Genomic DNA, 57,671 nt, shown 5'->3' on the forward strand with positions numbered 1-57,671 from the left:
CGGCAGGCGTCCTTGTACGGGCTCGGCCGCTCCGGCGCACTGGTCATCGGCACCCTGGACCCGGGCGACCACTCCCTCGCGATCACGATCACCGCCTCGACCGTCCGCCCGGTCCGGCTGTGGTTCCCGCTGCCGCCGACGGCGGACGGACTGCGTGCGGCGATCGACGCGGCCGTCACCGACGACGAGTGGTTCGACGACATCCATGGGCTTCCCGCATGGCGGCGGCACATGACGTTCCGGTACGCGGAGGACATCCGCCGCGAGCTGTCCCACGGTGAGGAGCCGCAGTGAGTTTCGGGATCGAGGTGAACGGCCGGCCGTTCACACAGGAGCCACGCCCCGGCCAGTGCCTGCGGACCTATCTGCGTGAGCGCGGCTGGTTCGGCGTGAAGAAGGGCTGCGACGCGGGCGACTGCGGCGCGTGCACGGTCCACGTGGACGGCAAGCCCGTACACAGCTGCCTCTTCCCCGCCTTCCGGGCCGACGGCCACGAGGTCACCACGGTCGAGGGCCTGGCCTCCGAGGACGGCGAACTCCACCCCGTACAGCGGAAGTTCCTGGACGCGCAGGGATTCCAGTGCGGCTTCTGCACAGCCGGGTTCCTGATGACGACCGCGGCCCTCGACGACGATCAACTGGCTGATCTTCCGCGGGCGTTCAAGGGCAATCTGTGCCGCTGCACCGGCTACCGGGCCATCGAGGACGCCGTACGAGGGGTCTGTCACGCCGAGGCTCCCTCGGCCGGGGAGGCTGTGGGCCGCAACCTTCCGGCCCCCGCCGGACCGCAGGTCGTCACGGGCACCGCCCGCTACACCTTCGACGTCGACATCCCCGGCATGCTCCACATGAAGCTGCTGCGCTCCCCGCACGCCCACGCCCGCATCCTCGCCATCGACACGTCCGCCGCCCTGCGCGTGCCGGGCGTGCACGCGGTCCTCACCCACGACGACGCGCCGGAACGGCACTTCTCCACCGCCCGTCACGAGCACCCGGAGGAGGATCCGGACGACACCCGCGTCCTCGACGACACCGTCCGCTACATCGGCCAGCGCGTCGCGGCCGTCGTCGCGGACAGCGAGGCGGCGGCGGAGGAGGGCTGCCGCCTCGTCGAGGTGACGTACGACGTGCTGCCCGCGGTCCTCGACCCGGAGGAGGCGATGCGGCCGGGCGCTCCGGTCGTGCACGACAAGGACGCGGCGACGGCCCGGATCGCCCGCCCCCGGGACAACGTCGTCGGTGAGGCACACGGCGAGATCGGTGACGTCGAGGCGGGATTCGCCGAGGCCGACACCGTCTACGAGGACACCTACCGCACCCAGCGTGTCCAGCACGCGAGCCTGGAGACACACGGAGCCGTCGCCTGGTTCGACGAGGACGGCCGGCTGAACGTACGCACCAGTTCGCAGACCCCGTTCCTGACGCGGCGCGCCCTGTGCGCGTTGTACGACCTCCCTGCGGAGCAGGTGCGGGTGGTCGCGGGCCGGGTCGGCGGCGGTTTCGGCGGCAAGCAGGAGATGCTCGTCGAGGACATCGTGGCCCTCGCGGTGCTGCGGCTGCGCCGCCCGGTGAAGCTGGAGTACACGCGGGCCGAGCAGTTCTACGGGGCTACCACCCGGCACCCGTTCACGATCCGCGTGAAGGCGGGAGCCCGCCGCGACGGCACCCTGACCGCGCTGCAACTGCGGGTCGTCTCCAACACGGGCGCGTACGGCAATCACGGTCCCGCGGTGATGTTCCACAGCGTCGGCGAGTCGATGGCGGTCTATCGCGCCCCGCACAAGAAGGTCGACGCCTACTCGGTCTACACCCACACCGTGCCGGCCGGCGCCTTCCGCGGCTACGGACTCGGGCAGGTCATGTTCGCGGTCGAGTCGGCCCTCGACGAACTCGCCCGCCGAGTGGGCCTGGACCCGCTGGAGTTCAAGGCGAAGAACATCATCGGGCCCGGAGAGCCGATGATCACCGCCGGCGGCGAGGAGGAGGACCTGCACATCGCCAGCTACGGTCTCGACCAGTGCGTCGGCATCGTCCGCCGTGCCCAGGAAGAGCCTGTGTCCGAGCCCGTCCCGGACGGCTGGCTGGTCGGCGAGGGCGCCGCGCTCGCGATGATCGCGACGGGTCCGCCGGGTGGCCACATCGCCGATGCCAGGGCCGCGCTGTTGCCCGACGGCACCTTCGAACTGGCCGTCGGCACGGCCGAGTTCGGCAACGGCACCACCACGGTGCACCGCCAGATCGCGGCCGGTGAACTCACCACCACCGTCGAGCGCATCACCGTCCGCCAGTCCGACACGGACGTCGTCAAGCATGACACCGGCGCCTTCGCCTCCACCGGCGTGGTGGTCGCGGGCAAGGCCACCCTGCGCGCCTCCCGTGCCCTCGCGGACATGCTGCTGGACTTCGCCGCCGCCACCCTGCGCGTCCCGCGCGCGGACTGCCGGCTCGTGGAGGAGGCGGTGGCGCATCCGGGCGGCCGCCTGGCCCTGAAGGAGCTGTACGAGGCGGCCAGGGCGGTCGGTGTCACCTGTGCCGCCGACGGGCACTTCGGTGGCACCCCGCGCTCGGTCGCCTTCAACGCGCAGTGGTTCCGGCTCGCGGTCGATCCCGGCACCGGCGAGATCCGCATCCTGCGCAGTGTGCACGCCGCCGACGCGGGCAAGGTGATGAATCCCATGCAGTGCCGCGGCCAGGTGGAGGGCGGTGTGGCCCAGGCGCTGGGCGCGACGCTCTTCGAGAACGTGCGCGTCGACGCCCGCGGCGAGGTCGAGACGGCCGCCTTCCGCCGCTACCGCCTCCCTCAGTACGCCGACATCCCGCGCACGGAGGTCCACTTCATGGAGACCGCCGACGCCATCGGTCCCCTCGGCGCCAAGTCGATGAGCGAGAGCCCCTTCAACCCGGTCGCCCCGGCCTTCGCCAACGCCCTGCGCGACGCGACGGGCCTGCGTTTCACCGAACTCCCGCTCACTCGCGACCGGGTGTGGCTGGCCCTCGACGCGGCGGGGGTGACCAGCCCATGAGCCTGCGGAGCGGCAACTCGCCGCGGCGACGGCTTCGCCATCGGCAGGCCCGAGCACGGCGTCGCACGCACCGACTCCGACGCCCTCACCGTCCACGGGAGGTCCCTCCGCCACCACGCTCAAGGAGGTGTTCTCCACTCCGCGCGGGACGGTCATCGCCGAGTGCGACGGGGCGGTGGTGCGGCTGGTGTCTTGGGCCCCCGCCCAGGGCTTCGGCGTCGAACGCGCCGACGCGGGGCCCGGCGAACACGCCGAAGTGAGGTTCGAGGGCACCGCGGGCAAGGTCGAACTCCGCGTGCGCTGCGTGAGCGGCCGACCCAGCGGGTCATGGAAACAGGACGACTGATCTGACGACCAGAACCGACGGCCGTCGAGCTGACGGCGCACCACTTCGATGGTGTCGGTCGGAGTGGTGTCGGTCGGCGTGATGCCGTTGCGCGGCGCCCGCCGTGCCTACCGGCCGGCGGCGCACAGCGCGTGGTCGATCAGGGTGCCGGTGGCCCGGTTGAGCGTAGGCAGGTCCGGCATACCGGAGGTGGTGGTGACGGAGATGGTGACCGCGCGCCGCCCGTCCGAGCTCACTGCGGGGCGGGTGTAGGTGCCGAATCCGTCGCCCTCATGCATGTAGTAGTGGCCGCCGCAGGACAGCGGGATCTCGCGCAGGCCCAGGCCGTAGGTACCCTCGGGCAGCTCCGCGACATCGTCCGGGTCGTCGGTGCGCCGCACGGTCTGCCGCATCTCCCGCCACTGTTCGGCCCGCAGCAGGCGGCCGTCGGCCAGCGAGCGGAAGAAGGTGTTGAGGTCCGCGGTGGTACTCACGGATCCACGCGATCGCCAACCCGCGGAAACTGACACGGCTCGATGAACCGGCCGAACTCGCCAGGTAGGCCCGCCCGCCGCTGCCTCTGGCGACGTGTGTGTTCCGGACGGTCCAGACCGTCCGGAACACACACGAGCCCAGTGGTCGGGCGTCGAGGCACGTCGACGTGCGTCGGCGCAGGTCGAAAGGCGTCCGTCGTGCTTGGTATGAGCCGGGTATGAGCTCGGTGTGACCGCGGGCGAGTCCGGTGCGTGCGCGACCGGGGCCGGTCGAGCGCGACATAGAGTGCCTCGGCAGATCTGGCATGCCGTGGAGGTAGAACGCGATGGGGAATCCACCACAACTCACCGTGGGGCGACTCCTCACCTCATGGCAACTGGACGTGCCCGCGCTGCTGGTGGTCGTCATCCTGGGCGCGCTGTACGGCTGGGGCGTGCTGCGTCTGAAACGCCGCGGCGAGCACTGGCCCCTGCCGCGCGTCGGCGCCTTCGCGCTGCTCGGCCTGGGCACCCTCGTCGTCGCCACGATGTCCGCGCTGGCCGTGTACGACCACGCGCTGTTCTGGCCGGCCGCTGTCCAGAACGTCCTCCTCGACCTGATCGCACCGCTCGGGCTGGCCCTGGGCGATCCGCTGCGGCTGGCCCTGCGTTCCCTGCCCGAGCGTGCCGCCGGGCGTGTGCAGCGGGCGCTGACCGGACGGCTGGTACGCCTGCTCACCTTCCCGCTGGTCAGCACGGCCCTGGTGCTCGCGACGGAACTGACGGTGTACTTCACGCCGTACTTCGCGACCGCCCTGCGCGACGACTGGCTGCACGAGGTGATGTATCTGCACCTGCTGCTCGCCGGCAGCCTGTTCGTCATGCCGATGCTCACCCGCGAGGCGGCGCTGCCGAGGTGGTGCACCCATCCGGTCCGGGCGGCGCTGGTGTTCCTCGACGGGATCATCGACGCCGTACCAGGCATCGTCGTGATGACCCACGGCACGCTCATCGCCGGGGCCTGGTACCTGCGTCACGCGCCGTCCTGGGCGCCGGATGTGCTCCATGACCAGCAGCTGGGCGGTGGCGCGATGATCAGCATCGCCGAGTTGGTGGCACTGCCCTTCCTCCTCGCGATCCTGGTGCAGTGGGCCCGTACCGAACGCGCCGAGACCGTCGTACTGGACCGCCGCCTGGAGGCGGAGTTGGTCCCGGCGACGCCCGCGCCGGGAGCGGCCCAGACATCGGAACTCGTACGTCCCTGGTGGGAGACCGAGAACAGCGAGGTCGCCCAGCGCATCCGCCACCAACGGCCGGGACGTTGACACACGCGAAGCCGGTCGGCTCCCCGGAGCGCCGTGCGGCAGGATGGGGCCATGAGCGTAGTCAAGATCAACGTACTGACCGTCCCGGCCGAGCAGCGGGAGACGCTGGAGAAGCGCTTCGCCTCGCGTGCCCACGCCGTGGAGAACTCCGACGGATTCGAATGGTTCGAACTCCTCCGCCCCGTCGAAGGCACCGACAGCTACCTCGTGTACACGCGGTGGCGTGACGAGGAGTCCTTCCAGGCCTGGATGGAGGGCCCCATGAAGGCGGCCCACCAGGGCGGAGACGCGGCGAGCGGGGAGCGCCCCAAGCCGGCGGCCAGCGGGTCCACGCTGTGGTCCTTCGAGGTCGTGCAGCAGGCGGCACCGACCAGCGCATAAGCCGACCGGCGCACAACTGGGCGCCGGACAGGGAGTCCGGGGTCACGGGGCGAGGAGTTCACGGCGTGGGCACGCGGCGGCATCCGGCCGGTGCGTGTCCGCTGGGGCTCGTCGTCACTCCTGTCGGCTCTTGTACGTCCGTCTCGTCTTGTACGTCCGTCTCGGCCCTGCCCGCCCCGCCCGACGACCGCTCCGCGTGTCAGACGCCGCCGGCTCCTTCGGTGTGGGTCCGTTCGTAGTGACGGGCGACCCGTGCGCGATTGCCGCAGATGTTGCTGGTACACCACTTGCGCCGCTTGTTCTCGGCGAGGAAGAGCATCGAGCAGGCCGGGTTGGCGCAGCGGCGCAGGAGCCCGAGCCGCTCGCTGTCGGCGAGGAGCCCGATGGTCTCCGCGGCGATGACGGCCAGCGCAGCGTTCCCGCCGTGTTCGGTGTGCCAGCGTTCCTCGCCCCTGATGCCGTCGGCCGTCACGACCAGACGAGGGCTCACGGGAGCCGCCGCCGCGGCGGCGTTGATGTCGTCCACCGACGTGGGCCGCGCGGCGCGGCCCTCCAGGTGACTGTCCAGGACGTCGCGAACTGCCGCACGCAGCCGGCGCACGGCCGCGGCGTCGGGCACAGGCCCGGGCGGCAGGCTTCCGGACTGCAATGCCCACCAGGCCGCCGAAGCCTCCTGGGTCCCGATGAGGTCCGTGGCCGGTTCGGTCACCGTCATCAGCGTGTCGGCCAGGTCCAGTGCGACGAGCGGTTCACCACCCATGGGGAACCCCGCCGCCCGAAGCCCATCTATACCCACTCGAATGCCCACAGCTCCATGTTATCCATTAGCCATGTCAATGGATACCACGACTCAATCGGCAAAGGTCGAGGTTTGACACTGGCGAGCACGCCCGCTTGCAGGAGCTGCCTAACGGTTTTACGCTTCTCATACTCATTAGTCGCAGAAGGGAACCGGTCATGGGACTGTCTTGGCAGCAAGGACCGCTCTCCTCCACAGCGCTCGGCAGGTTCCTCACCCCTGAGCCGTTGCCGGAGCGGCTGCTCTTCGCGGAGCGGCTCCGCCGCCGGATGAGGGTGAGGTTCGGCGGGGAATGGATCGCGGACAGCGAGGACGTCGTACTGCTGCACGAGCCGGGGCGCTACCCCGTCGCCTACTTCCCGCTCTCCTCGCTTCGTTCCGGCGTTCTCGAGGCGAGCGGGCGCACCACCCAGCACCGCGAGCTCGGCGAGACGTCCTGGTTCACCGTGGGCGTCGGCGACCATCGCACCGAGCGTGCGGCGTGGCAGTTCACAGGGCTCCCCTCGTACGCCGACGAGCTGGAGGGGCGTGTCGCCTTCGCCTGGAGGGCCATGGACGCCTTCTACGAGGAGGACGAACGGATCCTCGGGCACGCGGCGGACGCCTATCACCGCATCGACATCCGCGACACCTCCCGCACCCTTGAGGTGCACGCGGGGGACACGATGATCGCGCGGACCACCCGTCCGGTGGTGCTCTACGAGTCCGGGTTCGCACCGCGGTGGTACGTACCGCGCGAGGACATCCAGGAGAAGGAACTGACGCCGGTCGAGGGCCGGACGTTCTGCCCCTACAAGGGATTGGCCGACTACTACGACATCGGCGAGGCCAGGAAGGCGGCGTGGTCGTACCGTGAGGCCTACCCCGAGGTCGGGCGCGTCGGCGACCTGGTCTCGTTCGAGCCCGACAAGGTCGAGGTCCGCCTCGACGGTGAACGACTGCACCTCGAACCGGGCCAGCAGGTGGTGCCTCACGGGGTCGACCGCAGCCTGGGGACCGACGAAGTCTTCTCCCACTGACAGGCCGCGCCCTACGGGCCCCGAGCGTCGCCCCACGGCGAAGGTCGCCCCCTCACCGTGAGGCGTGCTGTGCCGACGGGACGGACAGGCTCATTCCTCGCGTTCGTACTCCGCCCGGGCACGTTCGGCGTCGAGATCTTCCTGTGCGGCACGGTAGATGTCACCGGCCAGCTTGCGGGCGGCCTGAGGATCGGAAGTCGAGGAGACCGTCCGGATCCGGTCAGCCCATTTCTCCATGTCTTGCGGGGTTTCAGGATTCTTGCTCACACTACTTTTGTACCTTTTTATAGGCTTCTTCGCCTCTCGCGCCGGAGGGAAACGTACGCATGACCCACGAAGCCGGGTTCCGATCGGCCGGATCACCGAGCAGCATGCTGAGGCGACCGACTTCGCCGTGCGGCGGCGCCGCACCGGGAGGACGAGATGGCGACTCTGCTCTCCGTCAACGTGGGACGGCCGAAGGACGTGCGCTGGCGCGACAGGACGGTACACACGGGAGCGTGGAAGCATCCCGTCGACGGCCCCCGGATGGTGCGCCGCCTCAATATCGACGGTGACGGCCAGGGCGACCTCCAGGGCCACGGCGGGGAGCAGCGGGCCGTCCTCGTCTATCAGACGCAGTCCTACGCGTACTGGCGCAAGGTCCTGGAGCGCGACGATCTGGAGTTCGGCCAGTTCGGGGAGAACTTCACCGTCGACGGTCTGGCGGACGACGAGGTGTGCATCGGTGACCGGTACCGCATCGGCGAGGCCGAGTTCGAGGTCACCCAGCCACGCGTGACCTGTTACCGCGTCGGTATGCGCCTGAACGAACCGCGCATGGCCTCCCTGCTCGTCGCCCACCACCGCCCCGGCTTCTACCTCCGCGTCATCACCGAGGGCCGGGTCCGGGCCGGAGACCCGATCACCCGGACCCGCGCCGGCCGGGGCGCCCTCACCGTCGCCGACACCGACGCCCTGCTCTATCTTCCGGACCCCGACCCGGCCAAACTGCGTGCCGCCTTGACCATCGAGGCGCTCAGCCCCGGATGGCAGCAGTCCTTCCAGGAGATGCGCGACCGACTCGACCAGCCGCCTGCCCCGGCACCCGCCGCGCCGGGCTGGAGGGGCTTCAAGCAGCTGCGCGTGACCCAGGTCGTACCGGAGACCCCCACGGTGTCCTCGTTCGTCCTGCGACCCACCGACTCGCAGGCGCTGCCCCCGGCCGCGCCCGGCCAGTACCTGACCGTGCGGATCCCCGAGGAGGGCCGGCCCGGCCTGGTGCGTTCCTATTCGCTGTCCTCCGCCCCCGGTGCCGCCGAGTACCGGATCAGCGTCAAACGCGAGGACCGCGGCAAGGTCAGCTCCTACCTCCACACCCATCTGCACGCGGGCGACGTCATCGAAGCGGCGGCCCCTCGCGGGACGTTCGTGCTGGCCGATGACCACACGCCCGTGGCACTGTTCTCGGCGGGCATCGGCGTCACGCCCGTTCTGGCGATGCTGCACCAACTGGCTCTCGAACACAGCTCCCGCGCCGTGTGGTGGGTGCACACCGCGCGCGATCCGGGACAGCAGCCCTTCGCGGAAGAGGCCCGGCGACTCCTGGCCCGCCTGCCGCACGCCCGCGCCTTCATCTACTACACCGCACCGGATCTCGAGATCGCCGTGGGGCCGGGCATCACCCACGGGCGCATGACCAGCGAAGGGATCCGGGAGCTCGGCATCCCTGCGGATGCGCACGCCTATCTGTGCGGCCCCGAGGGTTTCATGTCGACGGTGACATCCGCGCTCCAGCGGGCGGGGCTGAGCAGTTCGAACATCCATACCGAAGTCTTCGGTGCGCTCTCGGCCATCAACCCCGGCATCACCCAGACGGGTTCCGGACCTCCTCACCAGCCACCTGGCCCCCGGGGCACGGGGCCCTTGGTGACCTTCGCCCGCAGCGGTCTGTCCACCGGCTGGTCGGAACGGTACGCGACGCTGCTGGAGCTGGCGGAGGCATGCGAGGTCCCCACGCGCTGGTCCTGCCGTACCGGGGTGTGCCATACCTGCGCCACTCCCCTGCTCACCGGTCAGGTCGAGTACACGACGCAGCCTCTGGAGGATCCCGTCTCGGGTGAAGTGCTGCCGTGTTGCAGCATCCCGGCCACTGACGTCCTGCTGGATCTGTGAGCCCCACGACGGGGGCTCCAGGAGTGCGGGGCTGCCGACTCAGCGAGTCTAACCATCAAAGATGACTTGACAGGTTAGGTTCTCCATGCTGGACTGCGGCTAACCGTTCAAAGTAACCTTGGAGGTTGGCATGAGCAGCGTCGTGCATCACCGCACCGCCACCGTCAACGGCATGGATGTCTTCTACCGAGAGGCCGGAGACCCGCGGTCACCGGCGCTCGTGCTGCTGCACGGCTTCCCGACGAGCTCGCACATGTTCCGTAACCTCATCCCGGCACTCGCCGACACGTATCGCGTCATCGCGCCCGACATGATCGGATTCGGACAGTCGGCCATGCCGACGGTCGACGAGTTCGACTACACCTTCGACACTCTGACCGACGTGACCGCGGGCCTGCTGGAACAGCTCGGCGTCGACCGGTTCGCGGTCTACGCGCAGGACTACGGAGCGCCCCTCGCCTGGCGGCTCGCCACGCGGTCCTCGCAGCGCATCACCGCGATCATCACGCAGAACGGCAACGGCTACACCGACGGATTCGTCAAGGCGTTCTGGGACGGGCTGTTCGCCTACGCCGAGAACCCGACGCCCGAGAACGAAGCCCCCCTCCGCGGGGCCCTGACCCTCGAACTGACCCGGTGGCAATACCTGAACGGGGTCGCGGATCCGAGCCTCGTCAGCCCGGACAGCTGGACCATCGACCAGGCACTGCTCGACCGTCCCGGCAACGACGCCATCCAGCTCGCACTGTTCCGGAACTATCCGACCAACGTCGCCCTCTACCCCCGGTTGCAGCAGTACTTCCGCGACAGCCAGGTGCCACTGCTGGCCGTATGGGGGGCCAACGACGAGATCTTCGGCCCGGACGGAGCCCGCGCCTTCCAACGCGACCTGCCCGACGCCGAGATCCATCTCCTCGAGTCCGGGCACTTCGCCCTGGAGAGCCACCTGGAGGAAATCGCCGGGTACATCCGCGACTTCCTCGCGCGCGTCACCTCCTGAGACGCACAACCCGCGTGTCCCCGCCGTCGCCAACAGCCCTTCGCCGTACGGCACATTGCGGAGGTCGGCGTACGGAACGCGGAGCCGGAGACCACCGGGTCGAAATGGCGGCGGGGCGCTGCCCTCGCGGGGCAGCGAATCAGCCGACTTCGCCCCGGTGTGGGTGAGCGGTGTCAGGACGACAACGCGCGGCGCGACGTCGGGGCAGGCAGGGGGGCGATGGCCCCCTCGACGGGTCGCGTGTTGCGGTTGGGCCACTTCGGCAACCCCCTTCACAGGAGCCACACATGCCGTGCGAGGATGCGGCTCCCGGTATCGAGTACCGGCGTAGAGGGGAACATCATTGAGATCAAGGAAACTGAGCCGTAAGCGGCGACGGGCAACCATAGTCACGGCGGCGGCCGCCTCGGTCGTCGCCGGCGCCGCGCTGCTGCCCAACTGGACCGCGGGCGCGTCGACTGTCGCCGACCCTGCCGTGGATCCGTCGACCAAAGCCACCTTCCAACGGCTGGCGGACGCGGTCTTCACCGACCGTACGGACGCCCTGGTGGACAGCGGCAAGACCAGTCGGAACACGTCACTGTCGTCGCGGTTCTCCGGCGACGTGCGGGTGTCCTCCACGCTTTCGAGCGAGGAGAAGTCCGCACTGTCGCAACTGCGGGGCCGCAAGTCGCGTCTGGAGTCGCTCGGCGAGAAGTACAGCTCGGCCAACACGAGCGTCTCGCTGGACCGTACGCGGCTGAAGGGACGTCACGCCACGGTCAACGTCACCGAGACGACGACGCTGACCTACGAGAAGGTCAAGGGCAACGAGCCGAAGACCACCGGCTTCCAGGCGCACCACGAGCTGACGTTCAAGGCCGATCGCAAGGGCGACTGGCAGCTGACCGGCATCCGTGACACGGACGACGGCGTCGCGGTCAACCAGGTCGCCGCCACCACGTTCGTCGCCGCGCCGAAGACGGCCGCCGACGACGCTCCGCCCACGGCCACCCGCTCCGTCACCACGTTGCCCGCGCCGGCCAAGCCGAAGAACTTCTCGGCCTCCGGCTACGACTACAAGGCGATGGCGGCGTACGCGGCCAAGTACTGGAACAACTACAACTCGGCCTACCCGAACTTCAACGGGCAGGGTGCCGGTGGCGACTGCACCAACTTCGTCAGCCAGTCCCTGAAGGCAGGCGGCTGGAAGCACGTCCCCGGCTACACGGACGACTTCCACAAGTGGTTCGGCAACTCCGACATCCAGTCGGACTCGTTCGTCGGCGTCAACGAGTTCTCGTGGTTCGCCCTGTCGTCCAAGCGGGTCACCAGCCTCGCCAACGTCTACCAGTTGGACGTGGGTGACGTCCTGCAGATGGACTTCAACAAGGACGGGTCCAAGGACCACAGCATGATCGTCACCTACCGCAGCCCGCAGGGCGTGCCGTACGTGACGTACCACTCCACCAACACCTACAACAGGTCGGTGGCGAGCATCATCGCGTCGTACCCGAACGCGGCGTACTACGCCTACCGCACCTGAGCGGTCCCCTTCGGGGGCGGGAGCCGGTCCGAGTGTCCGGCTCCCGCCCCTTCCGGGGTCTCCCTTGTGACGGTGACTTTCGGCGGCTCCCGATCACTCACGGGAACAGTGCGATCCCGACGAGGATCAGCAGGATGATGCAGGCGACGAGCGCAACGGTCGCCCACGTCCCCCGCCGCTTCAGCGGCGTCGAGGGCGCTCCTCCACGGGGCCGGTCCTCCGGCAGTGCGGCGTCGGCCGGGCGCCCGCTCCTGTAGAACTCTTCGTCGGTCGGATAGACGTTGCGCGGATCATCGAGAGCGCGCGGATCGATCTCGTGTGGACTGGTCATGAGCACTCCTTGCGCGGCGCTCATCAGGGCCGGGGTTCCCGGCGGACGCCAGGGCCTGCGCCAGAGGCGATGGCTCCCATTTCCCAGGCGCGCGGCCCTTCAGGAAGACGCCGCACAGGCAATCCGCCCTGCTCACCGCGCACCATTTGATCGTATACCCGAGCAGGGGCGTCCATGAGGTCCAGCGGACGCACGCTGAGCCGCCGGGCCGCGCGCCTGGACGTGCAGGGCTTGGCCGGCCGGCTCCGCTACCCCCGGGAGGGTTTCGGTCACAGGTCGAGGACCGCCCGCAGTGCGTTGTCGATGAGCGCCTGCTGCTCGGTCCCGATGTTGCCGAGCAGGGTGGCCGTCTCGAAACGCGCCGCGGAAAGCTGGAGCAGGTTGACGGCGACGACCGAGGCGTCGACCGGGGTGATCAGGCGCACGCTCATCGCCGTGTCGGGGTGCACTGCCGGGGCGTGCAGCACGAGGGCTACCACGGCGCCGTACGCATCAGCCAGCCCGTCAAGACTGACGACGAGGACCGTGCGGTTTCCCTTGCCGGTGTCGACGTCCCAGACATCGCCCTTCTGGATCGTCACAGGGCGTCGCCCTCGCCGCCCAGATCGAGGGGCTCGATCCGGGCGAGCCGACGGGCGGCGTCCAGCGTCATCTGCCGACGCACGGCTCGCAGGATGTAGTCGTTCAGGGAGGGGGCGCCGGCTGCGGCGTCGCGCAGCGCCTTGTCCATGGCGTCGGGAATCCGCAGAGTGATGGCAGTCATGACACCAAATGTAGTGGCATCTCTGCCGTCATGCGACGACGAGTCGGGACTGCGGGCTTTTGCGCTGGAGGTCGCGGCAGTACCGAAGCTCGGTGCGGGCCCACGGAAGCCGATGGTGCGAAGCGGCTCCGGGGTCAGGAAACGCCGGATGCATGAAGTGACGCTGTCCGACGGAGTCATCACTCTGTCCCCGCTGCGCCCGGACGACGTGGAGGCGCACCTCGCGGGTGAGGATGAGCCGCTCGCCCGCCGGCTCGACGGCGGTCGCAGCACACGCGAGGGTGTCGCGGCGTACTTCCGCCACTGCCGGGAACAGTGGGACAACGCGGCGCCGCTCCGCGCCTTCGGCATTCGGGCGGGCGCCGGCGAGGCACGCGCGGGGACGATCGACCTGCGTTTCGAAGGGGAGGATTTGGCTCCCGGCCAGGTGAATGTCGCGTCACGCCAGGCGCAACGGCCGACTTGGTGTGTGGATCAAGTCCCGAGATCACCTCCTCAGACGCCGATCGCCCCGTCGATGCGTTCACGGAGGAGATCGGCGTGTCCGTTGTGACGGGCGTATTCCTCGATCATGTGGATGAGTACCCAGCGCAGCGACACCGTCCCACGCCATGCGTCCACGCCCGCGATGTCGAGGTGGGGCGCTTCCCTGGTGAAGGCGTCGGCGAACGCGACCTCCGCGCGCCATGCCTGCCACGCTTCGGTCACAAGGTCGGGATCGGGAACCGCGCCGTCGAAGTCACCGTCTGGCTCCACCGGCGACGAGAAGCGTAGTGGCGCGTCCTGACCGGCGAGAACCTGGCGGAACCATCGGCGCTCCACGTCGGCGAGATGGCGTACGAGTCCGAGCAGCGAGAGCGTGGAGGGCTCGACGGAGCGTCGGGCCAACTCCCCCTCCAGACCGGCGCACTTCAGCTCCAGTGTCGTCCGCTGGGCCCGGAGAAATCCGATGAGCATGGCTCGCTCTTCGCCGGTCGAGGGAGCATCGAGCCGGGGATCGTCGTCGTCTCCGACGAACATGGCGGCCCGCCTCCGTGGATTGGTCGTACTCATGCTGTCTCTCCTTCGGGGTTCGTCGCTGGGAGGGAGGACGCGTCACTCCGTGCGAGTGGTGCATCCTCCGACAGCGTCGTAGCGTCGATAGAGGAGCCGACCGCCGCTGGTCGAAAGAGATTGCGACTGGGAGCGAACATGCCAAGACGCACAGCGAGGGCAGCGGTGACGTTCTGTGCCGCTGTGTCGCTCGCATCAATCACGGGAGCAGCTTCCTCGGACCCGTCTCCGTCTCCGTCACCGGCGTCCACGCCCACCGTGCAGTCGGCGACGGGACGGCCCGTGATGGTCGACTGCTTCTGGCACCCGCAGGTGCGCCCCACCAACTTCATTCTCGCGTGCGGTGACGGCAACAGCCGCCTCACCTCGCTCCGCTGGTCTCAGTGGCACCAGGACTCCGCGGTGGCCCAGGGCTTCAACGTGGTGAACGACTGCAGGCCGAACTGCGCCGCGGGCAAATTCCACTCGTACCCGGTGATCGTGCGGCTCAACGCCCCACAGCCTTGGAAGAAGCACCCTGATCAGTCGCACTACACCCAGCTGAGCCTCGTCTACACCAACGGGAAGCCGGACGGATTCGGGCAATGGCTCGACCTTCCCCTGTGGAACTGACTTCCGATGTCAAGGCGCGTTCCGGCTCAGTGGGGCGGCGTCAGTCGCGGCCGGATTCCCGCGCCACGCGCTCCAGTCGGCTTCGATGGCTGTCCCACGATGACCGATCGCCCGAGGGCATGGCGTCGTTCCCTTCCCACATCCCGGCCGCCCCGTCGATGGACTCCCGGAGAATGTCGGCGTGGCCCGCATGCCGGTGGGTGTCGGCGATCACGCGCACCAGGACCTGGTGCAGCGTCACCTCTCTTCGATCCTCGGGCCACCACGCCACACGACCGATCGCGTCAAGCGCGAAGGTCTCGATCGTGGTGTCCGAGTGCTTCCATGCCTGTCGGTAGAGTCCGACGATGTGGTCGCGCGACTCATCGGCGTCGGCCCACATGTCCGCGTTGGGCTCGGCGTCGGCCGTGAACCAGAGCGGCGGCTCTTCGAAGAACGGCCGCTCGAAGGTGTCACCGAAGTACCCCAGCTCCACTCCGGTGACGTGCTTGACCAGCCCCAACAGATTCGTTCCGGTCGGCGTCAGCGGACATCGGACGTCGTACTCCGACAGCCCGTCGAGCTTCCACAGCAGGGCGTCGCGGGCGGCTTGCAGGGAGCGGAGAAGATCCGCCTTCGCATTCGACTCGATCATGTCCACAGTCTCGCAGCCAGCACTGACAGTCCCATGGGCCCGGAACCCGGTGACGGGACCGCCGTCATGGCGGCGGTCCCGTCGGTGGCGCATCGGGGTGGCGTCAGCGCACCGGCAGGGTCGCGGTGTGCTCGACGCGTACGGCGTCCAGGGCCCGGGGGTCGAGGCCGAGCAGTCGCAGGATCGTCGGGGCGATCTGCGTGGTCTCCACCGGGCCGCTGACGCGCACGCCGTGCGGGGTGGCGGCGCCCGCGACGACGAGCGGGACGTCGAGGTCGTCGGCGTGGGCGCCGCCGTGCTCGGCGATCTTGCCCTTGCCGCCGGTGTAGACGACGCCGTACTGGGCGATGCCGAACAGGTCCGGCACGCGCGAGTCGCCCGCCTCGACGTGGAAGTACCGGGCGGCCGCGGCACCGGCGTACAGGCTCTTCAGGCCGCTCGTGGTGAACGGCTTGGCCTTGCCGGCGATGTCGTTGCCGGTGCCGGACTGGGCCAGCAGGTACGCCTTGGCGAAGGCGGTGGCGGCCGGCGAGCGGTCGTTGAGCCAGATGAGCATGGCGTCGTCGTCCACGGAGTGGGCGACGAGGTCACCGGCGCCCGGGTGGGCCTTCTTCCATGCGGCGTTGAGGCCGTCGAGCAGGGGGCCGTCGTCGATACGGGTCAGGGCCTTGGGGTCGATCGGTGACTGCCCGTGCTTGGAGGAGAGGATGACGGTCGTGTTGCCGTCCAAGCGCTCCTTGCTCAGTTCGGTGAGGAACGCTCCGACCTCCTGGTCCACGAAGGCCAGGTTCTTGGCCAGCAGCGGACCGGGGACACCCTTCGCCGCGTAGCCGCCCGTCAGCCCCTCGGAGGCGGGCAGCTTCTGGGCGGTCGAGACGGACTGGAAGTTCATGCCGAAGACCGCCGGGGTGCCGGTCCTGTGGGTGCGGCCGTGGTCGTAGCCGTCGATCTCGTTGAGGACGGCCTTCACCTTGTATCCGTCGTACTGCTCCGTCGCCGCGTTGTCCTTCGTCCAGTCCGTGCCCGCCGGGTAACCGATCGCCTGGCTGTTGATCTCGGGGGCGAAAAGGTCTTGGACGCCGTTGCCTGAGGGGCCGTTGAGGATCTCGTACGCGACGTGCTTGTCGGACCAGGCGGTCCGCAGTCCGGCCTTTCTGACCACGTTGAAGACCGTGTTCACCTTCAGATACGAGTGCGGGTACACCGGCTTGCAGGTCTTGGGGTCGACCGGCAGCTTCGACGGGTCGATGAGGTCGCGGGCGGCACCCGTCATCTTGAGGATGCTGCCGGGCAGGCCTGCGAGCCCCTGGCCGGCGTCGATGGAGTCCTTGTCGCGGTCGAGGTCCTCGGTGAAGTCGACCTCGGCGCCGGGCTTGGCGCCCGCGCAGTGGGTCGTCCCGGCCGGGAGGAGTGCGGAGCTGTAGCCGTCGTCGTAGTAGATGCCCGTGGTGCCCGGGTTCCCGCCGGTGAGCTGACCGACCAGGCCGGGGAACGAGTCGGAGGGGTCGGTGGTCCTCGCGTGGGTGTACTCGACCCCACGGGCGGCGAGCCGCGCGAGCGCGGACCTCGGGTGACGTGCGACGTACCAGGCCAGGTCGGACTGGTGCAGGCCGTCGATCGACAACAGCAGGACATGGCGCGCGACGTGCGCGGGCGAGTGCGCGGAGGTGGATGTGGCGGCGGGTGCGGCGGTGGTGGATGGGGCGGCGGTCGCGGTGGCGGTGAGGCCGCCGACGGCTGCGAGCGCGGCGACGGCCGCGGTGACGGGACGGGCAGGACGTCGGAACACGGGTCGTTCTCCTCTGGCTGTGCGGAGCATGTGAAACCTGCGAACCATGCACCGACATAGGAGGCGCGCAACATGTACGGAAGCGGACTCGCGTGTCCCGTAATACCCAAGAGAAGCAACTGCGCACGCAAAGGATCCCGGCACCCGGCTTCCCGTGGGATCCCGCGAGTTCCGCTCAGGCGGCGGCGTCGACTCCCAGGGCGCGCTCCATGCAGACCAACTGCTCCCGCTCGTCCCATGACTCGGTCAGGGTGAAACCGAGCCTTTCGTAGAGGGCGATGGCTCCCGATCGCCACTTCCACACCGACAGCCGCACCGTGCCGACTCCGCTTTCCCTGGCGTGCGCCAGAGCCGCTGCGACCAGATCGGACGCGATGCCGCGGCCCCGGAAGGCAGGGTCCGTCCAGAGTCTCTTGACCTCCGACCGCCCGGCGGCAGGGGCGGTCGCCACCAGGCAGCCCACCGCGGTCTCCCCGCTCAGCGCCACCAGCACGACATCGTCGACGAACGCGGCCCGCGGGCCAAGGATTTCCGCGCGGTAGCGGTCCGGCAGCCCGTTGACATCGGTCACGGCCTCGCCCTTCTCGGCCTGGGTCTGCAGATGGTAGGCCGCCAACAACGCGGCCAACCCCTCGTCGACAGGACTTTCCTGACCTGGCAGACGGACGACGACAGTCTCGCTTTGATCAGTCATGACGCCAGCATCACACGACCACGGTCGGGCATCCCGCGGTCTGTTGGAGCCCTGCACACCCTTTCAGGCGCCCGCGCCGGACGCGATGTCCAGCGCCGCGATGTAGCCGAAGGTCATCGCCGGGCCGATCGTCGAACCCGCGCCCGCGTAGCTGTGGCCCATGACGGCCGCGCTGGCGTTTCCGGCGGCGTACAGGCCCGGGATGACGGATCCGTCCGGTCGCAGTACCCGTGCCCGGGCGTCCGTGCGCAGGCCGCCCTTCGTGCCCAGGTCACCCGGAACGATCTTGAAGGCGTAGAAGGGGGCGAGCCACAGGGGCGCCAGGCAGGAGTTGGGAAGGATCGCGGGGTCGGTGTAGTAGTGGTCGTAGGCGCTGTCGCCGCGGTGGAAGTCGGTGTCGTTGCCGTTCAGGGCAAGGCTGTTGAAGCGGTTGACGCTGGTGCGGAGCGCGGCGGCGGGCATGCCGATCTGTGCCGCGAGGGCGTCGAGGGTCCACGCCTTGTGGGCGGCGCCTGACGTGTACCACGTATCGGGGAACGTGAAGGTGGGCAGCACGTCCTTGAAGAGGTAGCGGTTGCGGTAGTTCTGGTCGACGATCAGCCACGCCGGGATGTCGGGCGCGCCGCTGTCACGGTCGTACATGATGTGCACGACGTCGCTGTAGGGGGCCGCTTCGTTGACGAAGCGCGCGCCGGCCGCGTTGACGAGGAGCCCGCCGGGCAGGGTGCGTTCGGCGAGACAGAAGTACGGCTGGTCGGGCAGCGGGATCGCCGGGCCCCACCACGCGTCGTCCATCAGGTCGAGCGCCGCGCCGGCCCGCTGCCCCGCCTGGATGCCGTCGCCTGTGTTCTCCTTGGCGCCGACCGTCCACTCGGTGCCGATGGGCTGTCGCTGGTACTGGTCGCGCATGGCCGCGTTGTGCTCGAAGCCGCCGGATCCGACGATCACCCCGTACCGGGCTCTGATGAGGCCCGGGGTGCCGTTCCTCGTGACCACGGCTCCCGTGGCGGTTCCGTTCTCCAGGAACAGGTCGGAGAGCGGGGTGTTCAGCCACACCGGAACCTGGGCCGCGAGCAGTCCGGCACGCAGACCGGCCGCCAGCGACTGGCCCATGGTGAGGGGCTTCTGGCCGAGGAGGGCCGCCTGGGTGCCGCGGGCCAGGCAGGTGGCGGCGACGGCGGCGCCCTTCGCGCTGACCGCGGCGAGCGTGAGCCACTTGTAGTCGGAGCTGAAGACGACCATGCCGGTCGGTACGGTCATGTACGACGGGTTCAGATGGGCGAGTTCGGCACCGAGGATGTTGCCGTCGAGCTGGTCGGGTTCGATGGAGCGGCCGCCGGGCAGTCCGCCGGGGAGTTCGGGGTAGTAGTCGCTGTACCCCTCCATCCAGCGGAAGCGGAGCGGGCTGTTGGCCATGACGAAGGAGATCATGGCGGGGCCGCTGCCGAGGAAGGCCTGCCGGCGTGCGGCGGAGACGTCGGGGCCGACCACCGCCGCGAGGTAGGTGGCGGCCTTCGCCGGGGTGTCCGGCACCCCCGCGGCGAGGATCACCGGGTTGTTCGGGATCCAGACGCCCGCGCCGGAACGCGCCGCCGATCCCCCGAACGTGGGCGCCTTCTCGACGACGACGCAGCTCAGCCCCTGTTTCGCAGCCGTCAGCGCGGCGGTCATCCCCGCCGCTCCTGAACCGATCACCACCACGTCGTACGTGCCGAGGAGAGGCAGGTCGGCCGCGTCCGCGGCACCTGGCAGACCGGCCGCGAGCGCGAGCCCGGCTCCCGTCGCCGCGCCGAGCACCCGGCGACGCGACGGGCCTGGACCGGAGGATGCGGTGGAGTACGCAGAGGAGGCTTCGGTACGTCTCACAGGGTCCGCGTTCGTGGACATGGCAGGGCGCTCCAGCCGGGCGAAGGAATGGGCGAGCGTGCTGTGCCCCGGGAAGCAACGGGTCTTCCGCGTCCCGGTTCTGATGCGGAGTCAGGAATGTCGCGCGGTGGTCTTGTGAAGTCAAGGGCTACGCAGGACGGTCGGCGGCCGTTCCGTCGGTCACGGCACATGGGCGAGCGCGCTCCTGCGTCTCCAATGATCGTTTGGGAGAAATCCGGGAGAAGATCTTGGTCGGCTTCTCCCAGGGGGTACTCGCGGGGGCGGCCCACCGCGAGGCCGCCTCAACACCCCATCGGAGCACCGCTCATGACGGACCCGCACTCAGCGCCTTCGAGGCCGACGCTCGTGCCCTCGTCCAGCCGGCACACCGTCGCCCCTCAGTGATCCGCACCCAGGCCTGCCACAGCAGAAGTCCTTGGCTCCAAGCCACTGACCGCGGCAGCATGATCAACAGGGCCCCCACCAAAGCGGAACCAGCGTTCAGCGTGCGCGAACCGGACCCCGCGTCCTGTCCGTCATCGCCCCTCTGCCTGCCGGTTCACACTCCCCAGCCACAGCACGTCACGTGCTCGGGTCATGGCCACGAACAGTTGGCTTCGGGCCAGCTCGTTGCGCTCACGTTCAGTTTCGGAGGCTTCCGCGTCGGGCGTACGGGAGCCGGTCACCAAGGTCGCGTCGTGCTGGGGGAGGTAGACGCGCTTGAACTCCAACCCCTTGGCCCGGCGGTAACTGCCGAGTTTGACGGCGTCGACGGGGCGGCCGTCGTACTGCTCCAGAGGGCATACGGGGATGCCCGCCCGTTCGAGGAGCCGATGGTAGTGGCCGATGGCGCGCATGGACGGGCACAGCACCGCGGTGTCGGCGCGGGCTCCGGGCGGCAGGTCGCGCAGGGCTTCCAGGAGAGCCTGGTCGTGCTCGGCCGGTGTCGGCTTCGAGACACGGATCACCTGGCCATCGTGATAGGTGAGGTCGACGTCCCGGCGGCCTGGCGTGCGGAGACCGTCAATGTCCTCGAAGGAGTCCTCCGCGACAACCGCGAGCGCCGTTTCGAGGATCTCCTTGCTGTTGCGGTAGTTGGTGCGCAGCACTTGCCCGCGGTCGCCGCGAATGTCGATGCCGGCGTCGGACAGGCGGAAACCACCGGGATACACGGCCTGTTGGCCGTCGCCGACCAGCAGCAGTCCGTTGGGCACATCGCCTACGAGAGCGTGCAGGAGCCGCACTCCGACCAAAGTCAGGTCCTGGACCTCGTCGACGATCACTGCCGCGTAACGGTGGTGTGCTGTACGACGCCGCGCTTCTGCCAGGGCGAGGGAGAGAAGGTCGTTGAAGTCGTGCACGCCGCGCTCGACGCGCAGCGCTTCGTACGCCTCGTACAGAGCCCAGACGGCCTGCCGATGCGAACGTCGCAGACTCGCGCGACGGCGCCGACGGGGCACCGCGGCGTACTCCTCGAAGGACGTGATGCCGCGCCCCTTGATGACGTGGTCGATCTCCTCCTTCCAGTATCCCGGGGCCGGGTCGATCTCGGTCAGGGCTCTGTCCCTGCCGACGTGCTTCCAGGCGGGGCTGAAGGCGGTCTGGGCCTTGTCTCCGTGCAACCGGACCGGCACACCGCTGTCGTGCAAGAACTCCTGGGCCCAGGAGTGCAGGCTGCGGAAGTCGACCCGGTCGGTCACCGCGGGAGACATGGTCTTGAGGAAGGTGGCCTGCACCCGCGGGAGGTTGTTGGCGAAGGTGACGAACAGGAGCCGTCCGGTGGTGCGCTGGGCGAGGTGGGCCGCGCGGTGCAGGCCGACGACGGTCTTGCCAGTTCCGGCCGGGCCGCTGATCCGTGCGGGGCCGGCCCAGTTGCGACGCACCAGAGCCACCTGATCGGGGTGGAGGAAGGTCATCCACTGTTCGATCGGGGCCTGCAGCGCTTCTTCCAGAGCTGCCTCGCGCAGTCCGTCAAGGTCGAACAAGCCGTCGGGCAGCTCTCCTTGGGGCTGTGCCTGAGGCGGGGACAGTGCCGTCGGTGGTGCGGACGATCCCTCGTACTCAGGGAAGACCCGCTCCAGGTGATCGGCGATGGCCCGTACGGATTCGGCGCGAAGTCGACTTCGCTCCGACAGCAGAACCGGCCCGACCTCGTGCTCCCCCAGTAGCCGGATCCTGCCGAACCCGGCATCGACGCGGTGCCCCGCGAAAACCATGAGGGGTTGGAGGGCGACCGGGGACATCCCCCAAGGACGCAACCGCCGACTCGGCCACCTTCGTCACGGTCAGGAGCTTGGCCGCATGCTCATCGCGGGGCTCGCCGCCAGCGTGGAGCCTTCCTCCCGAAGTCTCCGGTGCGGAGCGCCAGTTCTTGACGTCGATGACGAATACACCGCCAGGACCGACCAACAGCATGTCCACGTTGGCCGCCCGTGTTCCCGGCCACCTGCGGTCAACCAGTAATCGCCACCCACGCGCCGTCAGGACCAACAGCTGGGCGGCGACCCTGCGTTCACCCTCGCCGGCGGCCTCCCAACGGCGTGCCTGCTGCCGGGCCGCCCGCCACTGCTCTCTGAGCAGCCGCTCCTGCCGCCGCGCTTCCTGCGCCCGCCGGGACGCCGATCCACCAGCCGCCATGCCACGCTCCCTCGTACGCAGAGTGGTGATCTTAAGACGCTCAGCGATGGGCAGGGCAGGTGCACAACCGACAAGATCGTCCCCGCCGAACAACTTCAGCCACCGGGAAGGCTGCGCCGCTGCGGCCGATCAGGGATTCCGTGGTGGATGAGGAGCCCGACCGCTGACCTCCAAACGCATGTACCGGCTACCCCGCGCGCGCGTAACGGCTACCCCGCACGGACGGGACTCGCCGTCGCGCGACAACCATTTGTCATGTCCCTTACTTGGCGGCAAGGTGGTGCCCCCGTGGCGCTCAGGATGTCGCGGGGACGCCGGACCGTCATGGGGCGGCCCGGTCACAAGGAGGGGATTCCGTGCCGGTTCTTCATGACCCCCGGCGCACACTCGCGCGTGCCCCGGCACGCGGCCGGGCACACCGACGTCTGTCATCCGCCGTACTCGTCCTGCTGCTGGGGCTGTTAGGCGCACTGGTGGTGCCCGCCACCGCGTCCGCCGATCCCGGTGATCCGAATCCGAACATGATCGACTGGACCGTCGTCGACTCCTTCCGGGGGACGGCCGGCAACGACATCCCGTTGCGCGAGGGACAGAGCGACTGCAAGACACCTCAGTGCAACCCACCCGTGGACGGCTTCGGCAGGCGGCACATCCTGGAACACGGGGTGGTGCCTGACCACGACGACATCCAGGAGACCGTCGGCACCGAGGGCTTCTGCGTGCCTGCCCCGGACAACCGGGTGATCTGCACGAACACGGACGCCAGCCTCGTCGTCGTGTACGTCACCCACAACGATCCGCGCTCGGGCGACGGCAGGCCGTTCGGGATCATCACCGCCTACTACTTCCTGCCCTGCTTCCAGGCCGCCGACTGCACGGGTCCCGAGCAGCCCCACAAGGTGGACACGGCCCTCACCTACACCGGTGCCGGCACAGCGGTGAACGGATCCCCGGTCAGCCTCTCGGCCAAGCTCACCAATAACTTCGGGACGCCGGTCGACGGGCGGGCCGTGCGGTTCTCCCTGGGTTCGGGAGCCACGCAGCAGACGTGTACCGGCACCACCACAGCGTCGGGCACGGCCACTTGCGCCATCGCCTCGGTCGACCAGCCGCAGGGGACGTCGAACGCGGCGCCCGTGGCCGCCGCCTTCAGCGGTGACGACGACTACAACCCGTCCAGCACGTCCGCCGAACTGGGCCTGACCTCACCGACCGAACTCGCCTACACCGGCGTGACGCACCTCGCCAACGGCACTCCGGCCCAGCTGGCCGCCAAGCTCACCGACTTCCACGGAGACGCGGTGCCCGGGCGCAGCGTGCGCTTCGTCCTCGGTACCGGTGCAGACCAACAGACGTGCAGTGGAACGACGGGCGACACGGGCACCGCCACCTGCACCGTCGCGTCGGTGGACCAGCCGCTGACCGACTCCGCCACCGTCCCGCTGCGAGCGGCCTTCGCAGGTGACGCCGGATACCTGGCCTCCGAGACCTCCGCACAGCTGAAGCTCCAGTACGCGACGGGCCGCGCCTACGGCCTCTCGGCGCACGTCGCTCTCATCGGCGTACCGCTCCTGGAGATCGAGCCGCAGCCCGACACCGGAACCGTCCGCACGGCGGACGCGAGCGCAACCGGCACCCCGTGCTCGGCCGAGTACAGTTCGCTCCTGCTGTCGGTGCAGAAACTGTGCCCCAAGGTCACCACGACGCTCGCCCCCGGCAAGGTCACGGCGACCTCGACGGTGACGCAGGCCCGCATCGGACTACCCGGTGTGCCGGTCATCGAGGTGTCCGGGCTCACCGCGACCTCCCACAGCGAATGCGGCAAGGCCACGGGCAGCACCACGCTCACCCTGAGGATCGCGGGAGTTCCCGTTACGCTGTCGGGTGATCCCAACACGGAGATCCCGCTCGTCGGAGGTGGCCGGCTCGTCGTGAACGAACAGCTGCTCTCAACCGGCGCCGACTCCGGCCTCAAGGTCAACGGGGTCCACCTCGTCCTTCCCGCCGGCGGCGGTGAGGTCGTCCTGGCCTCCACCGACAGCGCGATGCACAACTGCGGTGACTGACCACCACGCCGACTGGGGCGGGCCGCAGGAATACACGGACGTGTTCCTGCGGTCCGCCCGCCGGGCTGTACTGGATCTCTGCGACCGACGGGGCGGCGAGTTCGAGTCACTCACCGGCGAAGCCGTGTCCGATGCCGCGGACAACGTGGTCGTCGCCACCGCGGTAGTGCTCTTCCGCGGCCGTCGCTGCGTCTTCCGCCGCGGGATCTGGCCGCCGAACCACCCTGCCACCACGCAAGCCGCCATCTACGCGACCGTCCTGGAGGAGCGGCTGCTGACCCGGGTCCAACCCCGGCTCGGCGACGACGCGTCGCCGGTCGACCTCTGAGAGCACCCACTCACGATGGCCCGCCATACTGGAGGCGGCGGGGAAGGAGAGGGCAGATGGATCTGTGATCCCACAGCACGCGGAAAACAACCGGACCGGCGACCACGGCCCGTACAGCGCATACGACGAGTACGGGACATACGACGTCCTGGTGATCGGCGGCACCGGCGTGGACACCATCGTCCGCGTCGACTCCCTGCCCGTCCCGCTCGCCGACTCCGTCCATGTCGGCCCGATCGAGGAGTGGCCCGGTCACACCGGAGGGAACGTCGCCCTCGGCGCACGGGCGTTGGGCCTCAAGGTCGGGTTGCTCGACTGCATCGGTGACGACTGGATCGGCGCACAGGTGCGGGAGCGGATGTCCAAGGGTGGTGTCGAGTTCCTCCCGCTGGTCTCCCCCGCCGGAACGCGGCGCGCGGTGAACCTGGTGGACGCGTCCGGCCGTCGGATGTCCTTCTACGACGGCCGTGACCCGGCGGATCTGCGGATGCCCCGGGACTTCTACCTACCGCGGCTGCGGCGCAGCCGCCACGTCCACGTCTCCATCATGAACTTCGGGCGCTTCCTCTACGACGACATCGAGGACCTCGGCGTCCCCGTCTCCACCGATCTGCACGACTGGGACGGCCTCGCGGACCACCATCGGGAGTTCGCCCTCCGGTCCGATCTCATCTTCTTCAGCGCGGCGGGCGTGCGCGACGAAGCCCCCGCGCTGATGCGGGAGATCCTCCGCGCCGGGCGGGCACACACGGTGGTCGCCACGGCGGGCGCGGACGGCTCCTACGTCCTCACCAGAGACGGCGGCCCCGATCCACGGCACATTCCGGCGGCCGTCCCGTCCGCTCCGGTGGTGGACTCCAACGGCGCGGGCGACGCGTATGTGTGCGGCTTCCTGTACGGCAAGCTCGCCGGCGGGGACGTACGGGAGTGCGCCCGGCTCGGGGCGATCGCGGGTGCCCACGCGTGTACGGCACCGGGCTCGACCGCCCTCATCTCCCGGGAGGCTCTCCTGAGTTGCGCATGACCGGAAGCCGTCCCTGCTCGGTGGTTCGCGGACCAGTGGTGGGTGCGGATGTGAAGGCGGCGGATCCGTTCGGGTGGCTCCGGCTGATCCGGTGCGAGCACCGTCACGACGGAGAGCGCTCGGCTGCTCGTCTCCCAGGCGGCCGGATCGCAGCCGCTGTCGGGGCTGTTGCGGGCGTTGCCGCCGCCGCGGGGAACCCGTCCGCGCCGTCCTGACCTTCCCGACCGGGGGTGGTCGCGCGCCACCGCACGACCACCCCCTGCCCGGCCGCGCACCGAGTTCATCCATGACCGACTTCCGAGCGTGGGAGGTCCCTGACGCGACCGTAACCTCATCGGTAGACGAACTGCTGCGTGAATCCGACACAGTCGTGGCCGGTCTGGGCTAGATTCGTGAATCCTCGGCACCGGAGCCTCTCGGTGGGGTCGCGCCGGGGAGAATTCTGGAGCGGCGATGCACGCGTTCGAAAATCCTTCACCGGCTGCGCCAGTGATGCAGGGTGGACTCGCCGACAGTCTCTTCGAAACGGCTCGCCGCGAGCCGGATCTGCCGCAGATCGCACGCCGTCTCGATGACGATCCCGGCATCTGGACGACGGTGACCGCGGCCGAGCTGTGGGACGAAGTAGTCGATCTGGCCCGGGGGTTGGTCGTGTCCGGCCTGCGTCCGGGCAACCGGGTCGCCGTCATGGCACGTACGCGCTACGAGTGGACCGTCCTCAGCTACGCGCTGTGGGCGGTCGGCGCCGAGGTCGTGCCGATCTACCCGACCTCGTCGCACGAGCAGGTCGCGTGGATCCTCCAGGACGCGGGCTGTGTCGCCGTGGTCGTCGAGGACGAGCAGGGGATCATGACGGTCGGCTCGGCATGCGCGTCGCTCCCGTCGCTGCGCCACGTCTGGCAGTTGGACACCGGGGCCCTGGCACAGCTGGTCGAGCGGGGCCGGGCGATCCCGACGACGACGGTGGACTCGCTGCGCCGCATCGTGCTGCCCGACTCGACCGCGGTCATCGCCTACACCTCCGGGACGACCGGGCACCCCAAGGGCTGTGCCCTCACCCACCGTAACCTCGCCAGCCCCTGCGACACCCTCCTCGCGGGCTGGAGACACACGGCTGCTCCCCCTGGTGAGCAGCCCGCCATCCTCGCCTTCCTGCCCTTCTCGCACGTGTACGGCCTCATGGTCCAAGGGCTGTGTCTGCGGGGCGGCATCCTGTTGGGGCACGAGCCCGACCTCAGTGCGGAGACGCTCTCCGCGGCGCTTCTCTCCTTCCGCCCGACCTATCTCTACGCCGTTCCGTTCGTCTTCGAGAAGATCTACAAGAACTTCCTGCGTACCGCACAACGGACGGGCCGCGGAGCCCTGTTCGAGCGTGCCGTCCAGACGGCGAAGGACTTCGCCGCGGCCACCGAACGCCAACGACTGGGCACGGGCTCCGGCCCCGGCTTCGACCTGCGCCTGCAGCACGCCCTCTACGAGAAGACCGTCTACCGGAAGCTGCGGGCCTCCCTGGGGGGACGAGTGTGCGGCGCGGTCTCGGGCGGCTCCCCCCTCAACCGTGAACTCGCCCTCTTCTACGCGGGCATCGGGATCTTCGTCCACGACGGGTACGGGCTCACCGAGACGAGCGGCGGCATCACGGCCAACCCCGTGGGGCGCGAGAAGTTCGGAACGGTCGGCCGCGCCCTGCCCGGTACGGACATCCGGGTGGCCGAGGACGGGGAGATCCTGGTGTGGGGTCCCTCGGTGTTCCAGGGCTACGTCAACGATCCCCCGTCCACGTACGCCGCGTTCCAGGACGGCTGGCTGGCGACGGGCGACCTCGGGCACCTCGACGCCGAGGGGTATCTGGCCATCACCGGCCGCAAGAAGGACATCATCATCACGAGCGGCGGCAAGAGCGTGGCTCCCGCGGCCCTCGAAGAGCGGTTGCGCGTCCACCCGTTGATCCATCAGGCGGTTGTCGTGGGCGACAACCGGCCCTGTGTGGGTGCCCTCATCACTCTTGATCCCGAATTCCTCGCGCACTGGCGCGGAGCCTGGTCCAAGGGAGGCGCGTCGGCACGCGACGCACGGGAGGAGAACGAGCTGCGGGAGGAGGTCAGACGCGCCGTGGCCGCGGCCAACAGCACCGTGTCCCGCTCCGAGTCGATCCGGGTGTTCCGTGTTCTCCCCGAACCCTTCGACCAGACCAACGGTCTGCTGACTCCGTCGATGAAGCTGCGCCGGGACGCCATCTCACGGCGTTTCGCCGCCGAGATCGACGCGATGTACCAGACCTCGTCGAGGGTCCCGCGGGAGTACACGCCGAGCGAGCCCTCGATCTGGGACGATTCCGACAACGTATTCCGGTGAGGAACTCCGCACGGGCCACTTCCCACGGTCGGGAAGTGGCCCATTTCGCGTCGACTTCGTCCACGACTTCATCGGCGCCCAGGTCATCAGCCTGATCCGCCGGAAGGGCCCTGGTGAAGGACTCCGCCCGGGACACCGGCGCGCAGCCGCGCGCGACCCGCACCGTCGACGCCTCGGCACCCTCCGCCGACGGCTCCTGGAGGCTCCGCGTCATGGACAACGCACCCGGCATCTTCACCGTCGGCCCCGGCCACCTGGACGGCTGGAACCTGACTTTCCGAACCTCGTGACCTCTCCGCGCCTCTTCCACTTCCTCCGCGGCGCGGGACATAGGTGCGTCCCGCGAGCGACCGCAGGGGCGTGACACGAATTCTGGCCCCCGGAATCCTGGTGGTGTTCATGGGACCACAGTGCTCCCAGGACGCCGGGGCAACCAGATCCCTCCTGTACGGGGGAACGCGGATCCTGGTACCGCCACCACCACCCTGCGCAGGTCAGCGGACGCCGTCCGCGTCGACCGGAGGGTCCGTGGCGGGCAGCCTCAGGGTGAAGACCGAACCGGCGCCGAGTTCACTCGCCACCCCGACGGTACCCCCGTGGGCGGCCGCGAGCTGGCGGACGATGGACAGGCCGAGCCCACTGCCGCCGGTGCGCCGGCTGCGGGACTTCTCGGCCCGCCAGAACCGGTCGAAGACGCTGGGCAGATCCTCCGCGGCGATACCGCTGCCGGTGTCGGCCACCTCGAGGACGACCTGGTCTTCCTCCGCCCGGGCGGAGAGAGTGACCGTGCCGCCGTCCGGTGTGTGCCGGATCGCGTTGGACACCAGATTGCCGAGTGCCTGCCGCATCCGGACCGGATCCGCGTCGATCCACGCAGACCCGCTCCCCGTCGGCGCGGACGTCCCGTCCGTCCCCGTCCGCAGCCGGATGCCCGCGGCCTCCGCTCCCACCCGGTGCGCCGCCGCGACCTGTGCGAGCAGCTCGTCGGCGCGGACCGCCTCGCGGTGCAGCGCGAGAGTGCCCGCGTCGGCCGCCGCGAGGTCCTGGAGATCGTCGATGACCCGCTGGAGCAGTACCGCCTCCTCGTGCAGGGAGGCGAGCAGTTCCGGGTCGGGGTCGACGATGCCGTCGCGGGTCACCTCCAGCCAGCCGCGGATGTTGGTGAGCGGGGAACGCAGTTCATGTGCGATGTCGCTGACCATCGCCTTGCGCTGGGCCTCCATCCGCTCCCGGCGCTCGGTCAGCTCGTTGAAGGCGACCGCCAGGATGCCCGTCTCGTCGCGGGTGGTGACGGGCACCCGTACATGCTGTTCCAACGGCTGCTGGGCGGCCTGCGTGAGGGCGCGCAGCGGGCGTACGAGGCGGGTGGCGACCAGCGCGGTCACGGCCACCGTGAGGGCCAGGACGAGACCGGTGACTCCGACGATCTTGGCCTTGTTGGCGTTCGACATGTCGAAGTGCGGGAGGGTGCTGTCCCCCGTGCCCAGGAACAGCTCGGCGACGGGCGCGACATCGGGGTCGAGCTGCTCGCGACGCGCTTCGGCGACGCACTCGCTCCCCTTCACCCCGATCGCCGTGGGATGCCCGACCGGGTCCTCCCTCCCCAGGGCGAACTGCGGCTGCGGGGCCTGGCTGGAGAACTCCAGAGAGATCAACCCCTTCTCGAGCAGAACAACGCCCTCGCGCCGCAGGCACGCCCCGGCGAGGCTCGCCAGCCGGGTCAGCGCCGTCTCCTCGGTGTGGGTCAGCGTGTTGAGCTGTCCGTCCGCGCACACGTCGGGCACGGTCGAGTTCGGGAGGATGCCGTTCTCGTCCGACAGGACGGGCCTACCGCTCGGCGTCCAGGTGATCGTGGTGTCGACGCCGTTGCGCGCGGCGCACTTCTGCCGCACGGTCGCCAGCTTGCCCAGCCGTGCCCGCTCCAGGGACGTCAGCCGGTAGGGCCCCACCGCGCGCGGGTCGACACCGCTGAGCTGGGCCCCTGGTTCCGAGTAGGTGTCGGTGTGCAGGGGGTCGACGGTGGCGGCGGCCCCGGGCGGCAGAGCGGTGCGGGACTTGGCGGAGTCGGCGATCGGCGTACGGTCCGCCGTCGTCAGCGCGATCCGTCGCCCCTTGGCGGCCGCCAGCCGGCGCAGGGTGTCCTGGACGCCCGCCCAGCTCGGGTGGGTGGCGGCGTATCCGCTGAGCTGCCGGAGGATGTCCGTGTCGTCGGCGAGGACCTGTCCCTGTTCCTCCTGGATGGCGCGGGTCGTCGTCTGCACCGCCAGCCACGCCGTCGCCGCCACCGAGCAGAGGGCGATGAGCACCGAGGTGATCATCAGCCGTACGAGCAGCCTCTTGCGCAGCGGTATGCCGGAGCTCACCCGCGCCCACCGCTGAGCTTGTAGCCGACGCCGAACACGGTCAGCAGCCGCACCGGCCGGCGAGGGTCGGGCTCGATCTTCTTGCGCAGGTTCATGATGTGCACGTCGATGGCCCGTTCGGTGGAGGCCCGGTCGATACCGCGGGTGCACTGGAGCAACTGCCGCCGGGAGAAGACCCGTTCCGGTTCCGCTGTCATGGCGCGCAGGATCTCGTACTCGCCGGGGGTGCACTCCACGCGGGCGCCGTCGCAGTGCACCTCGTGCCGGACCGGGTCGACGGTGATTCCGGCGGCCCGTACGGCCCGGTCCTGTTCATCGGCCGGGCGCCCGCTGCGCCGCAGGACCGTGCGGATACGGGCCATCAGCTCGCGCGGGCTGTACGGCTTGGTCATGTAGTCGTCGGCGCCGAGTTCCAGGCCGAGCAGGATGTCTTCCTCAGCGGAGCGGGCGGTGAGCATGAGGACGGGGATGTCGTCGTCGCGGCGCAGTACCCGGCATACGCCGAAGCCGTCGATCACGGGCAGCATCAGGTCGAGGACGACGAGGTCGGGCTTGTGTCTGCGTACCTCGTCGAGCGCGGCCCCGCCGTCGTGGACCACGCTCGCGGTGTGTCCCTCCTGAAGCAGTGAGCGGCGTATCAGCTCCGCCTGTTTCTCGTCGTCCTCCGCGACCAGCACATGTGCGCACACCCGGCCGATGGTAAGCGCCCGCGCCCGGGAAGAAGGGAGGCGAGAGGGTCTTCCCACACCCTGACAACTTCCTGATGTCCGCCTGCGAAGCTCACCCACGCCACCTGACGCGACCGTGGTCGAAGTGTGCACGGATCTTGACGCTCTCCGATCCGGGGCCGTAGCTTCCCGGAGGATTTAAACGATTCAAAAGCGTGGGCCCGAAGGGGTCCTGTTTGTGCTGCCCTCCGAGAGAGTGGACGAGATCCATGAGCAACGTCACCCCGGCCCACCGCTCGGGGCTTCCCCGCCGCGCTCTCCTCGGAGCCGCCGTCGCCACGGCCGCGGCCGGTGCGTTCGACTGGAGCCTGCCCGCGGTGGCGGGGGCCTCGACCCCCGTCGGGCCGCCGTTCGCGGCGCCCGGGCGCGCCGTGCGGCCGAAGTTCCGCTGGTGGTGGCCCGACGGCCTCGTGCAGCCCGATGAGATCAGACGCGAGATCGACCAGATCGCCGACGCCGGTTTCGGCGGGGCCGAGATAGCCGCGGTCCATCACAGCGTCACGGACTCCGCGGTCCTGGACACCGCGCGGCACGGCTGGGGCAGCGCCTCGTGGGTGGCGGGAGTGGAGGCGGCACTCGGCCAGGCGGCCCGGCGCGGCCTCACCGTCGATCTCACCATCGGCCCCAGCTGGCCGGCGGCGGTCCCCGGCATCACACCGGACAGCGAGGCGGCGGTCAAGGAACTCTCCTACGGAACAGCCACGTTGACAGCGGGATCCGCCTTCTCCGGTCCGGTGCCGCCCCCGGTCTACGCCGCCGCCTCGGACGTGACCCGCCAGGAGTTGCTCCTGGTCCAGGCGGCCCGGGTGAACACCGCGAACTCCACCCGCAAGGAGACGGGGCTCGACCTGGACTCGGTCCGGGACCTCACCGGCGCCGTCACCGACGGCACGCTCACCTGGACCGCGCCCGACGGCGGCAGCTGGGTGATCGTGTCCTACTGGGTCCGCGGTTCCGGGCAGACACCGGAAGGCGGCCCGCACACCTCCCCGGCCGCGTACGTGGTCGACCACTTCAGCCCGGCCGGCACACGCGCGGTGACCGACTTCTGGGAGGCCCACCTCCTCTCCCCCACCGTCCGGCGCCTGCTCAAAGTCTCCGGCGGGGCGCTCTTCGAGGACTCCATCGAGCTGGAGACCGACGGCCTCCAGTGGACGCCCGGCCTCCCGGACGCGTTCCTCGCCCACACCGGCCGCTCCCTGCTGCCGCTGCTGCCCGTCGTGATCCTCAACCACGGCAGCCAGGTCTTCGCGTTCGAAGCCGCCGTCACCCGACAGATCCGGCACGACTTCTGGGAAACGGTGTCCGACCTCTTCAACCGGCACCATGTGACGGCCCTGCGCACCTGGGCCCATTCCCACGGCCTCGAACTGCGATCCCAGCCCTACGGGCTGCAGACCGACGCGATCGCCTCGGCCGCGCTCCTGGACATCCCCGAGGGCGAGTCCCTCGGCTTCAAGAACCTCGACGACTACCGCTGCCTGGCGGGCGGCCGAGACATGGCGGGGCACACCGTGCTGTCCTGCGAGGCGGGCGCCTACGCCGGCGGCGCGTACAACACCACCTGGCAGAAGTTCCTGCGCACCATGGGCGGCGCCTATGCGGCAGGGGTCAACCAGACGGTCGTCCACGGCTTCTCCTACGCCGAGCTGCCGGGCGTGAACTGGCCCGGCTACGCCGCCTTCACCCCCTACAAGGGGACGGTCGGCTATGGAGAGTCCTGGGGCCCGCGGCATCCGACCTGGCGGCACGTCGCGGACGTTTCGGGGTACCTGGGCCGGGTTCACCAGGTGTTGCAGACCGGCCGCCCGCGCATCGACGTCGCGGTGTTCCGGCAGACCGGGTACACCGCCACCGGCATCGGCGCCTCCTGGTTCACCGCGACGGGCATCCCCCAGGGCTGGACCCACCAATTCCTCAGCGGGCCGCTGCTCGACCTGCCCGCCGCCACCGTGCGCCACGGGCGCCTCGCACCCGAAGGCCCGGCGTACAAGGCCCTGTTCGTCGAGGGCGACTTCTTCTACGGCTCCACGGTCACCCTTGCGCTGTCCGACGCCCGCGCCCTGCTGCGCCTCGCCCGCGCCGGACTGCCCGTCGTGCTGCTCGGCGCCTGGGAAACCGTCGTGCCATCCGGCGTCCCGGACAGCGGCGAGAGCGACGAACTGCGTTCCGTGGTGGCCGAGTTGCTGGCCCAGCCGCTGGTCCGCCAGGTCGCCGACAAGTCGGCCGTCCCGACCGCTCTCGCCGACCTCGGGGTGGCACCCGACGTCCGCTACGCGACCTCCTCCACCCTGCTCAACGCCCACCGCGTGGCCGACGGCGTCGACTACTACTACCTCTGCAACGGCAAGCACGCCGAGACCGTCAAACCGCCGGTGGCCGCGATCGACCACGAGGTCACCCTGCGCCGCACGACCGCGGGCGCCGTGCCCTACCTACTCGACCCGTGGACCGGAAAGGCCGAGCGCCTCGCCCGCTACACCGAGGACGGCGACACCGTCACCGCTCGTGTCACCCTCCAGCCCGCCGAGACCCTGATCCTGGCCCTCGGCCGCCCAGGTCTCTTCGGCGACCGCGCCGGCAGCCGTCCGCACGCGGTCGGCAGCGAGGCGGACGAGGTCCGCTTCACCGACGCCGGACTCACCGTCCGGGCGGCCACGGCAGGCACGTACAGCACCGTCCTGTCCTCAGGCCGCACCGTGCGGACGACACTCAAGACCGTGCCCGCGCCGAGGGATCTCGCCTCCTGGCAGCTGCACGTCCAGGACTGGCGGCCCGGCGACACGCCTTACCGCACCACCGTCGTCGAGCACGACCTCACCCTCGACGCGCTGCTTCCCTGGTCGCAGATCACCGAGCTCGCGGACGTCTCCGGAATCGGCCGCTACCGCACCACGGTCACCCTCGACGGCGGGTGGACCGGCGGTCACGGTGCCCGCCTGGAACTGGGCACCGTGACCGACACCTGCCGGGTCACCGTGAACGGCCACCGCCTCGACCCCGTGGACCAGATCCATCCGGTGGTGGACCTGGGCGGCGTGCTCAGACGCGGGGTCAATGTCATCGAGGTCGAGGTCGCCACCCCGCTCTCCAACCGGCTGCGGGTCGGCGACCCCGCGGTCTACGGCGGTACGGCGCGCCAGGCGTACGGGCTGCTCGGGCCGGTGCGACTGGTGCCGTACGGCGAGGCGCGGATCGACTGACCGGGCCGTGTGCCGGTCAGTCCCGGTCGGCCGAGGGCTGCCCGAACGGGCCGCCTGTGTGCGCGGACCGGACGTAACCCTCGGGTGGCGGGGGAAGCGCGGCCACGCACTGCGCCGAACACGCGTTGACCAGCAGGGGCAGAACGTCCGTGGCCACCCCCAAGGAGATCCAGACCGGGTGGAGCCCGCCGAGCTCGACCGCTCGGTCGCAGACGCTGCATGAGGAGATGGCTGTCGTGCCCCAACGGCGTGGGTCCAGGTCGCCGGTATCGAGTCCGGCGACCGAAGTCTCGGCAGGCTGAAGCCGCGGAAAGGGCGGCCGCAGCTTGTAGTTGCCGAACAGAGTGCGCGTACTCACCGTGCTCCTGGTGAGCCGCGCGCATCTGGTGATCTCGTACGGGAACCAGTGCAGTCGGTAGGAGGTGTACGGGGTGAACTCCTCCAGGCTGGTCATCGCCCCGATCTCGGGCGGGATGCGGACGAGGTTGCTGCCGTAGAGCATGAGGTGCTTGACCGCCGTCAGCTTGGCGATGGTCGGCGGCAGAGTGACGATCTGCCGCCGTTCCTGGGGGCTGAGCTCGCTGAGCGGACGGAACTCCTCCCGGCCGTCGGCGGCCGCCTCGTCGATGAGCGCGAGCAGATGCTGCCAGCCGGGGGCCGAGGTGTCCTGCCGTTCGGTGTGGAAGCCGACGTCAGCGCGCGGCTGGGAGTGGACCGGGTCGAAGCAGCGGCAGATGTCCTGGGAGGACTCACGTCCAACCGGGTTCGGGTTCGGATTCGGCTCCCTGTTCGGCTCCGGGCTCGATGCATCGCTCCGACGGTTCACGAAGACCTCCCGCTCTGCCTCATGCGTGATGGCGCCAACATACGGGCGCGTCCCTGGACTTACCCAGCGAATTCGGCGGTCGGCCGCTCAAACCCCCGGCTGAGCTCGGGCTTTGCCTTCTGCCCGGGTGGCCGCGACAGCTGTTACCGTCCCCGGTTGTGACAGAGCCGCTGCCGGAATTCCCCTACCATCCCGATCCCATCACCACGGGCGCGGTCGTATCGTCCGACACGACGTGCGTGTGTTGCGGGCAGGCACGCGGATACATCTACGCGGGCCCCGTCTACTCCGTCGACGACCTCGCCGATCGGCTCTGCCCATGGTGCATCGCCGACGGAACGGCTGCCGGCCGCTACGAGGCCACCTTTACGGGAGGCGCTGTCGACGACGACGTACCGATCGAGGTCTTCGTGGCGGTGGCCGGCCGTACGCCGGGTTTTCCCGGATGGCAGGAACCTCGGTGGTATTTCCACTGCGGTGACGGCACGGCGTTCCTCGGCGCGGTCGGAGCCGCCGAACTCGCGGCCCGTCCCGACGCGATCGAGACGCTCCGACAGGAGGCCGGCGGCTGGGGACGGTCTCCGGACGAAGTGGAGCGACACCTCAGCGCTCTGGACAAGGACGGCCAGCCCACGGCCTACCTCTTCCGATGCCGCGTCTGCGCAACTCACCTCGCGTACTCGGACTTTACGTAGGCCGGTAGCTGACGGTCAGAGCGAGGACGAGCCAGGCGGACGGCGTCAGTCGCATGTGGTTCACGTCACATCGCGGATGTGGAACTCGTACGACGTCATCGGCGAACCACTGTTGTCCACGCGAACGACTTCAGGGGAAGCACATGAACCGAAGAGACAACCGGTGACGCTCTCGCCGGGCATCGTTGTCCGGCACGGCGCCCTGGATGACAACGAGCCCGCCTCCGACGCCTCGGTCGTCAAGGAGTCCTGGGAGACGCCGGACGTCTTCGCCGTGCTGTTCGACCGCCACGCCGACGACATCCACCGCTACGTGGCCAGACGGCTGGGTGTCGATGCGGCCGACGATCTGATGGCCGAGACGTTTGTGATCGCGTTCCAGCAGCGCCGTCGCTACGACCTCTCGCAGGCCCAAGCCCGTCCATGGCTGTACGGCATAGCGACCAACCTCGTCGGACGCCACCGGCGAGCCGAGGCCCGACGCCTGCGTGCGATGTCACGTGCGGCCTCCCTGGCATCCAGCGGGCAGAGCGACGAAGGCGAGCCCATGGAGGACCGGGTCGCCGAGAGAGTCAGCGCCGAGCGCTTCTCCGGAGTGCTGGCGGGCGCGCTCGCGAAGTTGCCCGCCCGTCACCGTGACGTGCTGCTCCTCGTCGCCTGGGGTGACCTCGACTACGCGGAGACCGCGGAGTCCTTGGGCATTCCCATCGGCACCGTGCGCTCACGTCTGCACCGGGCACGTGCCCAACTACGCAAAACAGTGGGCGCCCAGGATGTCCCCTCCGCGGCTGCATTCCAAAAGGAGCACGATCATGGATGACCTCACTGAGCTGCGGGAATGGGAAGCCGACAACCTCCAGCTCACCCCACAGGCCCGCACTGCGGCCCGGGCCCGCCTCTTGCGCGCCATCGACCATGAAACGCGCCAGAGCACGAGAGGCCGACTGTCCCGGCGCCTCGTTCTGCGCGGCGCCTTCGTCGGCACCGCCACCGCGGCCGCGGCAGGTATCGCCGTCGCGGTCACGCGAGACGGTGACAACGCGAGCACGCCGAACCTCACCACGCTCAGCGCGGCCCAGATCCTCCAGAAGGCTGCGGACGCCTCGAGAGCCGACCACAGCCGGTTGCCCATCCCGCGCGACGACCAGTTCTTCTACACCAAGACCTACATCGAACGGACACCACAGAAGGGCGGCAGGACGCGTACCTGGACGGACGAGAGCTGGATGTCGGTCGACGGCTCCAAGCCCTCTCTCCGGCATGAGTACGGGAAAGTCCACCACGACCCGCCGCTCGGTAAGCATGAAGTGCGGTGGCCGCCCACCGTCTACGCCAAGCTCAAGAAGCTGCCCACCGACCCTGCCGCACTCCTCGAAGTGCTCCGCCACGGACAGAAGAGCAGTCCACAGACGGACCAAGGCGCGTTTTTCGACGCGTGTCTGCTCATGCAGGGACCGCGAGTGATGCCGCCAGGGCTTCAGGCTGCTGCGTTCGAGGCGCTCGCCGACATCCCGCGGGTGCGCGTCGACCGAGATGAGGTGGACATCCTCGGCCGACCCGGAGTCGGGGTGTCCTACCCGGGCATCGACTTCACTTTCCTCTTCGACCGCAACACCTATGTCTATCTGGGCATGCGGCTGAAAGGCGTCACAACCAAGCTGGTGCACGGTCAGTGGCAGGACACCAACCCATATTTCGAAACGAAGGGCCTCCAGCAGATCGCCGTGGTCGACAGCATTGGCCGACGTCCCTAGAGGGGGTCGGGCGCGCGAAATCGGTGATCCGGCAATCCGTGCGTTCGCTATCTTGACGGGTGCGGCGACCGCCGTCGGGCAATGCTGTGCCTGTGTGAAGGGTGGCGGGTGGCGGTGGTCGTCGGCTGGGAGTGGGACGACACGTTGTTCTCGGGGACGGCCCCCTACTACCAGCGCGGAAGGCTCCCGTACGCACCCGGTCTCGCGGAAGTGCTCGCCGAGGTTCTGCGACTCGACGGTCGGGGGCGCCTGATCGACGTGGGATGCGGGCCGGGCACCCTGGCACTGAGTCTGGCGCACCTGTTCGGTGAGATCGTCGGTGTGGACCCGGACAGCGGGATGCTCTCCGAAGCGGCGCGCGGAGCCGCCGAGGCGGGGGTGAGCGGCACGTCGCGGTGGGTGCGGGTCCGGGCCGAGGAACTGCCCGCAGATCTCGGGACGTTCACCGTGGCGACCTTCGCCCAGTCCTTCCACTGGATGGACCGGGATCTGGTGGCGGCGACCATCAGGGACATGCTCGTGCCCGGCGGGGCCTTCGTGCACATCTCGGATCTGAAGACGGAGCGTCGATCCGTCGACGGTCTTCCGTATCCGGCGGTGCCCTACGCGGCGATGGACGAGTTGGTCAGGCACTACCTCGGACCGGTACGACGCGCCGGGCGCGGGGTGCTGCCGCAGGGCACGCCCGGCGGCGAGGCCGCGGTACTCGCGCGCGCGGGATTCTCCGGTCCTCGGCGTCATGTCGTCCCCGGCGGGCAGGCGCTTGAGCGCACGTGCGACGACGTCGTCGCGGGGGTGTTCTCGATGTCGTTCTCGGCTCCGCACCTGTTCGGCGCGCGCCGCGCCACCTTCGAGTCGGACGTGCGTCTCCTGCTGCGGGAGGTGTCCCCGTCGGGCCGATTCTCCGAACGTCTCCCGAGCACCGAGATCTTCGTCTGGGGAAAGAACCCCGCCGGGACCGTCGACCCGCAGCGGGATGCGGGCCCGGTCGTCCCGTGATCCGCTGAAAGAGCAGACATGACGACATCCGTGCGCGGGCGGACGGGCCGGGACGAAACGGCCGATCCGCAGGGCTCGGAAGGGGCGTCCACATGAAGGTGGTCGTGGATCTCACTCGGTGCCAGGGATACGCATGTACGACACCGATCCGGACGACGCGCAGCGGGAGAAGATCGTGCGGGCCGCGGCGGCCTGCCCGGTCCAGGCCATCCTCCTCGACCGTGACGACACCCGGGTCCGCAAGCCCGTGCCCGACACGCAGATGACCGCTCCCGACCCTGGAGAGGCGTTCAGGCGTACGGGACGCATCGTCGTCGGGGCGTCCCTGGCCGGCCTGCGGGCTGGTCGGACGCTGCGCCAGGAGGGCTTCACCGGCACGCTGACCGTGATCGGGGACGAGTCTCACGCACCCTATGACCGGCCGCCGTTGTCCAAGCAGGTCCTCATGGGCCAGGTCCCTGCGCGGCGGACCGGACTGCCCCGCCGCGACGAACTCGACGCGCACTGGCGGTTCGCAGTCGCGGCCACGGGGCTCGACCTGAGCGGCAAGCAGGTGCTGCTGGCCGATGGCACGAAGGTGGGATTCGACCGGTTGCTCATCGCCACCGGCGTGCGGGCGCGCCCGTGGCCGAACGAGGCGGAGGCCGCGCTCGACGGGCTGTTCGCGCTGCACACACCGGAAGACGCGGAAGGGTTGCGGCAGCGGCTGGTGGCCGGGCCCGGCCGGGTGCTGGTCATCGGTGCCGGGTTCACCGGCTGCGAAGTCGCTCCGCCTGCCGCGCGTTGGATCTGCGGGTGACCGTACTCGACCGCGGCCCGGCCCCGCTGTCCGGGGCGCTGGGCGCGGTGATCGGCGGGGTCGCGGCGCAGATGCAGCGCGACAACGGCGTCGACCTGCGGTGCGGCGTCACGGTCGAGTCCCTGGAAGGCGATGACAGCGGGAGGCTGCGGCGCGCCCGTCTGTCCGACGGCAGCAACTCCTGCCGCTCAGTGCCGCTCCTTCCCGCTCGGCTCTCGGTACGGGACCTCACGCATCCCCGGCCGGCGGAGCCGTGCTCCCCCGCACCACCAGCTTCGTGGGGACGAGTGTGGTGCCGTGTTCCGGTCCGCCGTGGCGCATCCGCCGCAGGACACCCTCGACACACAGGCGTCCCACCTCGGCGAAGTCCTGGTGGACCGTGGTCAGCGGCGGCAGGAAGGAGCCCGCCTCGGGGATGTCGTCGAAGCCGATGACGCTGACGTCGTCGGGGATCTTCCGGCCGCGTTCGTGCAGGGCCCGCAGGAGGCCCAGTGCCATCTGGTCGTTGGCGGCGAACACCGCCGTACAGTCGCGCTCGTCGGCGAGCCGCAGGCCCGCGCGGTAGCCGGACTCCGCCGACCAGTCGCCGCGTACGAGGGGCGGCGGGACGCGGCCCGCCTCGGTCAGGGCGGCGTGCCAGGCATCGGTGCGGCGCTGTGCCGCGAAGGACTCCTCGGGGCCGGCCAGATGCCAGACCGTGCTGTGGCCGAGGTCCAGAAGGTGGCGTACGGCGGCCCGGGCTCCCCCGGCCTGGTCGGTGTCGACCACCGCGTAGCGGTCGCCCGCGTCCGAGTCGGCGACGACGACCTGCACGTGCGGGGGCAGGGAGATGGTCGCCGCGTCGAGCAGATGCACCTCCATGATGGCGATGACGGCGTCGACGGCGAGTTCCCCGAGCCGGGAGAAGGCGCCGCGCACCTCGTCCTGGGTGGGCACGGCGACCGGCAGCAGGGTGACGGCGTAGCCCTCCTGCGCCGCGGAGGTGGCGATCGCCTCCAGGGTGCGCATGTTGCCCGTGGTGGAGAGGTTGAAGGTGATGACGCCGATGGTGCGGAACTCGCCGCGCTTGAGGGCCCGGGCGGCGCTGTTGGGCCGGTAGCCCAGTTGCTTCATCGCCGCCAGCACCTGTTCACGGGTCTCCTCGTTCACACCCGCGTAACCATTGGACACGCGGGAAACCGTCTGCGAGGAGACCCCGGCCAGGCGTGCGACATCCGCCATGGACGCGGTCTGCGCGCGACCCACCGCCCGTTTTCCCTTGCGCCCGCGGGACCGTTCCGTCCCCGTCGAGGCACTGTCCGCAGTGTCCACCCGTCTCCTTTGTTACCCGGGTCGCCGTTTCGTCAGACGACCCTTGACCACCGACATTGGCGCAGTGTAGACATGCCGCCATCAGATGTTTACGTAAACATAACAGCCCTCGACGCGAAGGGGGACGGCATGTTTACGTAAACATCGCGACGGCGTGAGACGCCGGTTCCGAGAAGGACGAGCGAGGAACGACATGACGACGCTTCAACCCCCTGCGGGCGTGGCACGGCGCCCGGACCGGCCCCCGAAAAGGGACCGCCGCTCCTGGACAGGATGGGGGTTCATCGGCCCCTTCGCGGTGGTCTTCGCCTTCGTCTTCCTGGCTCCGATCGCCTATTCGATCTACCTCAGCCTCTTCCGTGACAAGCTCATCGGGGGCACGTCCTTCGTCGGCCTGGACAACTACAAGCAGGCTCTCCAGGACGACCAGTTCTGGTCCTCCTTGGAGCGGGTCTCGCTGTTCCTGCTGATCCAGGTGCCGATCATGCTGGGGATCGCCCTGCTCGTCGCACTCGCACTGGACAGCGGCCGTCTGTACGGCAGGAACTTCTTCCGGATCTCGATCTTCCTGCCGTACGCGGTGCCCGCCGTGGTCGCCACCCTGATGTGGGGCTTCATGTACGGCACCCGGTTCGGTCTGGTGGGTGACATCAACAGCGCCTTCGACGTCACCCTGCCCGACCCGCTCTCCGCGGACCTGGTCCTGGCGTCGATCGGCAACATCGTCACCTGGGAGTTCGTGGGCTACAACATGCTGATCTTCTACTCCGCGCTGCGGGTCATCCCGAACTCTCTGTACGAGGCCGCGGAGATCGACGGCGCCGGGCAGATCCGCATCATCTCGGCCATCAAGCTCCCCGCCATCCGCGGCGCCCTGGTCATCGCGACGATCTTCTCGATCATCGGCAGCTTCCAGCTCTTCAACGAGCCGAGCATCCTGCGGCCGCTGGCGCGCAACGCCATCACGACGGACTACACCCCGAACTACTACACGTACTCACTGTCCTTCAACGGACAGCAGCACAACTACTCCGCGGCGGTCGCCATCATCATGGGGCTGATCACCATGGTCATCGCCTATGTCGTGCAGCTCCGCGGCATGCGCAAGGGAGCGTGACCCGATGAGCAGCACGAGCAGCCCCGTCACCACCGCCTCCCCGCCCCCGTCCGCCGAGTCCGGCGGTTCCAAGAACACGCCCCGACTGCGCACACGGCGCAAGCACAGTCCCGGACGCCCCAAGCGCAGCGTCCTGCTGACCGTGCTCACCGGCCTGATCATGCTCTACACCGTGGTGCCCCTGGTGTGGCTGGTCATCAGCGCCACCAAGACCCAGGACGGGCTCGCCACGTCGTCCGGCCTGTGGTTCAGCCACAAGTTCGCCCTCTGGGAAAACATCCACGACACGTTCACGTACCACGACGGCATCTTCGTCCGCTGGCTGCTGAACACCCTGCTGTACGTCGTGCTCGGCGCCGGCGGCGCGACCCTCCTGGCGATCCTGGGCGGCTACGCGCTGGCGAAGTTCAACTTCCCCGGGAAGCGCGCCGTCTTCGCCGTGGTCATCGGTGCCGTCGCCGTACCGGGCACCGCCCTGGCAGTGCCCACCTTCCTGATGTTCAGCAAGATGGGACTGACGGACACACCGTGGGCGGTGATCATCCCCTCGCTCGTCTCGCCCTTCGGCCTGTATCTGATGTGGGTCTTCGCCAGCGAGGCCATCCCCACCGAGCTGATGGAGGCCGCCCGCATCGACGGAGCGGGCGAGATCCGCACCTTCTTCCAGGTCGCCATGCCGCTGCTCGCGCCCGGCACCGTGACCGTCCTGCTGTTCACCACGGTCGCGACCTGGAACAACTACTTCCTGCCGCTGATCATGCTCAAGGATCCGAACTGGTACCCCCTGACCCTGGGCCTGGACGCCTGGAACTCCCAGGCCCAGACGATCGGTGGCGACGTGATCTTCAACCTGGTGATCACCGGTTCGCTGCTCACCATCGTGCCGCTGATCGCCGCGTTCCTGCTGCTGCAGAAGTACTGGCAGTCCGGGCTCGCCGCCGGAAGCGTCAAGGAATAGCCCGCCCTCAGGCCCCCACCCCCCGCAGCCTCACCTCTTTCACCCTCAACCTGCCCCACCCATGAAGAAGTCCCACCCACGAAGAAGTGGAAGCACCTCCATGCGCAGAACCACCGGCCGCCTGCTGCGCGGCTTCGCTCTCCTCTCCGTCCTCGCCCTCGGGGCCACCGCCTGCGGCGGCTCCGACGACAGCAGCTCGGGCACGAAGGCGGTCTCCGCCGCGGACATCCAGGCTGCCCTCAAGAAGGGCGGCTCGGTCACGGTCTGGGCCTGGGAGCCCACGCTGAAGACGGTCGCCGCCGACTTCCAGAAGAAGTACCCCAAGGTCAAGATCAACCTCGTCAGCGACCGGTCCGGTGACAAGCACTACACCGCTCTGTCGAACGCCATCGCGGCCGGCAAGGGCGTCCCCGACGTCGCACAGGTCGAGTACTTCGCGCTGAGCCAGTACGCCCTCACCAAGGGCCTCAGCGACCTGGCCCCCTACGGCGCCGACAAGCTCGCCGCCAAGTACACCCCGGGTCCGTGGAACGCCGTGAGCGAGGGTGACAAGGTCTACGGCCTGCCGATGGACTCCGGCCCCATGGCGATGTTCTACAACAAGAAGGTCTTCGACAAGTACAAGATCGCCGTCCCGACCACCTGGGACGAGTACGTCGACGCGGCCCGCAAGCTGCACAAGGCCGACCCCAAGGTCTACATCGCCAACGACGCCGGCGACGCGGGCTTCACCACCAGCATGCTGTGGCAGGCCGGTTCGCGCCCCTACAAGGTCGACGGCACCAAGGTGACGGTCAACTTCGGGGACGCGGGCGCCAAGAAGTACACCGACACCTGGCAGAAGCTCATCGACGAGAAGCTCGTCGCGCCCATCAACGGCTGGACCGACGACTGGTACAAGGGCCTCGGCGACGGCACCATCGCCACCCTGACCACCGGCGCCTGGATGCCCGCCAACTTCGTCTCCGGCGTGCCGAACGCCTCCGGTGACTGGCGCGCGGCCCCGATGCCGCAGTGGACCAAGGGCGACAAGGCCAGCGCGGAGAACGGCGGCAGCTCCCTCGCCCTGCCCGCGCTGGGCAAGAACAAGGAACTCGCCTACGCGTTCGTCGAGTACGCCAACTCCGGCGACGGTGTGCAGACCCGCATCAAGCAGGGCGCCTTCCCGGCGACCAAGGCTGAGCTCCAGTCCACCGAGTTCCAGAACACCAAGTTCGACTACTTCGGCGGCCAGGAAGCCAACAAGATCTTCGCCGACTCCGCCGCCAACGTCGCCAGCGACTGGTCGTACCTGCCCTTCCAGCAGTACGCCAACTCGATCTTCAACGACACCGTCGGCAAGGCCTACATCTCCGGCACCAAGCTGGCCGACGGCCTGAAGAGCTGGCAGGACGCCTCCGTCAAGTACGGCAACGAGCAGGGCTTCACCGTCTCGAAGTAGCCGGCATTCCCCTCGGGAGCCGCCGCTGAGCAGCAGGCGCTCAGCGGCGGCCGCCGGGAAGCAACCACGTACCTCGCGCCACCCCGTGCAGTAACCGGAAGGACCACCATGATCTCCACCCTCCTGTCCCAGTTGCGGCACGGGCCGGACGGTGATCCCACCCCCCGCCTCGCCTACGGCGCCGACTACAACCCGGAGCAGTGGCCACGCGAGGTGTGGGAGGAGGACATCCGGCTCATGCAGGAGGCGGGCGTCAACATCGTCTCCGTGGCGATCTTCTCCTGGGCCCGCATCCAGCCCGCCGAGAACGAGTGGGACTTCGGCTGGCTCGACGAGGTCATGGACCTGCTCCACGCGGGAGGCATCGGGGTCGACCTGGCCACCGCCACCGCCTCCCCGCCGCCCTGGCTCAGCACGGCGCACCCGGAGATCCTTCCGGTCACCGCCTCCGGCGAGACCCTGTGGCCCGGAGCGCGCCAGCACTGGCGTCCCACCTCCCCCGTCTTCCGCGAGCACGCGCTGCGCCTGGTGCGCAAGATGGCCGAGCGGTACGCGAACCACCCCGCGCTGGTCGCCTGGCACGTCTCCAACGAGCTGGGCTGCCACAACGTCTACGACTACTCCGACGACGCCGCCCGCGCCTTCCGCGACTGGCTGCGCGCCCGCTACACGACGCTCGACGCCCTCAACCACGCCTGGGGCACGGCGTTCTGGTCCCAGCGCTACAGCGACTGGGAGCAGATCCTGCCGCCCCGGCTGGCCGCCTCCCACCCGAACCCCACCCAGCAGCTGGACTTCAAGCGTTTCTCCTCCGACGTGCTGAAGGACTACCTGCGCGCGGAGCGGGACGTCCTGCGCGAGCTCACACCCGCTGTTCCGGTCACCACCAACTTCATGGTGATGGGCAACACCAAGGGCATGAACTACGCGGACTGGGCCGCCGAGATCGACTTCGTCTCCAACGACCACTACGTGGTGCCCGGCCCGCAGGACCGCGACGAGCTGTCCTTCTCCGCAAACCTCGTCAGCGGCATCGCCGGCGGCCGCCCGTGGTTCCTCATGGAGCACTCCACCAGCGCCGTCAACTGGCAGCCGATCAACGTGGCCAAGCGGCCGGGCGACCTCGCCCGTGACTCGCTGGTGCACGTCGCCCACGGCGCCGACGCGGTGTGCTTCTTCCAGTGGCGCCAGTCCGCGGCCGGCGCCGAGAAGTACCACTCGGCGATGGTCCCGCACGCCGGAGCCGACAGCGAGTTGTTCCGTGCGGTGGCCGGCCTCGGGCAGACCCTCAAGACCCTCGCTCCGGTCGCCGGGACCGAGCGTGAGCCGGCCCGGGTCGGCATCGTCTTCGACTGGGACTCGTGGTGGGCGAGCGAGCAGGACTCCCACCCCACCGCCCAGCTCAGCTACCGGCAGGAGGCGCTGGACTGGTACTCCGCGCTCCTCGCCCTCGGCATCCGGGCCGACGTCGTCACCACGCAGACCGAACTCGACCGCTACCAGGTCCTGATCACGCCGGTGCTGCACGTCATGCCGGCCCCGCTCGCCAAGGAGCTCACCCGGTACGCCGAGAACGGCGGCCACCTGATCACCACGTACTTCTCCGGTGTCGTCGACGAGAACGACCACATCTGGCTCGGCGGCTACCCGGGCGCCCTGCGCGAGCTGCTCGGCATCCGCATCGAGGAGTTCGGCCCGCTGCTCGACGGCGAGACGGCCGATGTCGACCTGGACGGCGTGGACGGCACCGCCACGGGCACCTTGTGGACCGACCGGATCAGCGTCACCGACCCGGCGGTGGAGGTGCTGGCGCACTACCGCGGCGGCACGTACGCCGACCGCCCCGCCGTCACCCGGCGCCCGACGGGCCAGGGCTCGGCCGCGTACGTCTCCACCCGGCTCGGCACGGACGGTCTCACCACGCTGCTGCCGAAGCTGCTCGCCCCGGCCGGTGTGCACAGTGAACTGCCGGACGGCGCGCGGGGAAGCGTCGAGCTGATCGTGCGCCGGAGCGCGGACAGCCGCTATCTGTTCCTGGTCAACCGGACCGACGAGACGGTGCCGCTGACCGGAGTCTCCGGAGACCTGCTGGTCGGCCGGACGGACGACGACGGCACCGTCGTCCTCGCCCCCCGGGACGTCGCCGTACTGCGGCAGCCCGCCCTCTGACAGCCCTCGGACAGCGAGCACGGCCCCCGTTCGAGGGTTAGCCGGCGTGCCCCCCGCGCGGGGGGCACGCCGGTCCATCGCAGCGACCACACACGAGTTGGGAGCACACGTTGGCACGCCGTACCCGCACAAGACGGCTTCTGGGAACCATCGCAGGCACCGCACTGGCCACCGGGGCAGCCCTGGTCACCGCCCCGCCCACGAGCGCGGAGACCGCGCCGGCGGCGGCCGCGTCCGTGACCGTCCGGCCGGATCCCTCGTACAAGGAGCAGAGCTTCGAGGGCTGGGGCACCAGTCTGGTCTGGTTCGCCAACGCCACCGGCAACTACCCGGCACCGATCCGCGAGAAGCTCGCGGGGCTCCTGTTCGGCGACGACGGCCTCAATCTGAACATCGCCCGCTACAACATCGGCGGCGGCAACGCCCCCGACGTCAAGAACTACCTGCGGGCCGGCGGAGCGGTCGAGGGCTGGTGGAAGGCCCCGGACGGCACCACCCGTACGGACACCGACTGGTGGAGCGCCGACGACGCGGCCGACTGGAACCCGAACGCCGACGCCACCCAGCGCTGGTGGGTGGACCGGATCAAGAAGGACATCACCCACTGGGAGACGTTCAGCAATTCACCGCCCTGGTTCATGACCAACAGCGGCTATGTCTCCGGCGGCTTCAACTCCTCCGCCGACCAGCTCAAGACCGGCTCCGTCGACGACTTCGCCGCCTATCTGGCGGGCGCGACCAAGCGGCTGGAGAAGGCACACGGCATCAAGGTCGACACCCTCGACCCGTTCAACGAGCCGAACACGAACTACTGGGGTACGCGCCTGGGCGCCGACGGGCAGCCGGTCGGCGGCCGCCAGGAGGGGGCACACATCGGCCCCGAGCTCCAGCAGCAGGTGATCCGCGCACTGGCCCCCGCCCTCGCGAAGGCGAAGACCGGCACGAAGATCTCCGCGATGGACGAGACCAACCCCAGCATCTTCACGCAGAACTGGAACTCCTACCCCCAGGACGTCCGGGACCTCGTCGGCCAGATGAACGTCCACACCTACGGCACCGGCGGCCGTACCAGCGTGCGTGACCTGGCCAAGGCGGCGGACAAGCCGCTGTGGATGAGCGAGGTCGAGGGCGACTGGGGCGACGGCCAGAGCTTCACGGACATGCGGCCGGGCCTGGGTCTGGCCCAGCAGATGGTCGACGACCTGCGCGAACTCGAGCCCAAGGCCTGGGTGTTCTGGCAGCCGGTCGAGGACTACGACAACATGAAGCCGGGCGGTGAGTCCGCCAAGGGCGGCAACTGGGGCAGCATCCAGCTCCCGTTCAGCTGCACCTCCGCGGACACCCTCGCGACCTGCCCCATCTACACGAACACGAAGTTCGACACCGCCCGCAACTTCACCCACTACATCAAGCCGGGCGACCGGCTGATCAAGACCGACGACACGAACAGCGCCGCCGCGGTCTCCAAGAGCGGCAACGGGGCGACCGTGGTCCACGTCAACAGCACCACCAGCGCGCGTACGGTCACCATCGACCTGTCCAAGTTCGGGCACATCGCGCGGGGCGCGACGGTGACTCCCGTGGTGACCAGCGCCGACGGCAAGCTGGCACGCCAGACCCCGGTCACGGTCACCGACCGCCGGGCCACCTTCACCGTGCCCGCCCAGTCCGTGACCTCCTTCGTGGTCAAGGGCGTGTCGGGCGTGGCCAAGGACGCCGCTCTGCTGAAGAAGGGCCACACCTACTCCCTGACCGGCGTACAGAGCGGCAAGGCGCTCACCGTCGCGGACGACGGCGGCAAGCTCGTCATCAAGACCGCGAGCACGGACGCGGCCACGGTCACCAACCAGCGGTGGCAGCTGCGACAGGTCAGCGGCCAGACCGGCAACCGGCAGCGGTACGTGTTCACCAACCCGGTGGAGGGCAAGCGGCTGGCCGTGCGCGACGGCGCCCCGGTCCTGGAGACGGACACAGGACCTCGTGACACGGCCACACAGTGGATCATGTCAACGACCGGTGACGGCACCTGGACCCTCGTCAACGCCGCCACCGGAAGGCTCCTGGAGGTGGGCGGCCAGGCCACCGCCGACGGATCCGCCGTCACGATCTGGACGCCGAACTCCGGCTCCAACCAACGGTGGACGGTGTCCGACGTGACCACCGGGACCGGCTCCTAGGCCGACAGGACCTGGCCCTACCGCGCCATCCCTCTCCGCGCCCGCCCATGACGGTCCGCGCGGGCGCGGAGAGGATGCCTCGGCCGCGTCGGACGCCTTGCGTGTCAGGTGAGTTCGAGCAGTCCCCTGCGCACGGCCTCCGACACGGCCGCCGCCCGGTTGTCGACCCTGAGTTTGCGATAGACGCGCACGAGGTGGGTCTTGACCGTGGCCTCACTGAGGTACAGCGCCTCGGCGATGGCCCGGTTGCTGCGCCCCTCGGCGAGCAGCCGGACGACCTCGATCTCGCGATGGCTCAAGTCCTGGTCCGGATTGACCACTTGGCCGACGAGTTCGCCGACGATCGCCGCGGCGAGTCCCATGGAGCCCGCGGCCGCGGTGTGGACCGCCTGGAACAGTTCCTCCGGCGGCCCCGCCTTGAGTACGTAGCCGCGCGCACCCGCTTCCAACGCGCGGACGACATCGGCCCGTCCGGCGTAGCTGGTCAGCATCACCACCGCCACGCCGGGCGCCCGGGTGCCGAGCCGACGGGCCGCCTCGACGCCGTCGATCCCCTGACCCGGTCCGGCGAACCGCAGATCCATCAGCACGACGTCCGGGGTCAACCGGGCCCCCAGACGAACCGCCTCCTCGCCGCTGCCCGCCTCGGCGATCACGTCGAGGTCGGGTTCACCTTCCAGCAGGGCCCGCAGTCCGGCGCGTACGACCGTGTGGTCGTCGGCGATCAGCACGCGCAGCGGTGCGGCGGTCATCGGGCGGTCGCCGGTGTGAACGACGGCTCGACCGGCCGCGGCCGGGACCGCGCGGACACCGAGGCCCGGATCCTGGTACCCCGGCCGGGTGCGCTGCTGACGTCGAGGTCGCCCCCGCACTCACGCAGGCGTGCCCGCGCGGCCGAGAGGCCGAATCCGCGGTCCGTCCCGAGGGCGCCCGGCGAGCGCTCGCCCGCGAACGTGGCGGCCGGGTCGAAACCGACTCCGTCGTCGCTCACTTCGAGTTCGACGCGATCGGGGTGCCGGTGGAAGGTGACCATTACGTTCACCGCGTGGGCGTGTTCGCGTACGTTCGCCAGGGCGTTCTGGGCGATGCGGAACAGGGTGGTGGCGGCCTGGTCGTCGAGGGCGGGCTGATGCGTTCCGAGCGAGCGGAACCGTACCCGGGCGGCGGCACTTTCCTGACGGGAACGGGCGCACAGCAGCCGCAGCGCGCCTTCGAGGCCGGCCTCGGCGACGGTGGACGGGGTCAGGTCCCGGATCATCCGGCGGGTCTCGGCGAGGTTGCTGCCCAGGCCGTCGGCCACGGCACGGACACGGGTCCGTGTCACCTCCGGCCGCGCGTCCCAGTCGCGCTCGGCCGCCTGGAGCAGCATCAGGCTGCCGGCGAGTTCCTGGGCCAGGGTGTCGTGCAGATCGCGGGCGATGCGGGTGCGTTCCGCCAGTACGCCCGCCTGGCGTTGCTGCCGCGCGAGCGTGTCCCGGGTGTCCCGCAGTTCCTCGACGAGGCGCTGGCGGATCGCGGCGTCCCGCTGCTGGCCGCGGTAGAGGGCGACGGTGCCCCAGACGGCCGCCACCGGAACGAGGACGACCTCCGGGTCGAACCGGCCCGTGGACTGGACGAGTGCGTCGACGAGCACGAAGGTGATCACGCCCACCGTGGCCATCGCGGAGCGGCGGCCGAGCGCGCGCAGGGCCGCACAGGCCAGTGGGACGGCACACCAGACGTAGGCCGTCGTCAGCGGTGACGGCGCGAGGAAGACGAGGGCGGTCCACAGCAGGAGCAGCAGGGGGATCCAGAGGTGCCGGCCGAGCGGGCCGAGCCGGTTCCAGTGGGCGAGCCCGCCCGCGTACGTCACGGCCAGCAGCCCGCTGACGGTCACGATGTACCAGCACAGGGGGATCTCGAGCTGGGCGAGGCGCACGAGTCCGGCGCCGACGACGAGGAAGAAGGCGAGGTGCGAAACGCTCTCCAGGGTGGGCCGGTTGCCGCGGGCGGTCGGTGGAGCGCGGTCGGGCACGGCAGATCCCCTTGGGGCGGACTGATCCAGTCGGACAGGGCGTCCGAGTCTATCCGTCGCCTGTAGGGCCCATGTGAAGAGCGGGACCGCCGGTCTCCGTTCGGACCGGGGTACGGAGACCAGCGACCCCACCAGCGGTTACGCCCCCGGGTGCAGGCCGGGCCGGCCCGGCGTGGGGTCGCCCTTCACCTCGCCGAAGTAGAGGGCGAAGGTCTGCTTCCAGCGCTCGACGGCCGCGCGGTCGGCCATGAATCGGGGGAAGCCGTCGATGTGGGCGTCGGGGTACTCCCAGATCGGCTTCAGACCGGCCGCGGGCGTGACGTCGGTCCGTACCGACCAGCCGTTGAAGGATGACTGCTGCTGGGTGGTGGACAGTTGCCAGTTGAGGTACAGCTTGGCGGCCGTCGTGTTCCTGGCCCGCTTGAGGATGGCGGCGCGCTGGCCCCAGGCCATGAAGGGGTGTCCGTCGGCGACGACCCACTTCGCGGGAGAGGTGGCCGGGGAGGTCAGCGCGCCCGCGGTGCCGATACCGATCGTCTTCTGCTTGCCGAAGACCGCGTCTCCTGGGGAGTTGCTGCCCCGGGCGAACCGCACGTCCTGCCGGGCGAGCGCGGCCACCCAGTCCCAGCCGTACTTCTGCGCGTACAGGCTGTAGAGGTAGAGGACCGCGTCGTCGTCGTGCGGGTACGACGAGGCGATCTTCCCCTTCCACTTCGGGTCGATCAGGTCGAGTGGGGTCTTCGGGGCGTCCGCGCCGGCCGCGGCGACGTCGTACAGGAAGCTGAAGCCGATCGCACCGATGGCGACCCAGGCACCGTGCGGGTCCTTGAAGCCGTCGTACACCCGGGAGAATCCGGCCGGCTTGTACGACAGCAGGCGGCCCTGCTCCTTCCAGCGGGTGAAGTCCTGGAGCGTCTGCAGTTGTACGACGTCGGGGACCAGGGTGTCGGTGGCGAACTGGTTGTCGACGCGGACGTCGTGGTACTTGCTGTAGTCCACGACGAGCTTCAGGTCGATGTCCGGGAAGCGCTTGAGGAAGGCGGCCTTGGTGCCGTCCTGCTGTGTCGGGGTGTCTCCGCCGGCGTAGATGACGAGCTTGCCGCCGTCCGCCAGGGCGGCCCGGTACAGCTCGTCGAGCGTCCTGGTCTCCTCGGCCCCGCCAGCCCGCCGGGAACCGGTGGACGAGGCAGCGGCAGCGGGGCCGGCCGCGGCGCCGAACGCTCCGAGGCCGAGGGCGGCGGCACCGGCTCCGGTGGCAAGTACACGTCGTCTGCTGAGGAAACTGGACACTCTGTGGGGCCTCTCTGATGGGGGTGAGGACCTCGGCGGGTCGAACGCGGCGCCATGGTCAGTGGCGATTCTGGCGCCGTGGGGTGAGGCCGCGCGTCATCCGTACGCAGCGCAGGACGCGCGGGCGGTGGAACCCGCGTTCAACCGATCGGTTGAACGACGCCGACGGCCGTGCGGGCCGCGCACGACGTGCCCATCAGCGCCCCGTGTCCGGCCCGGCCGGGCGCCGACGCACCCAGGCGAACAGTGCCACCGAACTCACCGCCGCGAACGCGCACCAGGTCGACACGAACTCCAGCTCCCACAGCACCCAGCAGATCAGCGCGCCCGTGCCCATCAGCGCCCCGAGCAGCAGAAGTCCACGGTCACCTGAGAGCAGGAGGGAGCCGATGGTGGCCAGGAGATAGCCGGCGACGAGCAGTTCGGGGTGGTTCAGGTGCACGAAATAGCCGAGGGTGTGGCCGCGGACCTCCGCTCGCACGGGACGGGTCACGAGCGCGTACGCGAGGGCGGCGCCCGTCACGAGGCCGATTGCCAGGGGGACCGTCAGCCTGCGCCGGGCGTGCGGGGGCGCCGCGCACATCACACCGGCCGGGACCCACACCGCGAGCAGAGGCAGCGCGATGACGGCCCAGGCCACGGTCGCCGGGCCCGTCCCCCCGCCGGAGTCCCAGACCACGGACTCCACGATCTGATGCGCCCCGAGGATCAACGGCAGCGCGGCCAGCGGCAGATCACGGACCCGCCGCACCCGCGCCACACAGGCCACCCCGACCGCGCCGATCCCGGCACCGGCGGCCAGGTCGGCCGTCGCACTCCAACACATCGCGCCACCCGGGAGTCGGCCGTCATGTGATGACACCCTTACCCCGACCACGGTAGTCCCGCCGCCGCACGGACTCATGCAGGCCACCCACTGGTGCGGAGCCGAGCGCGACCGGCGGCACCGAAATGCCTTCTGTTGACGAGGTGACCGAGGCGGCCCCGTCACAGGCCGCCGCTCTCGACCGCGGCTCGGCGTTGACGTAAATCAGGTCGCGGAGTGGGGAGTTGATCCCTACGGTGTGACGCCGGACGAGTTCGGACTCACAGCATGACGGGTGTTACGGAGTTGCCATGCCCCTGCAGATGAAGCTCACGGCGATCACACTCGACTGCGCCGATCCAGAGACGCTGGCCGCGTTCTATCAGCAAGCCACCGGGTTTGAGCTGCACCCCAAATCCAACAGTGACTTCGCCGGCGTCACCCGCGAGGACGGGCTCGCCATCGGTTTCCAACGGGTCGATGACTATCAGGCTCCGCGTTGGCCGGGCCAGGCCGGGCCCCAGCAGAGCCATCTCGACTTCGCGGTCGATGACCTCGACGAGGCGGAGGCCCTGCTGTTGCAATGGGGCGCGACCAAGCCGGAGCACCAGCCGGGTGGGGACAGATGGCGGGTCTTCACCGATCCAGCCGGGCACCCCTTCTGCGTGATCAGGGGCTGATGTCGAGCGCACCGTCGAGCGAGGGCGTGTGTCAGGGGCCCACGTAGCTCGCGAGGTGTTCGCCGGTGAGGGTGGAGCGGGCTGCGACGAGGTCGGCGGGGGTGCCCTCGAAGACGAGGCGGCCGCCGTCGTGGCCGGCGCCGGGGCCGAGGTCGATGATCCAGTCGGCGTGCGCCATGACCGCCTGGTGGTGCTCGACGACGATGACCGACTTGCCGGCGTCGACGAGCCGGTCGAGCAGGCCGAGCAGCTGCTCGACGTCGGCGAGGTGCAGGCCGGCGGTGGGCTCGTCGAGGACGTAGACGCCGCCCTTCTCCGCCATGTGCGTGGCCAGCTTGAGGCGCTGGCGCTCGCCGCCGGAGAGGGTGGTGAGGGGCTGGCCGAGGGTCAGGTAGCCGAGGCCGACGTCGGCGAGCCGGGTCAGGATCCTGTGCGCGGCCGGCGTCGCCGCCTCACCGGCGCCGAAGAACTCCTCGGCCTCGGTCACCGACATCGCGAGCACCTCGCTGATGTCGCGGCCGCCGAGGTGGTAGTCGAGCACCGAGGCCTGGAAGCGCTTCCCCTCGCACTCCTCGCAGGTGGTCGCGACGCCGGCCATCATCGCGAGGTCGGTGTAGATGACGCCGGCGCCGTTGCAGGTGGGGCAGGCGCCCTCGGAGTTGGCGCTGAACAGGGCCGGCTTCACACCGTTGGTCTTGGCGAACGCCTTGCGGATCGGGTCGAGCAGACCGGTGTACGTCGCCGGGTTGCTGCGCCTGGAGCCGCGGATCGCGGCCTGGTCGACCGACACCACGCCCTCGCCGGCCGGGATCGAGCCGTGCACGAGCGAGCTCTTCCCGGATCCGGCGACGCCGGTGACGACGGCGAGCACCCCGAGCGGGATGTCTACGTCGACGCCTTGCAGGTTGTGCGTCCTCGCGCCGCGGATCTCCAGCGTGCCGGTGGGCTTGCGCACCGTCTCCTTGACGGCGGCCCGGTCGTCGAAATGGCGGCCGGTGATGGTGCCACCGGTCCGCAGCCCCTCGACGGTGCCTTCGAAGCAGACGGTGCCGCCCGCCGTACCGGCGCCGGGGCCGAGGTCGACGACGTGGTCGGCGATCGCGATCGTCTCCGGCTTGTGCTCCACGACGAGCACCGTGTTGCCCTTGTCCCGCAGTCGCAGCAGCAGGTCGTTCATCCGCTGGATGTCATGCGGGTGCAGGCCGATGGTGGGCTCGTCGAAGACGTAGGTGACGTCGGTGAGGGAGGAGCCGAGGTGGCGGATCATCTTGACGCGCTGCGCCTCACCGCCGGACAGCGTGCCCGCCGGCCGGTCGAGCGAGAGGTAGCCGAGCCCGATCTCCACGAACGAGTCGAGGGTCTGCTGCAGTGCGGTGAGCAGCGGCGCCACCGACGGCTCGTCGAGACCGCGGACCCACTCGGCCAGGTCGCTGATCTGCATCGCGCAGGCGTCGGCGATGCTGATCCGCTTGATCTTCGACGACCGGGCCCCTTCGTTGAGCCGGGTGCCGTCGCACTCGGGGCAGGTGGTGAAGGTGACCGCGCGGTCCACGAACTCCCGGATGTGCGGCTGCATGCCCTCGCGGTCCTTGGCGAGCATCGACCTCTGGATCCGCGGGATCAGCCCCTCGTAGGTCATGTTGATGCCCGCGATCTTCATCCGGGTCGGCTCGCGGCGCAGGAAGTCGTGCAGCTCCTTCTTGGTGAACTTGCGGATCGGCTTGTCCGGGTCGAAGAAGCCCGACTCGCTGTAGAGCCGTGAGTTCCAGCCGCCCCCTGTGTAGCCGGGGACGGTGATCGCGCCCTCGGAGAGCGACTTGGATTCGTCGTAGAGCTGGGTGAGGTCGAGGTCGGAGACCGAGCCACGGCCCTCGCAGCGCGGGCACATGCCGCCGGTGATGCTGAAGCTGCGGCGCTCCTTCACGGTCTGTCCGCCGCGCTCCATGGTGACCGCGCCGGCTCCGCTGATCGAGGCGACGTTGAAGGAGAACGCCTTGGGCGAGCCGATGTGCGGCTTGCCGAGCCGGCTGAAGAGGATGCGCAGCATCGCGTTGGCGTCGGTGGCGGTGCCGACCGTGGAGCGGGGGTCGGCGCCGAGCCGCTGCTGGTCGACGGTGATCACGGTGGTCAGTCCGTCGAGGACGTCGACCTCGGGCCGCGCCAGTGTCGGCATGAAGCCCTGCACGAAGGCGCTGTACGTCTCGTTGATCAGTCGCTGCGACTCAGCGGCGATCGTGTCGAACACCAGCGAGCTCTTGCCCGAGCCGGACACGCCGGTGAACACGGTCAGCCGGCGCTTCGGGATCTCGATGCTGACGTCCTTGAGATTGTTCTCGCGCGCGCCGTGCACGCGGATCAGATCGTGGCTGTCGGCAACGTGCGGCGCAGGCGACTGCGTGTCCGTCCTCGGGGCCATGCTCATCGTGTCTCCATCTGTCGAGTGGGGCCGCCTTCGCGGACTCCGTCGGCGTCGCCTGGCTGGATCCGACCAGCTCCGAGGGTAACGTCTGCACTTTTCCGCGTCGGAGCGTTCGCGGTGGCGGTCGCTGCCGACCTGGCCGTCACGCTAGCCGCGGCTCGCCCGCCGGCGCTTCTCGAATCCTGACCGGTCCGGTCGCGGGCGTCGCTTTCACGCCGGGACCGTGTTGCCGTCCCGTCGCTGGATCGTCGCCGCTGCCCGGTGGAGTTCGGTGAGCACCGTGCGTACGGCTCTTCGTGCCGCGCGTTCGGGGCGGTGGAGCACGTCGATGTGGCGCCGGGTGTGCACGCCGCTGAGAGGTCTGAGGACGAGTGCGGGGTGTGGGCGTGTGGTCCAGCGGGGCATGAGCGCCAGGCCACCTCCGGCGGCGACTGCCTCCGCGACGACGGAGAATTCGTTGATGCGATGGACGATGTCGAGCCGTCGGTTCGCTGCGCTCGCTATGGCGTCGATGGTGGCCATGAGCGGGAACCCGTCGTGAACGGTGATCCAGGGTTGGTCCGCGACGTCGCGCGGGGTCAGACGTCGTTTGGCGGTCAGGGGGTGGCCGGCCGGCAGGGCGACGTCCAGCGGTTCACGCAGCAGCGTGTCGGCGGTGACCGTGTCCGGCCACGGCGGAGCCTGGTCGAGACGGTGGGCGAGTACGAGGTCGTAGTCCCGGGTCAGTCCGGGGAAGTGGTCCTGCGCGACGTCCTCGTCGGCGAGCGAGAGCCGCGGGCGTCCAGGTCCTGCCTGGCCGAGCAGCAGGAGCGGGAAGAACGCGGAGGCCGCGCTGTGGAAGGCCGCCACCGACACGCCCGCGTCCGGCTGGTCGACGAACTCGTCGATCGCATGCCGTGCCGTGGCCATCGCGGTCTCGACCTCGATCGCGGCACGGGCCAGGGCTTGCCCGGCATCGGTGAGCACCAGCCGTCGGCCGTCACGTTCGGTGAGAGGGACAGGGATCGAGCGTTGCAGCAGCCGCAACTGCTGGGAGATGGCCGAAGGCGTCATCAAGAGCGCCTCGGCGGTGGCGGTGACGCTTCCCGACTCGCCGAGCTCCCGCAAGATCTGCAACTGCCGCTCATTCACGTGCTCAGTGTAGTGATGCTTCAGGTTCGCTGAAGAACATCGTTCTTGGCTTCAGGGTGGGAACAGTGCAGCGTAGGGGCGTGTTCCACACCCGCCGCACTGACGCAGTGCTTCTCCTTGTCGCCATCGTCTGGGGCTCCAGCTACCTGGCCGCGAAGACGGCCACCCATGCCCTGCCGGTCCTGGTGGTGCTGTTCGCGCGGTACGCGATCTCCGCGATCGCCTGCCTCGCGCTCGTCGCCGCCCGTCGCCGGAAGGAGCGCTGCACGCGCGACGAAGTACGTGTCGGGACCGTGCTGGGGATCACTCAGGCCGCTGTCCTGGTTCTGGAGACGTACGGTGTCGCGCACACCAGCGCGGCCAACGCCGGACTGATCATCAGCCTCACCATCGTGCTCACCCCGCTGCTGGACCGCACGACGGACGACGGGCGGCTGCCTCCGCGCTTCTTCGCCGCCACGGGTGTGTGCCTGGTGGCCGTCGCCCTGCTCATGTCCGGCAGCGGCTTCCACACTCCCGGGGCCGGCGACCTGCTGATGCTCGCCGCCGCGGTGGTGCGCGCGGCGCATGTCGCGCTCGTGGGGCGGCTCACGAAGGGCCGCGTCGTGCGGCCGTT

50 protein-coding genes and 1 pseudogene (2 of these 51 cut by a window edge) are annotated in these 57,671 nt (G+C 69.6%); 28 read left to right on the forward strand and 23 right to left on the reverse strand.

Annotated features, from left to right (window positions below):
* From ACZ69M_RS26830 to ACZ69M_RS26840, 3 genes are all read left to right on the forward strand, one after another.
* A protein-coding gene (locus ACZ69M_RS26830) for an FAD binding domain-containing protein (protein ID WP_470053640.1) crosses the window boundary here: on the forward strand, positions 1-294 show its 3' end. Its footprint begins 534 nt before the window's first position; the window shows 294 of its 828 coding nt (coding positions 535-828); its start codon lies beyond the left edge, outside the window; its stop codon occupies positions 292-294.
* Entirely contained in the window at positions 291-3,023 is a 2,733-nt protein-coding gene (locus ACZ69M_RS26835) for a molybdopterin-dependent oxidoreductase (protein WP_470053641.1), read from the forward strand. The genes ACZ69M_RS26830 and ACZ69M_RS26835 overlap by 4 nt, the downstream gene beginning before the upstream one ends.
* A gap of 127 nt (positions 3,024-3,150) precedes the next feature.
* Positions 3,151-3,369 carry a hypothetical protein gene (locus ACZ69M_RS26840; RefSeq protein ID WP_470053643.1) on the forward strand — a complete coding sequence of 73 codons (219 nt, stop codon included), beginning with the start codon at positions 3,151-3,153 and terminating at the stop codon, positions 3,367-3,369.
* A gap of 107 nt (positions 3,370-3,476) precedes the next feature.
* On the opposite strand, the gene ACZ69M_RS26845 is transcribed toward ACZ69M_RS26840, so the two are convergent.
* Positions 3,477-4,184, reverse strand: a complete 708-nt coding sequence (locus ACZ69M_RS26845) for a serine hydrolase (RefSeq protein WP_470053644.1) — start codon at positions 4,182-4,184, stop codon at positions 3,477-3,479.
* Here ACZ69M_RS26845 and ACZ69M_RS26850 point away from each other — a divergent pair.
* Complete coding sequence (locus ACZ69M_RS26850; RefSeq protein WP_470053646.1) at positions 4,169-5,146, forward strand: cytochrome c oxidase assembly protein; 978 nt, start codon at positions 4,169-4,171, stop codon at positions 5,144-5,146. The two genes, ACZ69M_RS26845 and ACZ69M_RS26850, sit on opposite strands and share 16 nt — an antisense overlap.
* A gap of 51 nt (positions 5,147-5,197) precedes the next feature.
* Complete coding sequence (locus tag ACZ69M_RS26855) at positions 5,198-5,527, forward strand: antibiotic biosynthesis monooxygenase family protein (protein WP_067381387.1); 330 nt, start codon at positions 5,198-5,200, stop codon at positions 5,525-5,527.
* A gap of 199 nt (positions 5,528-5,726) precedes the next feature.
* Here the strand turns inward: ACZ69M_RS26855 and ACZ69M_RS26860 are convergent, their stop codons facing one another.
* Positions 5,727-6,287 (reverse strand): CGNR zinc finger domain-containing protein, encoded by a 561-nt coding sequence (locus tag ACZ69M_RS26860; RefSeq protein WP_470053648.1) that lies wholly within the window; start codon positions 6,285-6,287, stop codon positions 5,727-5,729.
* A gap of 197 nt (positions 6,288-6,484) precedes the next feature.
* Between ACZ69M_RS26860 and ACZ69M_RS26865 the strand changes: the two genes are divergently transcribed.
* A complete protein-coding gene (locus ACZ69M_RS26865) occupies positions 6,485-7,345 on the forward strand; it encodes a DUF427 domain-containing protein (protein ID WP_470053650.1) in 861 nt (286 codons plus the stop codon).
* Positions 7,346-7,435: 90 nt separating this feature from the next.
* On the opposite strand, the gene ACZ69M_RS26870 is transcribed toward ACZ69M_RS26865, so the two are convergent.
* Positions 7,436-7,612 (reverse strand): hypothetical protein, encoded by a 177-nt coding sequence (locus tag ACZ69M_RS26870; RefSeq protein WP_470053652.1) that lies wholly within the window; start codon positions 7,610-7,612, stop codon positions 7,436-7,438.
* A 156-nt stretch (positions 7,613-7,768) separates the two neighbouring features.
* Here ACZ69M_RS26870 and ACZ69M_RS26875 point away from each other — a divergent pair, with 156 nt between their 5' ends.
* The 3 genes from ACZ69M_RS26875 (at position 7,769) to ACZ69M_RS26885 (ending at position 12,024) form a co-directional block, all read left to right on the forward strand.
* Positions 7,769-9,499 carry an MOSC domain-containing protein gene (locus tag ACZ69M_RS26875; RefSeq protein WP_470053654.1) on the forward strand — a complete coding sequence of 577 codons (1,731 nt, stop codon included), beginning with the start codon at positions 7,769-7,771 and terminating at the stop codon, positions 9,497-9,499.
* Positions 9,500-9,629: 130 nt separating this feature from the next.
* Positions 9,630-10,499, forward strand: coding sequence for an alpha/beta fold hydrolase (locus ACZ69M_RS26880; protein ID WP_470053656.1), 870 nt, complete (start codon positions 9,630-9,632; stop codon positions 10,497-10,499).
* A 343-nt stretch (positions 10,500-10,842) separates the two neighbouring features.
* Positions 10,843-12,024: an amidase domain-containing protein gene (locus ACZ69M_RS26885; RefSeq protein ID WP_352050082.1), complete on the forward strand. Its 1,182-nt coding sequence runs from the start codon at positions 10,843-10,845 to the stop codon at positions 12,022-12,024.
* A 97-nt stretch (positions 12,025-12,121) separates the two neighbouring features.
* Here ACZ69M_RS26885 and ACZ69M_RS26890 read toward each other — a convergent pair whose 3' ends face one another.
* The 4 genes from ACZ69M_RS26890 to ACZ69M_RS26905 all read right to left on the reverse strand — a co-directional run bounded on the left by ACZ69M_RS26890 (position 12,122) and on the right by ACZ69M_RS26905 (position 14,171).
* Positions 12,122-12,355: a hypothetical protein gene (locus tag ACZ69M_RS26890; RefSeq protein WP_470053658.1), complete on the reverse strand. Its 234-nt coding sequence runs from the start codon at positions 12,353-12,355 to the stop codon at positions 12,122-12,124.
* Positions 12,356-12,624: 269 nt separating this feature from the next.
* Positions 12,625-12,936, reverse strand: a complete 312-nt coding sequence (locus ACZ69M_RS26895; RefSeq protein ID WP_470053660.1) for a hypothetical protein — start codon at positions 12,934-12,936, stop codon at positions 12,625-12,627.
* Positions 12,933-13,118 carry a hypothetical protein gene (locus ACZ69M_RS26900; protein WP_060896809.1) on the reverse strand — a complete coding sequence of 62 codons (186 nt, stop codon included), beginning with the start codon at positions 13,116-13,118 and terminating at the stop codon, positions 12,933-12,935. Before ACZ69M_RS26900 ends, ACZ69M_RS26895 begins: the two co-directional genes overlap by 4 nt.
* A 495-nt stretch (positions 13,119-13,613) precedes the next feature.
* Positions 13,614-14,171, reverse strand: a complete 558-nt coding sequence (locus ACZ69M_RS26905; RefSeq protein ID WP_470053662.1) for a DinB family protein — start codon at positions 14,169-14,171, stop codon at positions 13,614-13,616.
* 258 nt (positions 14,172-14,429) lie between these two features.
* On the opposite strand from ACZ69M_RS26905, the gene ACZ69M_RS26910 reads away from it, so the two are divergent.
* On the forward strand, positions 14,430-14,783 hold the full coding sequence (locus ACZ69M_RS26910) for a hypothetical protein (RefSeq protein WP_470053664.1): 354 nt from the start codon (positions 14,430-14,432) through the stop codon (positions 14,781-14,783).
* Positions 14,784-14,823: 40 nt separating this feature from the next.
* On the opposite strand, the gene ACZ69M_RS26915 is transcribed toward ACZ69M_RS26910, so the two are convergent.
* The 6 genes from ACZ69M_RS26915 to ACZ69M_RS26940 all read right to left on the reverse strand — a co-directional run bounded on the left by ACZ69M_RS26915 (position 14,824) and on the right by ACZ69M_RS26940 (position 22,403).
* A complete protein-coding gene (locus tag ACZ69M_RS26915; protein WP_470053666.1) occupies positions 14,824-15,417 on the reverse strand; it encodes a DinB family protein in 594 nt (197 codons plus the stop codon).
* Between the two features lie 103 nt (positions 15,418-15,520).
* Positions 15,521-17,206 (reverse strand): alkaline phosphatase family protein, encoded by a 1,686-nt coding sequence (locus tag ACZ69M_RS26920; protein ID WP_470053668.1) that lies wholly within the window; start codon positions 17,204-17,206, stop codon positions 15,521-15,523.
* A gap of 175 nt (positions 17,207-17,381) precedes the next feature.
* Positions 17,382-17,900 (reverse strand): GNAT family N-acetyltransferase, encoded by a 519-nt coding sequence (locus ACZ69M_RS26925; RefSeq protein WP_470053669.1) that lies wholly within the window; start codon positions 17,898-17,900, stop codon positions 17,382-17,384.
* A 63-nt stretch (positions 17,901-17,963) separates the two neighbouring features.
* Complete coding sequence (kstD, locus tag ACZ69M_RS26930) at positions 17,964-19,697, reverse strand: 3-oxosteroid 1-dehydrogenase (protein ID WP_470053671.1); 1,734 nt, start codon at positions 19,695-19,697, stop codon at positions 17,964-17,966.
* A gap of 605 nt (positions 19,698-20,302) precedes the next feature.
* On the reverse strand, positions 20,303-21,751 hold the full coding sequence (locus ACZ69M_RS26935; protein ID WP_470053673.1) for a UvrD-helicase domain-containing protein: 1,449 nt from the start codon (positions 21,749-21,751) through the stop codon (positions 20,303-20,305).
* A 76-nt stretch (positions 21,752-21,827) separates the two neighbouring features.
* The gene (locus ACZ69M_RS26940) at positions 21,828-22,403 is read right to left on the reverse strand and encodes a nuclease-related domain-containing protein (RefSeq protein WP_470053675.1); all 576 of its coding nucleotides are present in this window, start codon (positions 22,401-22,403) and stop codon (positions 21,828-21,830) included.
* 356 nt (positions 22,404-22,759) lie between these two features.
* On the opposite strand from ACZ69M_RS26940, the gene ACZ69M_RS26945 reads away from it, so the two are divergent.
* From ACZ69M_RS26945 to ACZ69M_RS26965, 5 genes are all read left to right on the forward strand, one after another.
* Positions 22,760-24,469, forward strand: coding sequence for a choice-of-anchor P family protein (locus tag ACZ69M_RS26945; RefSeq protein ID WP_470053677.1), 1,710 nt, complete (start codon positions 22,760-22,762; stop codon positions 24,467-24,469).
* A complete protein-coding gene (locus tag ACZ69M_RS26950; RefSeq protein ID WP_470053678.1) occupies positions 24,462-24,797 on the forward strand; it encodes a hypothetical protein in 336 nt (111 codons plus the stop codon). Before ACZ69M_RS26945 ends, ACZ69M_RS26950 begins: the two co-directional genes overlap by 8 nt.
* A gap of 148 nt (positions 24,798-24,945) precedes the next feature.
* The gene (locus ACZ69M_RS26955) at positions 24,946-25,821 is read left to right on the forward strand and encodes a carbohydrate kinase family protein (RefSeq protein WP_470053889.1); all 876 of its coding nucleotides are present in this window, start codon (positions 24,946-24,948) and stop codon (positions 25,819-25,821) included.
* 492 nt (positions 25,822-26,313) lie between these two features.
* A complete protein-coding gene (locus ACZ69M_RS26960; RefSeq protein ID WP_470053890.1) occupies positions 26,314-28,176 on the forward strand; it encodes an AMP-dependent synthetase/ligase in 1,863 nt (620 codons plus the stop codon).
* Between the two features lie 113 nt (positions 28,177-28,289).
* Entirely contained in the window at positions 28,290-28,466 is a 177-nt protein-coding gene (locus ACZ69M_RS26965) for a hypothetical protein (protein ID WP_470053680.1), read from the forward strand.
* 204 nt (positions 28,467-28,670) lie between these two features.
* Here the strand turns inward: ACZ69M_RS26965 and ACZ69M_RS26970 are convergent, their stop codons facing one another.
* Together ACZ69M_RS26970 and ACZ69M_RS26975 are read right to left on the reverse strand one after the other, a co-directional pair.
* Positions 28,671-30,539 carry a sensor histidine kinase gene (locus ACZ69M_RS26970; RefSeq protein WP_470053681.1) on the reverse strand — a complete coding sequence of 623 codons (1,869 nt, stop codon included), beginning with the start codon at positions 30,537-30,539 and terminating at the stop codon, positions 28,671-28,673.
* Positions 30,536-31,228 carry a response regulator transcription factor gene (locus ACZ69M_RS26975; RefSeq protein WP_470053683.1) on the reverse strand — a complete coding sequence of 231 codons (693 nt, stop codon included), beginning with the start codon at positions 31,226-31,228 and terminating at the stop codon, positions 30,536-30,538. Before ACZ69M_RS26975 ends, ACZ69M_RS26970 begins: the two co-directional genes overlap by 4 nt.
* A gap of 248 nt (positions 31,229-31,476) precedes the next feature.
* Between ACZ69M_RS26975 and ACZ69M_RS26980 the strand changes: the two genes are divergently transcribed.
* On the forward strand, positions 31,477-34,470 hold the full coding sequence (locus ACZ69M_RS26980) for a glycosyl hydrolase (RefSeq protein ID WP_470053685.1): 2,994 nt from the start codon (positions 31,477-31,479) through the stop codon (positions 34,468-34,470).
* Positions 34,471-34,486: 16 nt separating this feature from the next.
* On the opposite strand, the gene ACZ69M_RS26985 is transcribed toward ACZ69M_RS26980, so the two are convergent.
* The gene (locus tag ACZ69M_RS26985; protein WP_470053687.1) at positions 34,487-35,296 is read right to left on the reverse strand and encodes a leucine-rich repeat domain-containing protein; all 810 of its coding nucleotides are present in this window, start codon (positions 35,294-35,296) and stop codon (positions 34,487-34,489) included.
* Between the two features lie 158 nt (positions 35,297-35,454).
* Between ACZ69M_RS26985 and ACZ69M_RS26990 the strand changes: the two genes are divergently transcribed.
* The 5 genes and pseudogenes from ACZ69M_RS26990 to ACZ69M_RS27010 form a co-directional block, all read left to right on the forward strand.
* Positions 35,455-35,991 (forward strand): CbrC family protein, encoded by a 537-nt coding sequence (locus ACZ69M_RS26990; RefSeq protein ID WP_470053689.1) that lies wholly within the window; start codon positions 35,455-35,457, stop codon positions 35,989-35,991.
* A gap of 163 nt (positions 35,992-36,154) precedes the next feature.
* Positions 36,155-36,811, forward strand: a complete 657-nt coding sequence (locus tag ACZ69M_RS26995) for an RNA polymerase sigma factor (protein WP_470053691.1) — start codon at positions 36,155-36,157, stop codon at positions 36,809-36,811.
* On the forward strand, positions 36,804-37,745 hold the full coding sequence (locus ACZ69M_RS27000; protein WP_470053692.1) for a CU044_5270 family protein: 942 nt from the start codon (positions 36,804-36,806) through the stop codon (positions 37,743-37,745). The genes ACZ69M_RS26995 and ACZ69M_RS27000 overlap by 8 nt, the downstream gene beginning before the upstream one ends.
* Positions 37,746-37,859: 114 nt before the next feature.
* On the forward strand, positions 37,860-38,744 hold the full coding sequence (locus ACZ69M_RS27005) for a class I SAM-dependent methyltransferase (RefSeq protein WP_470053892.1): 885 nt from the start codon (positions 37,860-37,862) through the stop codon (positions 38,742-38,744).
* Positions 38,745-39,006: 262 nt separating this feature from the next.
* Positions 39,007-39,719, forward strand: a pseudogene (locus ACZ69M_RS27010) (NAD(P)/FAD-dependent oxidoreductase); the annotation flags it as partial.
* A gap of 52 nt (positions 39,720-39,771) precedes the next feature.
* Here the strand turns inward: ACZ69M_RS27010 and ACZ69M_RS27015 are convergent.
* Positions 39,772-40,764, reverse strand: a complete 993-nt coding sequence (locus ACZ69M_RS27015; RefSeq protein ID WP_470053694.1) for a LacI family DNA-binding transcriptional regulator — start codon at positions 40,762-40,764, stop codon at positions 39,772-39,774.
* A 283-nt stretch (positions 40,765-41,047) separates the two neighbouring features.
* Here ACZ69M_RS27015 and ACZ69M_RS27020 point away from each other — a divergent pair, with 283 nt between their 5' ends.
* From ACZ69M_RS27020 to ACZ69M_RS27040, 5 genes are all read left to right on the forward strand, one after another.
* The gene (locus tag ACZ69M_RS27020) at positions 41,048-41,971 is read left to right on the forward strand and encodes a carbohydrate ABC transporter permease (RefSeq protein ID WP_067381317.1); all 924 of its coding nucleotides are present in this window, start codon (positions 41,048-41,050) and stop codon (positions 41,969-41,971) included.
* Positions 41,972-41,975: 4 nt separating this feature from the next.
* Entirely contained in the window at positions 41,976-42,929 is a 954-nt protein-coding gene (locus tag ACZ69M_RS27025) for a carbohydrate ABC transporter permease (RefSeq protein WP_470053697.1), read from the forward strand.
* Positions 42,930-43,029: 100 nt separating this feature from the next.
* Positions 43,030-44,370 carry an ABC transporter substrate-binding protein gene (locus ACZ69M_RS27030; protein WP_470053699.1) on the forward strand — a complete coding sequence of 447 codons (1,341 nt, stop codon included), beginning with the start codon at positions 43,030-43,032 and terminating at the stop codon, positions 44,368-44,370.
* Positions 44,371-44,478: 108 nt separating this feature from the next.
* Positions 44,479-46,539: a beta-galactosidase gene (locus ACZ69M_RS27035; RefSeq protein ID WP_470053701.1), complete on the forward strand. Its 2,061-nt coding sequence runs from the start codon at positions 44,479-44,481 to the stop codon at positions 46,537-46,539.
* 110 nt (positions 46,540-46,649) lie between these two features.
* Complete coding sequence (locus ACZ69M_RS27040) at positions 46,650-48,716, forward strand: RICIN domain-containing protein (RefSeq protein WP_470053703.1); 2,067 nt, start codon at positions 46,650-46,652, stop codon at positions 48,714-48,716.
* A 104-nt stretch (positions 48,717-48,820) separates the two neighbouring features.
* On the opposite strand, the gene ACZ69M_RS27045 is transcribed toward ACZ69M_RS27040, so the two are convergent.
* The 4 genes from ACZ69M_RS27045 to ACZ69M_RS27060 form a co-directional block, all read right to left on the reverse strand.
* On the reverse strand, positions 48,821-49,468 hold the full coding sequence (locus ACZ69M_RS27045) for a response regulator (protein WP_470053705.1): 648 nt from the start codon (positions 49,466-49,468) through the stop codon (positions 48,821-48,823).
* The gene (locus ACZ69M_RS27050) at positions 49,465-50,730 is read right to left on the reverse strand and encodes a sensor histidine kinase (protein ID WP_470053707.1); all 1,266 of its coding nucleotides are present in this window, start codon (positions 50,728-50,730) and stop codon (positions 49,465-49,467) included. Before ACZ69M_RS27050 ends, ACZ69M_RS27045 begins: the two co-directional genes overlap by 4 nt.
* A gap of 138 nt (positions 50,731-50,868) precedes the next feature.
* Positions 50,869-52,020: an ABC transporter substrate-binding protein gene (locus ACZ69M_RS27055; protein ID WP_470053709.1), complete on the reverse strand. Its 1,152-nt coding sequence runs from the start codon at positions 52,018-52,020 to the stop codon at positions 50,869-50,871.
* A gap of 196 nt (positions 52,021-52,216) precedes the next feature.
* A complete protein-coding gene (locus tag ACZ69M_RS27060) occupies positions 52,217-52,846 on the reverse strand; it encodes a DUF6629 family protein (RefSeq protein ID WP_470053711.1) in 630 nt (209 codons plus the stop codon).
* A 290-nt stretch (positions 52,847-53,136) separates the two neighbouring features.
* On the opposite strand from ACZ69M_RS27060, the gene ACZ69M_RS27065 reads away from it, so the two are divergent.
* A complete protein-coding gene (locus ACZ69M_RS27065) occupies positions 53,137-53,505 on the forward strand; it encodes a VOC family protein (RefSeq protein ID WP_470053712.1) in 369 nt (122 codons plus the stop codon).
* 31 nt (positions 53,506-53,536) lie between these two features.
* On the opposite strand, the gene ACZ69M_RS27070 is transcribed toward ACZ69M_RS27065, so the two are convergent.
* Positions 53,537-55,927, reverse strand: coding sequence for an ATP-binding cassette domain-containing protein (locus tag ACZ69M_RS27070; protein ID WP_470053715.1), 2,391 nt, complete (start codon positions 55,925-55,927; stop codon positions 53,537-53,539).
* A gap of 207 nt (positions 55,928-56,134) precedes the next feature.
* Positions 56,135-57,055 carry a LysR family transcriptional regulator gene (locus tag ACZ69M_RS27075; RefSeq protein ID WP_470053717.1) on the reverse strand — a complete coding sequence of 307 codons (921 nt, stop codon included), beginning with the start codon at positions 57,053-57,055 and terminating at the stop codon, positions 56,135-56,137.
* Positions 57,056-57,135: 80 nt separating this feature from the next.
* Between ACZ69M_RS27075 and ACZ69M_RS27080 the strand changes: the two genes are divergently transcribed.
* Positions 57,136-57,671 carry the 5' portion of a DMT family transporter gene (locus ACZ69M_RS27080; RefSeq protein WP_470053719.1) on the forward strand. 391 nt of this gene lie beyond the right edge of the window, so only the first 536 of its 927 coding nucleotides appear in the window; its start codon is at positions 57,136-57,138; its stop codon lies beyond the right edge, outside the window.

It is taken from the genome of Streptomyces sp. NPDC107454 (assembly GCF_055582885.1).

What these genes read in the sequence shown, in the direction of transcription:
- ACZ69M_RS26940 (WP_470053675.1), bottom strand. Translation starts at nt 22,403, where the DNA reads ATGGCGGCTGGTGGATCGGCGTCCCGGCGGGCGCAGGAAGCGCGGCGG.
- ACZ69M_RS26850 (WP_470053646.1), top strand. Translation starts at nt 4,169, where the DNA reads ATGGGGAATCCACCACAACTCACCGTGGGGCGACTCCTCACCTCATGG.
- ACZ69M_RS27065 (WP_470053712.1), top strand. Translation starts at nt 53,137, where the DNA reads ATGCCCCTGCAGATGAAGCTCACGGCGATCACACTCGACTGCGCCGAT.
- ACZ69M_RS26865 (WP_470053650.1), top strand. Translation starts at nt 6,485, where the DNA reads ATGGGACTGTCTTGGCAGCAAGGACCGCTCTCCTCCACAGCGCTCGGC.
- ACZ69M_RS26880 (WP_470053656.1), top strand. Translation starts at nt 9,630, where the DNA reads ATGAGCAGCGTCGTGCATCACCGCACCGCCACCGTCAACGGCATGGAT.
- ACZ69M_RS27045 (WP_470053705.1), bottom strand. Translation starts at nt 49,468, where the DNA reads ATGACCGCCGCACCGCTGCGCGTGCTGATCGCCGACGACCACACGGTC.
- ACZ69M_RS27030 (WP_470053699.1), top strand. Translation starts at nt 43,030, where the DNA reads ATGCGCAGAACCACCGGCCGCCTGCTGCGCGGCTTCGCTCTCCTCTCC.
- ACZ69M_RS26875 (WP_470053654.1), top strand. Translation starts at nt 7,769, where the DNA reads ATGGCGACTCTGCTCTCCGTCAACGTGGGACGGCCGAAGGACGTGCGC.
- ACZ69M_RS26980 (WP_470053685.1), top strand. Translation starts at nt 31,477, where the DNA reads ATGAGCAACGTCACCCCGGCCCACCGCTCGGGGCTTCCCCGCCGCGCT.
- ACZ69M_RS26905 (WP_470053662.1), bottom strand. Translation starts at nt 14,171, where the DNA reads ATGAGTACGACCAATCCACGGAGGCGGGCCGCCATGTTCGTCGGAGAC.
- ACZ69M_RS27000 (WP_470053692.1), top strand. Translation starts at nt 36,804, where the DNA reads ATGGATGACCTCACTGAGCTGCGGGAATGGGAAGCCGACAACCTCCAG.
- ACZ69M_RS26925 (WP_470053669.1), bottom strand. Translation starts at nt 17,900, where the DNA reads ATGACTGATCAAAGCGAGACTGTCGTCGTCCGTCTGCCAGGTCAGGAA.
- ACZ69M_RS26890 (WP_470053658.1), bottom strand. Translation starts at nt 12,355, where the DNA reads ATGACCAGTCCACACGAGATCGATCCGCGCGCTCTCGATGATCCGCGC.
- ACZ69M_RS27020 (WP_067381317.1), top strand. Translation starts at nt 41,048, where the DNA reads ATGACGACGCTTCAACCCCCTGCGGGCGTGGCACGGCGCCCGGACCGG.
- ACZ69M_RS26855 (WP_067381387.1), top strand. Translation starts at nt 5,198, where the DNA reads ATGAGCGTAGTCAAGATCAACGTACTGACCGTCCCGGCCGAGCAGCGG.
- ACZ69M_RS27025 (WP_470053697.1), top strand. Translation starts at nt 41,976, where the DNA reads ATGAGCAGCACGAGCAGCCCCGTCACCACCGCCTCCCCGCCCCCGTCC.
- ACZ69M_RS27015 (WP_470053694.1), bottom strand. Translation starts at nt 40,764, where the DNA reads ATGGCGGATGTCGCACGCCTGGCCGGGGTCTCCTCGCAGACGGTTTCC.
- ACZ69M_RS27060 (WP_470053711.1), bottom strand. Translation starts at nt 52,846, where the DNA reads ATGTGTTGGAGTGCGACGGCCGACCTGGCCGCCGGTGCCGGGATCGGC.
- ACZ69M_RS26860 (WP_470053648.1), bottom strand. Translation starts at nt 6,287, where the DNA reads ATGGGTGGTGAACCGCTCGTCGCACTGGACCTGGCCGACACGCTGATG.
- ACZ69M_RS26900 (WP_060896809.1), bottom strand. Translation starts at nt 13,118, where the DNA reads ATGACTGCCATCACTCTGCGGATTCCCGACGCCATGGACAAGGCGCTG.
- ACZ69M_RS27035 (WP_470053701.1), top strand. Translation starts at nt 44,479, where the DNA reads ATGATCTCCACCCTCCTGTCCCAGTTGCGGCACGGGCCGGACGGTGAT.
- ACZ69M_RS26960 (WP_470053890.1), top strand. Translation starts at nt 26,314, where the DNA reads ATGCAGGGTGGACTCGCCGACAGTCTCTTCGAAACGGCTCGCCGCGAG.
- ACZ69M_RS26915 (WP_470053666.1), bottom strand. Translation starts at nt 15,417, where the DNA reads ATGATCGAGTCGAATGCGAAGGCGGATCTTCTCCGCTCCCTGCAAGCC.
- ACZ69M_RS27070 (WP_470053715.1), bottom strand. Translation starts at nt 55,927, where the DNA reads ATGAGCATGGCCCCGAGGACGGACACGCAGTCGCCTGCGCCGCACGTT.